The organism is Acinetobacter sp. C15, from assembly GCF_013420645.1.
In the GTDB taxonomy this organism is placed as follows: domain Bacteria; phylum Pseudomonadota; class Gammaproteobacteria; order Pseudomonadales; family Moraxellaceae; genus Acinetobacter; species Acinetobacter indicus.
Genome location: NZ_VOXR01000023.1, coordinates 1 through 41,095, shown reverse-complemented (window position 1 = coordinate 41,095; position 41,095 = coordinate 1). Strand labels below are relative to the sequence as shown.

The 41,095-nt window shown below is 46.5% G+C and carries 36 protein-coding genes; 20 read left to right on the top strand and 16 right to left on the bottom strand.

Annotated features, from left to right (window positions below; translation table 11 throughout):
- Positions 1 to 624: 624 nt before the first annotated feature.
- Positions 625 to 2,847, top strand: a complete 2,223-nt coding sequence (locus FTT63_RS10145; protein ID WP_180192232.1) for a DUF6351 family protein — start codon at positions 625 to 627, stop codon at positions 2,845 to 2,847.
- Between the two features lie 395 nt (positions 2,848 to 3,242).
- The gene (locus FTT63_RS10140; protein ID WP_168397875.1) at positions 3,243 to 3,980 is read left to right on the top strand and encodes a hypothetical protein; all 738 of its coding nucleotides are present in this window, start codon (positions 3,243 to 3,245) and stop codon (positions 3,978 to 3,980) included.
- On the opposite strand, the gene thiM is transcribed toward FTT63_RS10140, so the two are convergent.
- From thiM to FTT63_RS10125, 3 genes are all read right to left on the bottom strand, one after another.
- Positions 3,977 to 4,840, bottom strand: coding sequence for a hydroxyethylthiazole kinase (gene thiM / locus FTT63_RS10135; RefSeq protein ID WP_016659073.1), 864 nt, complete (start codon positions 4,838 to 4,840; stop codon positions 3,977 to 3,979). The genes FTT63_RS10140 and thiM overlap by 4 nt on opposite strands.
- A gap of 11 nt (positions 4,841 to 4,851) precedes the next feature.
- Positions 4,852 to 6,018, bottom strand: coding sequence for a hypothetical protein (locus tag FTT63_RS10130; RefSeq protein WP_005178640.1), 1,167 nt, complete (start codon positions 6,016 to 6,018; stop codon positions 4,852 to 4,854).
- 195 nt (positions 6,019 to 6,213) lie between these two features.
- Positions 6,214 to 6,471, bottom strand: coding sequence for a hypothetical protein (locus tag FTT63_RS10125; protein WP_005178638.1), 258 nt, complete (start codon positions 6,469 to 6,471; stop codon positions 6,214 to 6,216).
- 664 nt (positions 6,472 to 7,135) lie between these two features.
- On the opposite strand from FTT63_RS10125, the gene pepN reads away from it, so the two are divergent.
- Positions 7,136 to 9,742 carry an aminopeptidase N gene (pepN, locus tag FTT63_RS10120; protein WP_180192231.1) on the top strand — a complete coding sequence of 869 codons (2,607 nt, stop codon included), beginning with the start codon at positions 7,136 to 7,138 and terminating at the stop codon, positions 9,740 to 9,742.
- A 240-nt stretch (positions 9,743 to 9,982) separates the two neighbouring features.
- Positions 9,983 to 10,198 carry a hypothetical protein gene (locus FTT63_RS10115; protein ID WP_005178631.1) on the top strand — a complete coding sequence of 72 codons (216 nt, stop codon included), beginning with the start codon at positions 9,983 to 9,985 and terminating at the stop codon, positions 10,196 to 10,198.
- A gap of 70 nt (positions 10,199 to 10,268) precedes the next feature.
- On the opposite strand, the gene FTT63_RS10110 is transcribed toward FTT63_RS10115, so the two are convergent.
- On the bottom strand, positions 10,269 to 10,712 hold the full coding sequence (locus FTT63_RS10110) for a universal stress protein (RefSeq protein WP_180192233.1): 444 nt from the start codon (positions 10,710 to 10,712) through the stop codon (positions 10,269 to 10,271).
- Positions 10,713 to 10,821: 109 nt separating this feature from the next.
- Entirely contained in the window at positions 10,822 to 11,265 is a 444-nt protein-coding gene (locus FTT63_RS10105) for a universal stress protein (RefSeq protein WP_005178628.1), read from the bottom strand.
- Positions 11,266 to 11,549: 284 nt separating this feature from the next.
- Here FTT63_RS10105 and FTT63_RS10100 point away from each other — a divergent pair, with 284 nt between their 5' ends.
- Positions 11,550 to 12,569: an alpha/beta hydrolase gene (locus FTT63_RS10100; protein WP_180192230.1), complete on the top strand. Its 1,020-nt coding sequence runs from the start codon at positions 11,550 to 11,552 to the stop codon at positions 12,567 to 12,569.
- Between the two features lie 25 nt (positions 12,570 to 12,594).
- Here FTT63_RS10100 and FTT63_RS10095 read toward each other — a convergent pair whose 3' ends face one another.
- The 4 genes from FTT63_RS10095 to FTT63_RS10080 all read right to left on the bottom strand — a co-directional run bounded on the left by FTT63_RS10095 (position 12,595) and on the right by FTT63_RS10080 (position 16,596).
- On the bottom strand, positions 12,595 to 13,773 hold the full coding sequence (locus FTT63_RS10095) for a benzoate/H(+) symporter BenE family transporter (protein WP_168370568.1): 1,179 nt from the start codon (positions 13,771 to 13,773) through the stop codon (positions 12,595 to 12,597).
- A 108-nt stretch (positions 13,774 to 13,881) separates the two neighbouring features.
- Complete coding sequence (leuE, locus tag FTT63_RS10090; protein WP_168370567.1) at positions 13,882 to 14,535, bottom strand: leucine efflux protein LeuE; 654 nt, start codon at positions 14,533 to 14,535, stop codon at positions 13,882 to 13,884.
- 91 nt (positions 14,536 to 14,626) lie between these two features.
- A complete protein-coding gene (gene tal, locus FTT63_RS10085) occupies positions 14,627 to 15,610 on the bottom strand; it encodes a transaldolase (RefSeq protein WP_180192229.1) in 984 nt (327 codons plus the stop codon).
- Between the two features lie 95 nt (positions 15,611 to 15,705).
- A complete protein-coding gene (locus FTT63_RS10080; RefSeq protein WP_075166851.1) occupies positions 15,706 to 16,596 on the bottom strand; it encodes a LysR family transcriptional regulator in 891 nt (296 codons plus the stop codon).
- Positions 16,597 to 16,694: 98 nt separating this feature from the next.
- On the opposite strand from FTT63_RS10080, the gene aceI reads away from it, so the two are divergent.
- The gene (gene aceI / locus FTT63_RS10075) at positions 16,695 to 17,129 is read left to right on the top strand and encodes a chlorhexidine efflux PACE transporter AceI (RefSeq protein ID WP_005178621.1); all 435 of its coding nucleotides are present in this window, start codon (positions 16,695 to 16,697) and stop codon (positions 17,127 to 17,129) included.
- A gap of 104 nt (positions 17,130 to 17,233) precedes the next feature.
- On the opposite strand, the gene FTT63_RS10070 is transcribed toward aceI, so the two are convergent.
- Positions 17,234 to 18,745, bottom strand: a complete 1,512-nt coding sequence (locus tag FTT63_RS10070; protein WP_045795462.1) for an acetyl-CoA C-acetyltransferase — start codon at positions 18,743 to 18,745, stop codon at positions 17,234 to 17,236.
- A 242-nt stretch (positions 18,746 to 18,987) separates the two neighbouring features.
- Between FTT63_RS10070 and FTT63_RS10065 the strand changes: the two genes are divergently transcribed.
- The 5 genes from FTT63_RS10065 to dnaX all read left to right on the top strand — a co-directional run bounded on the left by FTT63_RS10065 (position 18,988) and on the right by dnaX (position 25,510).
- Positions 18,988 to 20,379, top strand: coding sequence for a 3-oxoacyl-ACP reductase (locus FTT63_RS10065; RefSeq protein ID WP_016659064.1), 1,392 nt, complete (start codon positions 18,988 to 18,990; stop codon positions 20,377 to 20,379).
- A gap of 165 nt (positions 20,380 to 20,544) precedes the next feature.
- Positions 20,545 to 21,399: a MaoC/PaaZ C-terminal domain-containing protein gene (locus tag FTT63_RS10060; protein ID WP_180192228.1), complete on the top strand. Its 855-nt coding sequence runs from the start codon at positions 20,545 to 20,547 to the stop codon at positions 21,397 to 21,399.
- Between the two features lie 69 nt (positions 21,400 to 21,468).
- On the top strand, positions 21,469 to 22,734 hold the full coding sequence (locus FTT63_RS10055; protein WP_180192227.1) for a serine hydrolase: 1,266 nt from the start codon (positions 21,469 to 21,471) through the stop codon (positions 22,732 to 22,734).
- A 71-nt stretch (positions 22,735 to 22,805) separates the two neighbouring features.
- Positions 22,806 to 23,249: a copper resistance protein NlpE N-terminal domain-containing protein gene (locus FTT63_RS10050; RefSeq protein WP_168408520.1), complete on the top strand. Its 444-nt coding sequence runs from the start codon at positions 22,806 to 22,808 to the stop codon at positions 23,247 to 23,249.
- Between the two features lie 146 nt (positions 23,250 to 23,395).
- Complete coding sequence (gene dnaX, locus FTT63_RS10045; RefSeq protein WP_180192226.1) at positions 23,396 to 25,510, top strand: DNA polymerase III subunit gamma/tau; 2,115 nt, start codon at positions 23,396 to 23,398, stop codon at positions 25,508 to 25,510.
- 24 nt (positions 25,511 to 25,534) lie between these two features.
- On the opposite strand, the gene FTT63_RS10040 is transcribed toward dnaX, so the two are convergent.
- Positions 25,535 to 25,972 carry a thioesterase family protein gene (locus tag FTT63_RS10040; protein WP_180192225.1) on the bottom strand — a complete coding sequence of 146 codons (438 nt, stop codon included), beginning with the start codon at positions 25,970 to 25,972 and terminating at the stop codon, positions 25,535 to 25,537.
- Positions 25,973 to 26,044: 72 nt separating this feature from the next.
- Positions 26,045 to 27,205: an iron-containing alcohol dehydrogenase gene (locus tag FTT63_RS10035; RefSeq protein ID WP_016659059.1), complete on the bottom strand. Its 1,161-nt coding sequence runs from the start codon at positions 27,203 to 27,205 to the stop codon at positions 26,045 to 26,047.
- 118 nt (positions 27,206 to 27,323) lie between these two features.
- Between FTT63_RS10035 and FTT63_RS10030 the strand changes: the two genes are divergently transcribed.
- Genes FTT63_RS10030 through FTT63_RS10015 form a run of 4 tightly spaced genes read left to right on the top strand, consistent with a single transcriptional unit; the run spans position 27,324 to position 31,069 of the window.
- Entirely contained in the window at positions 27,324 to 27,830 is a 507-nt protein-coding gene (locus tag FTT63_RS10030) for a low molecular weight protein-tyrosine-phosphatase (protein WP_005178601.1), read from the top strand.
- A gap of 15 nt (positions 27,831 to 27,845) precedes the next feature.
- Positions 27,846 to 28,883 (top strand): UDP-N-acetylmuramate dehydrogenase, encoded by a 1,038-nt coding sequence (murB, locus tag FTT63_RS10025; RefSeq protein WP_180192224.1) that lies wholly within the window; start codon positions 27,846 to 27,848, stop codon positions 28,881 to 28,883.
- 15 nt (positions 28,884 to 28,898) lie between these two features.
- Positions 28,899 to 30,026, top strand: a complete 1,128-nt coding sequence (locus FTT63_RS10020) for a YdcF family protein (RefSeq protein ID WP_127798850.1) — start codon at positions 28,899 to 28,901, stop codon at positions 30,024 to 30,026.
- Positions 30,026 to 31,069 carry an alpha/beta hydrolase gene (locus FTT63_RS10015; RefSeq protein ID WP_005178596.1) on the top strand — a complete coding sequence of 348 codons (1,044 nt, stop codon included), beginning with the start codon at positions 30,026 to 30,028 and terminating at the stop codon, positions 31,067 to 31,069. The genes FTT63_RS10020 and FTT63_RS10015 overlap by 1 nt, the downstream gene beginning before the upstream one ends.
- Before the next feature lie 41 nt (positions 31,070 to 31,110).
- Here the strand turns inward: FTT63_RS10015 and FTT63_RS10010 are convergent, their stop codons facing one another.
- Positions 31,111 to 32,781, bottom strand: coding sequence for an FMN-binding glutamate synthase family protein (locus tag FTT63_RS10010; RefSeq protein ID WP_005178590.1), 1,671 nt, complete (start codon positions 32,779 to 32,781; stop codon positions 31,111 to 31,113).
- A gap of 262 nt (positions 32,782 to 33,043) precedes the next feature.
- Here FTT63_RS10010 and FTT63_RS10005 point away from each other — a divergent pair, with 262 nt between their 5' ends.
- Positions 33,044 to 33,730 carry a response regulator transcription factor gene (locus FTT63_RS10005; protein ID WP_180192223.1) on the top strand — a complete coding sequence of 229 codons (687 nt, stop codon included), beginning with the start codon at positions 33,044 to 33,046 and terminating at the stop codon, positions 33,728 to 33,730.
- Entirely contained in the window at positions 33,727 to 35,616 is a 1,890-nt protein-coding gene (locus FTT63_RS10000) for an ATP-binding protein (protein WP_218952660.1), read from the top strand. The genes FTT63_RS10005 and FTT63_RS10000 overlap by 4 nt, the downstream gene beginning before the upstream one ends.
- 4 nt (positions 35,617 to 35,620) lie before the next feature.
- Here FTT63_RS10000 and FTT63_RS09995 read toward each other — a convergent pair whose 3' ends face one another.
- The 3 genes from FTT63_RS09995 to FTT63_RS09985 all read right to left on the bottom strand — a co-directional run bounded on the left by FTT63_RS09995 (position 35,621) and on the right by FTT63_RS09985 (position 37,945).
- Entirely contained in the window at positions 35,621 to 36,802 is a 1,182-nt protein-coding gene (locus FTT63_RS09995; RefSeq protein WP_005178584.1) for a JmjC domain-containing protein, read from the bottom strand.
- Positions 36,803 to 36,971: 169 nt separating this feature from the next.
- Complete coding sequence (locus FTT63_RS09990) at positions 36,972 to 37,562, bottom strand: nucleoside triphosphate pyrophosphatase (RefSeq protein ID WP_005178582.1); 591 nt, start codon at positions 37,560 to 37,562, stop codon at positions 36,972 to 36,974.
- Positions 37,562 to 37,945, bottom strand: a complete 384-nt coding sequence (locus FTT63_RS09985) for a DUF2237 family protein (protein ID WP_034597805.1) — start codon at positions 37,943 to 37,945, stop codon at positions 37,562 to 37,564. The genes FTT63_RS09990 and FTT63_RS09985 overlap by 1 nt, the downstream gene beginning before the upstream one ends.
- A 143-nt stretch (positions 37,946 to 38,088) precedes the next feature.
- On the opposite strand from FTT63_RS09985, the gene FTT63_RS09980 reads away from it, so the two are divergent.
- From FTT63_RS09980 to fba, 3 genes are all read left to right on the top strand, one after another.
- On the top strand, positions 38,089 to 39,276 hold the full coding sequence (locus FTT63_RS09980) for a phosphoglycerate kinase (RefSeq protein WP_005178578.1): 1,188 nt from the start codon (positions 38,089 to 38,091) through the stop codon (positions 39,274 to 39,276).
- A 132-nt stretch (positions 39,277 to 39,408) separates the two neighbouring features.
- Complete coding sequence (locus FTT63_RS09975; protein ID WP_005178577.1) at positions 39,409 to 39,684, top strand: hypothetical protein; 276 nt, start codon at positions 39,409 to 39,411, stop codon at positions 39,682 to 39,684.
- 137 nt (positions 39,685 to 39,821) lie between these two features.
- Positions 39,822 to 40,859, top strand: coding sequence for a class II fructose-bisphosphate aldolase (gene fba / locus FTT63_RS09970; protein WP_005178575.1), 1,038 nt, complete (start codon positions 39,822 to 39,824; stop codon positions 40,857 to 40,859).
- Positions 40,860 to 41,095 lie beyond the last annotated feature (236 nt).

The window sequence follows — 41,095 nt, the reverse complement described above, 5'->3', positions numbered from 1 at the left end:
TCCGCCTGTTTTAAAATGGACATGATCTGGCTGTCAGTAAATTTAGATGTTTTCATGCAGAATCTCCTGCTCGTATCTTAAGAGAAAATTCTACTTTTAGATCCTTTTATTTTTAGGGGGGATTACCAGGCTCATCTCATACTCAGCGTATTAAAGCACACTCTTTCAATTCAACCTACGAAAGTTTTTTCTGATCTTCTGATCATAAGGAGAAGATCACAGTTAAAAGTGGGGGGAGAAAGTTTTATTGCTCAAAAATAAGCATTTTTTATCTGGAACTTGGATGTTTTGAATTTCTCATTTCATCGTTAAATGGTTACAAAAATTTTCCAATAAGACGGAAAATATTACACGGGAATAAAAGAATTTAATCATTTACCAAGTTAATTAAAGTAAAAGTTATATAACTATTCATCTTTTTAGTCATGCAAAATAGCTTGAAATTAAATCAGATATTCAGAAGCAGAATTTGGTTTTTATCCCTGATTTTGGTGATTTTTTAAAACAGCCCATAAAACAATAAATAACAATAATGACAATAGTTGTTGTCAAATTATCTTTATGCTCATGAATGAAGTTATACATATAAAAACTTCAGAAAAATAATAATTTATGGATGAGCGTATGAAAGGAAAACTGGTATTCAATAGCCTCAATATTGCGGTGTGTAGTGTCATATTGTATGGCTGTGGTGGCGGAGGTGGAGATTCTTCCGGTTCAGGAACATCTTCAAAAGTAGAACGGGAAATGGTGGAGGTGTTATCCACCCGGCCAGATTTAATTACAGACTCGGATGTATTGCTGAAACTGGATCTGCCCGATGATATTCAAACTACGGCGTTGAAAGTGTCCCTGAATGGACAAAATATTAGTGATGCATTTGCCAATGAGCAGCGCCAAGCCTTAGTTGAAGGACTTAAACTGGGCGATAATCAACTCAAGGTTGAAGCAGGGCGTTATTATCAGCATTTAAGCCTGATCAATCATCCTTCGAGTGGACCATTACTATCTGGCCCGCAGTTAAAGCCCTGGACCTGTACTAATGCGTCGACCGATCAGTTCTGTCAAAAGGCTGTGCAATATAACTATTACTATAAAGATCGTTTGGGACTCATTAAAAGTTATGACCCGGCACAACCGCCGGCCAGTCAGAATATTGCCACCACCACTACCGATGAAGGACTAACGGTGCCATTTATTGTGCGTGAGGAAGTGGGCTATCAGAACCGCGATGAATACCGTTTTGCGGTGTTGTATGATCCGAACCAGCCGTGGACCGCCTTAAAGCCACAAGCGCAATTTAACCATAAACTGGTGGTCACGCATGGCCAAAGCTGTGGTAATGATTACCAGTCTGCCTCTGCGCCAACGGTCATTGCCACTTCAAGTTCCATTTTGCCTGATGTCACCATTTTGGCTTTAGGCCGCGGCTTTGGGGTGATGTCGACTGCACTGTCTCATAGCGGTCATAACTGTAATCTGGCGATTCAGGCAGAATCGCTGATTATGGCCAAAGAGCGTTTTATTGAGCAGTATGGCACCTTGCGCTATACCATCGGGCAGGGCTGTTCAGGTGGTGCGCTGGCAGCACAATGGGTGGCCAATGCCTATCCGGGAATTTATCAGGGGATTTTACCCACTTGCTCATTCCCTGATGCCTGGAGTACCGCTTCACAGTTCGCCGATTATCACCTGATGATTAATTATTTCCAGACTCCAGAAGGCCGTTTAAGCTTCTTGCCGCATCAGATTGCGCATGTTCAGGGACATATTTCTGAAATTAATGGCTATGTCAGTGAGCTGGCCCAGTTTGATGTGGCGCGGCCAAATACCATCTGCAAGGGAATTTCATCGGCGCAGTTATATCATGCCACCAATAATCCTCAAGGCATTCGTTGCTCGATTCAGGATGCTGCAATTAATTTGCTGGCCCCACGTCCAACGGAGCTGTGGACCGAAACTGAAAAACGGATTGGTCGCGGTTTTGCCGGCCTGCCGATGGATAATGTCGGGGTACAATATGGCCTAGACAGCTTGATGAAAAATATCATCACCCCAGAACAGTTTGTACAGTTAAACGAAAAAATAGGCGGTGTGGATATTGATATTCAGGCGGTGCCTGAACGTCTAGAAGCCAATTATACGGCGCTGAACAATGCCTATCGCAGTGGCTTAATTAATGTTGGGAACAACCTGAATAAAGTGGTGATTATTGACTGTCGAGGTCCGGACCCGGCGTTGTTCCATGATTCCTATCGTGCCTTTGCCATTCGGGCGCGACTGGAAAAAGCGCATGGCAATTATAATAACCATGTGATTTATGGCGGTGATCTGGTCATGATTGCCGATGCCAAATGTCTGGAAATCAGCTTTAATGATATGGACCGCTGGTTAAGCAATGTCGAAAAAGACTTAAGTGATTTGCCTATTGCCACCAAACTGACCCAAAACAAACCGGCAGATGTAAAAGATGCCTGTATTACTGCCGGCATCATTAACCGCGAGAATCTGTGCAGCACGCTCAGATTACCGGTATATGGCACACCGCGTATGGTGGCCGGGGACAGCCTGACCACCTATGCCAACAAGTGTCAGCTGAAACCTTTAAATGTGTCGGATTATGGCAATACGGTCCGCTTTAGCAATGAACAGCTCCAGCGATTGCATCGGGTTTTCCCGCAAGGCGTGTGTGACTATAGCCAAGCCCCAGTTGGCTTTGCTGACACCATTGGCTGGATGAGTTATCAGGATCGGCAGGGCAGCGTAGTTTATGGAGGACAACCTTTGCCTGCGGTCAGTTCATCGGCTGCACGCGGCTGGGCATCTAAAGCTTTCCAGTTGTTTTAATTCTTCACACATTTTTTGTTTCACAAAAACCAGTGATTTTTCACTGGTTTTTTTTTGATTCATTTTGATTTTTAGTTGAAAATTCATGTGATATAACGGCGGTTATTTCGCCGGTGTGTAGATGGTAGGCAAATAACCTTTGGTCGAATTAAAATGTTAACCAGATCTCATTAATTCGCTGAATTATCAGGTTTTTTAGCGAGAAAGCCCAGATAAGCGTTGTAAAATCATTAGATTAAATTTACTCACAATTATTTTGATTAATATGAATTATTTCTTATAATTACAATGATTTATCACAAAATAGACAAATCCCGGAAAATAGTGATAACTGATTCCGGGTTGTGACACTAAAATGAGTCTGAAAAATTAAAACAATCATAGGGTGAAGGATTATGGATATCACTGAGACGGTGTTTGACTTCAAAGCCTTATCCACACAACAACAAGATTATTTTTTTGAAAAAATTGCCGAGTTTGATCAGCAGGTGTTTACGTTAACCTGTGAAAAGGAGCTAAAGAAATATCTGTATGACCCGCAGGCAATTTCGGTCACTATTATTCAATATTATCATCGTGGCAAACTGGTCGGGCAGACCATTATTCCACTGTTGGCCTTAACCCTGTTACATCAGCCAATTCTGGTGGTCAACTCACGCGCCAGTTTTTTAAAAAGCTATCGCCATCAATACAACCATAAAATCATCAACAGTGCGCTCAAAGCCATGCTGAACCAGCGCTTTAAATATCCTTTAACGCCCATGTGGTTTATTGCCACCATCAACCAGCCGAAGCTTTATGCACATTTTGTATCACGTGTTCGGGGCTTTTATCCACGCAGTGATATCCGGATGCCGGAGGATTATTTAAGCGTGTTGCAGGTGATGGCCAGCCGGCAACACGACATCCAGAAGCGTGATGAAGATATTTATGTGCATCAGACCTGTGTGCCGCTGCGCAGTGAAGAGGAGCTGCAACAGTTAAGAGTGCATGCCAATCCGCATTGCGATTTTTTTCTGCAACACGCACCGGACTATTTTGATGGCATCGGCCTGATGTGTATTTGCCGTTTAGACAGTAAAACCCTGACCGAAACGGCACTCAACTTTGCTTTGGACCGGAAGGTGTCTTAAGGCGCCAGAAATTTTAAATCGGCATGTTCACGGATGGTGTCCGCATCCAGACTGAAAATTGCATCTATAAACGCCACATTAAAACTGCCAACCTGTGAACTTTGCGCGTGGGCCAGTTTTCCGGCAATGGCAAAATGGACATGCGCGGCAATGGTGGCAATGGTCACCGGACTGACCGCGGCATACGCCGCAATTAAAGCGCCTAGGGCACAGCCGGTTGCGGTGACTTTGGGCTGTAATTCCGAGCCACCATTCACCTGCACCACCTGTTCCAGCTGTCTGGACAGAATAAAATCGGATTCACCGGAAATGGCAATACATTCGGCATGCGCCAATAAGCTTTTGGCCTGTGCATATACCGCGGTGCTGTCTAGGGTCGAATCAACACCTTTGGATTCTACCTGTGCGCCGGCCAAGCCGCCAATTTCCGACGCATTGCCGCGAATCACACTCGGTTGAAAGGCCAATAGCGCATCAACCATATCTGAGCGCCATTTTAAGACGGGCCCATAACCGACCGGGTCCAGCACCCACGGTTTGGCAAGACGCTGGGCCGTTTCTGCCGAAATCTGCATGGCCTGCATCTGTTCGCTGGTCGGTGTGCCCAAATTAATACTTAAGGCGCTGCAAATACTGCTAAAGCTTTCTGCTTCAAAAGGATTATCAATCATGGCCGGTGATGCACCGGCAGCCAGTAGAATATTGGCGGTATAATTGGTCGCAACACTGTTGGTGATACATTGCACCAGTGGTTGCCGGGTTTTGAGCAGGCTCCAGGCTTCAATAATTTTTTCAATCATTGCCGCGGTTTCATCGGGCAGGCTGCTGTCAAGAGTGGAAAGCTGTTCTGGATAATTCATCAGTTACCCCTTTATTGGGTAAAGTAGTGGTCTTGCTGTTTACAGCGACGGCAGAACAAGGACACATAATGCTGGGCATCATAATCGACATCCAGTTCATCCGAGCCGCAGTGCATACAGCGTTTTAAGGCATAAAATTTTAAGCGCGGTTCAATCTTTTCCCAGATTTTCCAGATCGGTTGTACAAAGATCATTTCATCATAATTGAGAAAACGGAAAAATAGAATTTCCACCATTTTGCTCATCGGTAGTTGTGGTGGATGTGGCAGCGTGGTGGTCATCCATTTTTCTTGCAGGCCACGTTCACGGTACTGTTCTACGGTTTTTTTCAGCAGATTGGTATTAATGAATTTTTCATTGCGCGGCTGTAATAATTTCTGGCCATGCAGATAATCCAGCGCGGTTTGTACCAGATAAAAAATCTGACCCGCTGCCAGGCTGTCCAGCAGGCGAAAACACAGGCTTTTAAAACTGTTATTGCCAGAAATTTGCACCTGCCAGATGCGGCAATAAAACTGCATGAACTGCACCACTTTTTCATACATCAGTTCATAGATGGCATCTTTGACTTCATCTGAACTGTGAAAGGGCACGCCCTGACTCAAATTCTGGTAAAACCATTGTCGAAGCTGATGGGTAATACTGAACAGGCTCGGCTCTGAATAACCATCCAGCCGCACATTCACATAATACTGGCCGGCTTCATCGGCAAATTCCTTGGCCACCAGAATCTGCTGGTCAAGCAGCTGTTTGATCAGCTGTTTCTGATATAAATAGTTGGGTGAAAAAGGCTGGAATTTAATTCGCTCCCAGTAAATATATTCATCATGCTGGGTATTTTCATGTACCTGATCGTCCAGCATCGACAATAAAAACAGTTTCTGGATAAAGCTTAACTGATTCAGCTTGTGCTCAATCATGTCTTTATCTTTGCCTTTATTTTTGAGCTTGCGGTTTTCCTGTACCAGCGCTTCTTTAATCAGCTGTTTGCGTTTTTTTTCACAGGCCGGGCAATGACAACTGTGCAAATTGCCCGGATACACTTTATGTTCGCAGTAACTGCACTCGTGATAGCTCAGCTCCTGATCGTACTGTTCGGCTTCCACCCAATACATGGCAGCGCGGCACAGCGGACACGAGGTGCTTTCATCTAACTGTTTTTGCAGAATCTGGAGCATATTCAGGTGCAGTCATCATTTTAGAAATAGGATGTCTGGATTATACATGGCTGGGCCGCATTGGTTTGCTCAAAAAAACATAAAGCAGAAAACTTGGACACTATGCTGAATTTAAACGCCCAGACTTGAACAGCTCTTTTTCATAAAAAATACGGCAGGACGCCGTATTTTAAATGGAAGTTAGAGGAGAGAAGATTATACCGGACACGGTAGCGAATCATCCTCCTCACCAAGTTGCTTGGCCTGAATCAGCGCCTGTACTTTTTTGCTTGGGATTTTCTTGCTGCCCAGGGCATCATAGGTATTCAAAATAGAGGTAACTTCATTGGTCTGCATGGGAATGCCTTCACAGCTCATAAAGAGGGCAATCACTTTATGGTCGATGTTGGCCTGATCGAGGGTTTGCAGGGTTTTAATATTTTCTACACGGACGATATGCTCTTTTAAATACATCTCACACCTCTTCTCGTTTTTTCATCATTGTTATCATGCGCTCGGCGCCTTTAAATACAAGCAAGAAGCGTGCACAAAATGTAGCCGATTTGAAAATAATGTAATGACCTACGCTGAAATGGCGATCCATCCAACTGAAAGCGTCATTTAGCCGATAACTGTTTGACTCTAGAAGCGAAATTGAAAAGCTAAATTTGAATAAATCTCCCTTCGCAAATGCTGGCGAATTGTCACCGGATTCATCTTGACGAAGTCTAAATAAGCCTCTGTTTAGACTTGGGAAATTATCCGGTTTTATCTCGCAGTATATTTTTAGCTGCACAGATCACAGGTCTTTGATTACAGAATGTAGTCAAGTGGCAGCTTTATGTAGGAACTTGTATCTCAATAGCGCAGAATTTCAGGTCAGATGGGCAGAACAGCACCAGCATGGCGCAACACCAGCGCGAGAAGATTTTAGCGGGCAGATTAAGCTGTTGGATTCGCTGCATAATTCAGCATCTCTGTATTTTTAAACAGATTTAGTTGAATGATGAATTGAAAAGTTGTGGCCGGATGCCCATATTAGAACAGAAGCGCATTCAGCAGACAGACTGAAAAAGTTGGCGTATGATCAAGACATCATCCGCATAATGCCCCGGCGTATAAACAATTAGGACATGATATGAATATCGCAGCAAATCCAGTGGTTGAAGCAGACCAAACTATTTATTTAAAAGATTATCAAAAACCTGCATTTCTGGTGGATTCAATTAATCTGGATATTCAGGTGTATGCAGACCACACCATCGTCAATGCTATTTTGGAGATGCAGCGCCAGACCGAAGGTGATCTGGTGCTGCTGGGCCGTGACCTGGAGCTGAAATCTATTCATCTGAACGGTCAGCAACTGACCGAAAATAACTATCAGCTTGATGCTGAACAGCTGGTAATTCAGAATGCGCCAGATCGTGCACGTATTGAAACCCAGGTGGTGATTCATCCGGAAAGCAACACCATGCTGGAAGGTCTGTATCAGGCTGGTGATCTGTTTGTGACCCAGAATGAGCCGGAAGGTTTCCGTAAAATTACCTTCTATCCGGACCGTCCGGATGTGCTGTCGGTATTTACTACCCGGGTGGAAGCCGATAAAAAATATCCGGTGCTGCTGGCCAATGGTAACCTGATTGAAAAAGGCGAGGTCGATGCCCAGCGTCATTATGCGATCTGGCAGGACCCGACCAAAAAGCCAAGTTATCTGTTTGCCTGTGTGGTCGGCGATTTAGCGGTGCTGAAAGACAGCTATGTGACTTCTGAAGGCCGTAATGTGGCACTGGAAATTTATGCGGTAGAAAAAGATATTCCTAAATGTCACATCGCCATGGAAGCGTTAAAACATTCCATGCGCTGGGATGAAGAACATTATGGTCTGCCGTATGACCTCGACAACTATATGATTGTGGCGGTTAGCCAGTTCAATATGGGCGCGATGGAAAACAAGGGCCTGAACATCTTTAACACCTCTTGCGTGCTGGCCGATGAAGAATACACCACCGATGCGGCAATTATGCGGGTTCAGTCGGTCATCGCACACGAATATTTCCATAATTGGACCGGTAACCGGATTACCTGTCGTGACTGGTTCCAGCTGTGTCTAAAAGAAGGCTTGACCGTTTTCCGTGACCAGTCGTTTTCAGAAGATTTACAATCGGCCGCAGTACAACGGATTGATGATGTCGCGGTATTAAAAGCGCATCAGTTCCCGGAAGATTCTGGCCCATTGTCGCATCCGCCACGTCCAGATCATTTTGTTGAAATTAATAACTTTTATACCGCCACGGTGTATGAAAAAGGGGCGGAAATTAACCGCATGATGTCGACCTTGCTCGGCAAGGAAAAATTCCGCGCGGGTACCGATGAGTATTTCCACCGTCATGATGGTCAGGCGGTGACGGTCGAAGACTGGGTTGCGGCACTGACTGCGGGTTCAGGCGTTGATTTATCGGCATTTTTAACTTGGTATAACCAGCCGGGTACTCCAAAACTGCAGGCACATGGCGAGTATGATGCTTCGACTCAAACCTATCGTTTAAGCTTTAAACAGAACCTGAAAGCGCATCCGAAATATCCAGACCTGAAAGCCGTGCCAATTCCGGTGGCTTTGGCGCTGTTTAATGCTGAAACCGGCGAGCAATATGCGCTGCAATCTGAGGCCCTGTTTGAAAATGGCGTAAAAGATGGCGTGTATCTGTTTGATCAGGATGAGGCAACCATCGAATTTAGCGGCATTAATGCCAAACCGGTGGTGTCGCTGTTACGTAATTTCTCGGCGCCGGTAAATCTGGAATTTGATGCCAGTGATGCCGAGTTGGCCTTCCTGATGCAGTATGAAACCAACGGCTTTAACCAGTGGCAGGCGACCCAGACCTTGCTGGAGCGCATTTTGCTAAATGGTCATGCGGTAGAAAGTTATCTTCAGGCCATGAAAAACACGGTGCCGGCACTGGTCAATCAGGACCCGTTACTGGCCTCACGAATTTTTGATGTACCAAGTGAAGGTTATTTGGGCAGCCGGATTGATCAGCACTATAGTCCGGTGGACATTCAGGAAAAACGTGAAGCCTTGTTAAATACGCTGGCGCGTGAATTGGGTGCTTTCTGTAAGGAAACTTACTTAAGTCTGGACCCGGACCTGCAAAAAGAGTTTTCACAGGCCATGGGCGTGCGTGCGCTGAAGAATATTATGCTCAGTCTGATGGCACGTCAGGGCGATACCGAAGCCTTTGATCTGGCGCATCAGCAGTATCAGAATACTGGCAATATGTCAGAACGTTTAGGCGCGCTACGTGTACTGGTCTGGAATGATGCACCGCAAGCCGAATCCTGCCTGCAGGATTTCTATGACCGCTTTAAAGATGAAGCGCTGTCTTTAGACCAGTGGTTTACTGTACAGGCCTCCCATCCAAATGCAACGGCTGAAACCATTCATACCTTAACCCAGCATCCGGACTATGATCTGGGTACGCCAAACCGCATTCGTTCGGTCAGTGGTGGTCTGAATATGAATCCGGTAAATACCTGGAGTTTTGGGGTGCAGCATTATATCCATCTGGCCAAATACCTCGATGAAAAGAACCCGATTTTAGGTTCACGTTTGCTGCAGGTGCTGTCACGCTGGTATACGCTGGATGAACCACAGCGCAGTCAGGTACAGGTGGCCCTGGAAACCTTGAAGCCCTTGGTGAAATCGAAAAACGTGGTTGAAACTTTAAACAGTATGCTGAATGTCTAAACCGGTGCAGCTTTCGCTCGAAAAAATAGAATAATGAAGATTTATTTTATTTTCTCGGTATTTAGCTGTAACTTTATGTGAACTTTCCCGCATATTCGCGGGGAGTATGCTAAATTAAGGCTGAAACGTGTTTAGATAATTTAAATAAAAAAGCTCATCATTGTGGTGGGCTTTTTTATTTTTAGCCTGGAAAGGTTCAGGTGAAAAAGCCGGGTTCTGGCGTGAACAAGAGGTTGAGTGATGCTGGTTAAAATTGAAGATGGTTTTTACTTGAATTCACGACATATTATTGCGTTAAGAGTGAACAGAATATTGAATGAAGAGCGTTTTATGGTGTCTATTGAATATACACCACACTCGATGCAGGACAAGGGGCTGTATCAGCGCATCTTTCCGAATAAAATTGAAGCAGAACTGTTTTTACAGGCATTGCATCAGGAAATTTCCAAACCCTGACCGCTGTTCAGCAGATTTAAAAAAAACTCCTCACGTTGAGGAGTTTTTTTATGGCAGCTTTAGATTTACTTTAGACTTTTACAATTAGCACCGGAATAGGCGATTGGGTCAGCACGTTTTGCGCTACGCTACCCAGCATCATTTTCTTGAAACCGGTCCGGCCATGTGAGCCCATAATAATCAGATCGGCACCGACTTCATCGGCAATCTGCATAATGCCATCTGAGGGTGAAACGCCGTGCGCCAGTTTCTGATCGACCTGCACGCCTTCACGCTGGAAAGAATCAAGAATTTCCTGCAAGCGCAGTTTGGCATTTTTTTCGGCCTGCATGAAATAGTCGGTAATGGCCGGAGCAACTTTATAGAAATCGACGCCGACAAATGGGTCAACCGCAATCACGCTCATTACCGTGACCTGGCAGCCTAAATCTTTGGCCAGACTTAAAGCCTGTTCTACAGCAGCATAAGAAATCGGGGATTCATCCACTGGAACAAGAATATGTTTATAGCTGATCATGACAGTTTTCCTTATTTTTACATATGAATATCGCGGGCTTTATTGAAACTGACAGTGAATGAAAGTACATCAAAAGCATTCAGGATTCTGAGCTGTAGTAGGGCAATTAGGCCTTAATGACCAGCACCGGCAATTCAGAACTGCGCAGTACATCCTGAGCAAAACTACCGAGTAGGAATTTCTGGAAGCCTTTACGACCGTGTGAACCCATCACAATCAGGTCAACGCCCATTTCTTGTGCAGCTTCAACCACATGCTTGGCCGATACTTCACCTTCCACAATTTTAGTACTTACAGTAACGCCTGCAGCTTCGGCAATTTGCTGGCCTTCTTTCAGGGCTTTTTGTGCATTACCGTGTGCCTGCACAAAATATTCTTTCATGATGGCAGAGGAATAATAGAAATCGGCATCAGTGAACGGGTCTTCCGCCACCAGACTCACCAGACTCAGCTGACTGTTAAAGGCACGGGCAATTTCAGCTGCATGTTGCACCGCAGAATAGGAAATTTGAGAACCATCGACCGGAACGAGAATATGCTGATACGCCATGGAGAAACTCCTTATTGATATAATGAACTTAATGTTTAGCTATACTCTATAGATAGCACATCACCGGGGGGCATTCAATTTATTCCGGTGTTCTGCCTGCAAAAAAGATACAGATTTTCAATCACAATACCACTTAAGTAGGTCTTTGATTTAAAAAATAATTCTGACTGGAATACTCTACATTGTCAGATCGCATTGTCGTGAAAAACCGGGTTCCATCTGCGCGGCGGCTGCTTTATAGTGAAGAAAAATAAAACAGCTGTATAAACAGGAAGATGGGTGAAATGAAGTATCTGATGTTAAGTCTGTGCATGAGCTTGCTGCTGGTGCTGAGTGGCTGCCAAAGCACAGCCGGTAATAGCCGTATTATTGCCGGCGCATTTAATCTGACCACCCAATTGCAACAGAAACTGATGGATTGGGATGCACCGCAGCAGGTGCGGGTGCTGGAAAATATCCAGTATCAGCAAGATCCGGATTTAAGCCTGGATGTCTATTTGCCAGCACAGACACCTGATGATACCGGATTACGCCCGGCCGTGGTCTGGATTCATGGCGGTGGCTGGATTTCCGGTTCCAAAGCCCATGCGCGCGGTTATTTTAAACGGCTGGCAGATGCCGGTTATCCGGTGTTTTCACTGCAATATCAACTGGCGCCAGCGGCGACTTATCCCACCCAGTTACACCAGATTAATCAGGCACTGGCCTATATTCAGGAACATGGCGCGCTGTTTGGTGTTGATGCCGAGCAACTATTTCTGGCTGGAGATTCTGCCGGTGCCAATCTGGCCAGCCATTATGCAGCTTTGTTGAGTAATCCGGAATTTGCCGCGCATTCGGAATTTGTGCCGGTTCTGGCCTTAACACAGCTGAAAGGGGTGATTTTGCACTGCGGGATTTATGATTTACCGTATTTTATTAAAACCGCGCCGGATGAAATCAAAATTGTCGAGTGGGGCATTTATAACATGGTGCAGGCCTATACCGGCGACCGCAAACAGGATGCGGAATTTCTGCAGCAGATTTCACCGATTCAGCATATTACTCCCGCGTTTCCACCGGTATTTTTAAGTGGCGGCAATAAGGATTTTCTGACTGATACTCAATCTTTACCGCTGTTAGAGGTGTTAAAGCAGCAGCAGGTACCAGTAAAAGCAGTATTTTATCCCGACTCTAAACGCTGGCTGATTCATGAATATCAGTTCTTAATGCATCTGCCCGAAAGCCAGCAGACTTTTGAGCAGACCCTGTCATTTCTGGCCGATTATAGTAAAGCGGATCAGACAGATAGATCCGCGCCCTAAAATCTGCTGGTCATCATGTTAGTCTTTAGGATTTGGCTTTCCAGGGAAATTTCATCACCAGTAACACCACCACACCGCAAACCAGTCCCCAGAAGGCCGAGCCAATGCCCCAGAACTGGATGCCTGAAGCGCTTAGTAAAAAGGTCATTAATGCGGCTTCCCGGTCATCGACCTCTTTAAAGGCAATAAAGGCGTTATGGCCAATGGTGCCAAACAGGGCGATACCGGCCAATGCAGTAATCAGCACTGCCGGAAAAGACATCAGCAGGCTGGTTAAGGTGGCGGCAAACAAGCCCATCAGGATATAAAACAGGCCACAGCTCATGCCGGCAATATAGCGTTTTGATGGGTCCGGATGCACCTGATGATCCAGACTAACGGCGGCACTAATCGCTGCAATATTCACGCTATAACAGCCAAAAGGCGATAACACGGCCTGCGCGGTACCGGTCCAGCCGAGCAACTGATTAACATGTGGCTGATAGCCGTAGCTTTTAATAATGGCGATGCCGGGCAAATATTGAGAGGCCAGATTAATCACCAGCAACGGTAAAGCCAGACCCAAAATCGCGGGCAGGCTAAATTCCGGACTGATCCACACTGGTTGTGCCAATGACCAGCTCACCACAGGAAAATGGAAATCCAGTACCAGTGGGCACAGCAGCATCGCCGCGATTACGGTCAGTACAATGCTATAGCGTGGCCAGAAGCGTTTTGACAGTACATAGGCTGCCAGTAAAGACAGAATAAATGCCCATTCATGCTGAATACTGGCGAACAAGGCAATACCGAATTTCAGCAGTACGCCGGCCAGCATGGCACTGGTCAGGCTTTGTGGAATATAACGAAACAGACGTTCAAAAATCCCGAAAAAACCCAACAGTGCAGTCAGCACGCCACACACCAGAAAAGCCCCAATAGCCTGATTCAGGCTATAACCACTGCCCGTGGCAATAATCAGGGCCAGTCCGGCGGTTGACCAGGACGTCGACACCGGATATTTGTATTTCCACGAGAGCAGCAAGCCCGACAGGCCAATGCCCAGACCCAAAGCCCAGAACCAGGAGGTAATCTGTTCGGCTGTGGCCCCTAAAGTTTGCGCCGCCTGAATCACCAGTACGGCAGAAACACTAATACCAATTAAAAAAGTGATAAATCCAGCAAAAACAGCCGGAATAGAAAAATCATGTATAAGCTTTTGCATAATCCGTTGCACAATAAAAATGGGAGAGAAAGCCGATAAATCATACGCCTTTCAATGGCCATCTAAAAGTTCAAATCTTTATCAGAAGTTAAAAAAATTGCTTGATTTTTATAGGGTCGAGCTGGCCAGTTTTAAGCCAAAACCACAAAACAGCAGGCCAACTGCGGCCACACCGGTCGCGGTAAGGCGGTAATTCCGGTTGAAATAGGTCGCCAGTTTCATTCCGGAAATAATCAGAATTGACAGATAACTCATGCTGATGATTTGCAGAATAATGGCCAGCAGGGTAAAAGTCAGCGCCGGATAAGGATAGGCCGGATCAACAAATTGCACAAAAAAAGACAGATAAAACAGAATCGCTTTCGGATTTAAAATACTAATGGTTAATGCGGTGCGAAAAGGATGAACCTGTTCTGGCGTACTGCTGCTATTCTTGGTTTGAGTCGAGCGGCTTTTCTCGGGCTGCCAGGTGCGATAGGCGGCAATCATCAGACGTATGCCCAAATAACTTAAATACAGCGCACCAATCATTTTCAGCGCTATAAATAGCCATGGAAAACTGTGTAGCACGGAGGCTGCGCCAAAGGCGGTACACAGAATTAAAATCAGGTCACCGGTATAAACGCCTAAAGCGCCCAGATAGCCGGCTTTAATGCCAAAGCGTGAGGCAATTGACATCACATATAAAGAGTTGGGGCCGGGCAGGATCACAATTAAAATGGTTCCAATAATGAACGTCATTACGTCAGTGATACCAAACACAGGAAATCCAGAGAACTAAAAAGGCCGATGCAGCATTATATAGCAACATCGGCCTGAAATACGCGCACAGCGGCGCGGCTAAACAGAAAAATTAAGCTTTAATTTCAGCATCAATACCAAAGCCTTGGCGCAATAACTGGCTTAACTGTTCACGCGCTTTAATAAAGCCATCAATACCGCTTTGCAGTAACTGGAAGGCCATTAAGTCATGTTCCAGCTGCTGTTTAAATTTCTCTTTTGTGATCGGCTCCAGCTCGCCTTGAGCTTCAATCGTGTCACTTGAGAGTTGTGCTGTGACTTCACGCTCATCCTGTTCCAGTTCGGCCAGCAGGTTGGGTGAAACGGTTAACAGGTCACAACCGGCCAGCGCCAAGACCTGATCAATACTGCGGAAGCTGGCACCCATGATTTCAGTCTTCACCGCATGCTGTTTGTAGAACTGGTAAATCTTTTTCACGGACAGCACACCCGGATCTTTTTCAATTGGGTAGTACATGACATTTTCGGCTTTTTTGTACCAGTCCAGAATACGCCCGACAAAAGGGGAAATCAGCGTGACTTTGGCATCTGCACAGGCATGTGCCTGATGCAGACCGAATAGCAAGGTTAAATTGGTATGAATGCCTTCTGCTTCCAGCTGTTTTGCGGCCTGAATGCCTTCCCAAGTTGAAGCAATTTTAATCAGGATACGTTTCTGATCAATACCATATTCTTTATATAGTGCCAGCAGTTCTTTGGCTTTGGCAATAGTGGCATCTGTATCATAAGACAGCGAGGCATCTACCTCAGTCGATACACGGCCATCAATCAGTTTAAGAATTTCTACCCCGAACTTGACGGTTAAAATATCAATGGTGCGTTCAATCAGTTCGTCTTGCTGATAACCTTCTGCTTTGGCCTGATCAAAGGCTTCGGTTAAAAGCGGTTTACTGTCGGCCTGTTCAGCCGCCGCGGTAATTAAAGACGGGTTGGTTGTTGCATCTAAAGGACGAAACTTTTCAATGGCAGTTAAGTCACTGCTGTCGGCCACAATAGTTGTTAAGCGTTTTAATTGGTTTAAGGCGTTCTGTGTCATTGAATCCGCTTCTCTAGTTGTTCGGTTATTGCTTATGCAATTATTTATAACACAAACTGGATTTAACCCAAGTGAAAAGCGTTACAGATCAGTGTCTAATTTGTGCTTTTTCGTTGATTGCGCAAGTGATTAATCAAAAAACGAGCAGCCAGCCCCAGTTTGCTTTCACGGCTCCAGACCAGATCGACAAAATATTCAAACTTGGGCGAGAAATCCAGAAAGTCCAAAACCTGTAGTTGCTGCTTTAAGTTCGGGTTTTCATTCAGCATTTGCAGCGGCAACACACCCCAGCCCAGACCCTGTAAAATTAACGAGCAGGCAGTATGATGATTATCAGTGCGCCAGTACTGTTTGGAAAATAACAGTTCCGGCTGAATACGACGGTCACGGCTGGCCACCACAATTTGCCGGCTGTGCAAAATAGCCTCAAAGCTGACCGGTGCCTGTTGAGCCAAGGCAAAATCTCGGACCGCCACCGGCACCAAGGCTTCGCGTTTCAGTTCTACAAACTGTTCGCCACTGTCGAGTTGTTCACGTTCAAACATTACTGCCAGTTGCGCCGACTGTTCGACCAGCATGTGCATGGCATCTTCCTGTGGCGCTGAAAATATATTGATCTGTAGCGTTGGAAACTCCAGCTGCAGCAGGGCAATGTATTGGGTCCAGTCGCTATGAATCAGCTCGGAAACCACCACAATATTCAGTTCTGATTCCAGCCCTTCACTTAACGCTGCGGCATGCTGTTTCCACTGGTTCATTTCAACCAGCAGTTGCTCGGTCTTTTCATACAGGGTTAATGCCTGTGCGGTCGGCACCGGTTCACGCCCGATGCGTTGAAATAGATTCAAGTTCAGGTCAATTTCCAGATTGGCAATTGACATACTTACTGCAGATGGCACTTTTCCCAGTTGCCGCGCCGCTGCGGAAAAAGAACCGCATTCAATCACGGTTTTAAAGATGATCAGCTGTTCCTGGTTCACATTCATGGGTAGCAACCTGTCAATAATATTGAAAGATTCTAACTCGATTTGTCGATAATTTAAAAATAAGATGGCGACAATTGATGAAATGGATACGGTTTAACATGCTGCTGTCGAAAAGAAGATTAATTCATGCCTTGAGTTATGAACTGATTTTACTGGTGATTATTGCCCTAGCTTTAAGCCTGATTTTCAAGATGCCGCTGGAAGTGACCGGTAGCCTGGGTGTGGCCATGGCAGTAACCTCGGTCTTGTGGAATATGCTGTTTAATCATTTTTTTGAAAAATTTGAAGCACGCAGACAGCTCCAGCGTACGGTGAAAGTACGGATTTTACATGCCATTGGTTTTGAGGGTGGCTTAATGTTAGCCACCATTCCAATGGTGGCCTATGCCATGCAGATGAGTCTGCCCGAGGCTTTTTTGCTGGATTTAAGCCTGACCTTATGTATTTTGGTCTATACCTTTATCTTCCAGTGGGGTTATGACGCGATTGAGGTACGTTTGGGCTATGCACCGGCCTATCGTGAGTCTGTTTAAAATACGTCTGATGAATTTAAGAGCAGACAATAAAAAGGTAATAAAACGTCCATAAAAAAAGCCACTGCACCAGGCAGTGGCTTTTTCAGTGAAGGCGAGGAGAATTACTTCTCGACAATCGCTGTTACACCTTGACCGCCTGCAGCACAGATTGAAATCAGCACACGACCTGAACCTTTTTCATTCAGCAGTTTGGCAGCAGTCGCCAGAATACGTCCGCCGGTTGCAGCAAATGGGTGACCAGCAGCCAGAGAAGAACCTTTTACGTTCAGCTTGTTACGATCAATTGAACCCAATGGTGCTTCTAGACCTAAGCGATCTTTACAGAATTTTGGATCTTCCCAGGCTTTTAAGGTCGACAGCACTTGTGAAGCAAAAGCTTCGTGAATTTCATAGTAGTCAAAGTCTTGTAGAGTCAGACCGGCACGTTCCAGCATCCGTGGTACGGCATAGGCTGGCGCCATAAGCAGGCCTTCTTTCTTCTCGACAAAATCAACTGCAGCCGTTTCCTGGAAGGTTAAGTAAGCCAGTACGTCATGACCATTGGCTTTGGCCCATTCTTCAGAAGCAAGCAGAACACAAGATGCACCATCGGTCAGTGGGGTTGAGTTGCCTGCGGTCATGGTTCGCGCATCACCTTTACCAAAGGCTGGTTTCAGTTTAGCCAGTTTCTCTACTGAAGAATCCGGGCGCAAGTTGTTGTCACGCTCTAAACCTAAGAATGGTGTGATCAGGTCATCAAAGAAACCTGCTTCATAGGCGGCTGCCATTTTCTGGTGTGAAGATGCAGCAAGTTCATCCTGCGCTTCACGCGAGATGCCCCATTCCAGCGCAGTAATCGCCTGATGGTCACCCATTGACAGACCGGTACGTGGTTCACCATTTTTCGGTGCATCCATCAGGTCTTTGATATTGATTTTGGTCAGCGCTTTTAAGCGGTCTTTACCGGTTTTGGCAATATTCAGCTCCAGCAGGGCTTTACGTAAACCGTCACCAAAAGCAATCGGGGCATCGGAAGTGGTATCGACACCACCAGCAATACCGACTTCAATTTGGCCCAGAGCAATTTTATTGGCCACTAAAAAAGCTGCCTGCAAACCGGTTCCACACGCTTGCTGAATATCGTAAGCAGGTGTTTCAGGAGCCAATTCAGTGTTCAGTACACACTCACGAGTCATGTTAAAATCACGGCTGTGTTTGAGTACGGCACCGGCAACGACTTCACCGAGGCGTTGGCCTTCTAAACGATAACGTTCTACCAGACCATTTAAAGCGGCGGTGAACATATCGATGTTTGAGGCAGTGAAGTAAGCGCCATTTGAACGTGCAAATGGAATGCGGTTACCACCGATAATCGCAACGCGACGGACAGTGTTTTGGCTCATGGTATTATCCTGTTGACCAGATGTTTCAGTTGTAGTTTCAGAAGGAGGAGGGGTTGTACTTTTTTTACGGGTAGATGCCGCACGGGTGCGTGCAGGTTTAGCCGCAGGGTTTGCTGACGAATTTGCCGTGCCAGAACTTTTGGTTGTACGCGTTGTACTTTTTGATGTATTTGACACAGTTTCTGTAGCAGAATTTTCGACCGCCGGATTTTCTTGAGTTGTTTTGCTCATAAGGCTTTTCCAAGCATGTTGATGATCTTCTTAGGGGTTACATTAGCATAATCTAGAATAGCCTGAATTGACTACAATGACATTGCAGAATGCTTTCAGGTCAAGTCATCTGTATATGATCTCAAGTATTATTCATAACAAACTGATCGATCTATTGAAATACAAAGTATCTGACATCATATTGAAGCTAAAGGATAACTTTAGATTAATCACAAATTCATTTTGTCTGAGAGATAATAATCATGACTGACCAATACCAAGCTTTTGCAAAATCTCCAATTGGTAAATTTGTCATTAAAAATTTAGGCCTGCCATCCCCAACTTTCCTTGAGCGTTTTGACAGCGCCACGCCTGTGGTCAAGGGTGCAGTATTGCTGGGCGCAGCGCCGGAAAGCACATTATCAGGTGCAATTGCCCAGGTCCTGGCCAATATCCATGCCAACAGCTATGCCGGCAATAATGCAGAATTACAGCAGGCTGCTGCACAAGCCGGTTTAAACCTGTGTGCTTTTAACGCGGGCGATAAAGAATCTAAATTTAAAGCGGTGGTCTTTGATGCCTCAGGCATTCAGAACTCTGAACAGTTAAATGCGCTCTATAACTTCTTTAATCCGGTGGCGCGCCAGATTCAGGCCTCTGGCCGTGTAGTGGTGATCGGCACCACACCGGAAACCGCCAAAACGGTAAAACATGCAATTGCACAGCGTGCGCTGGAAGGCTTTGTTAAATCGGTCGGGAAGGAGTTTAAAAAAGGCATTGCCGCCAATCTGATTTATGTTGATGACGGCGCTGAAGCGAACCTGGAATCGAGCTTACGTTTTGCCTTGTCACCGCGTTCGGCTTATGTATCGGGTCAGGTGATTCGTGTTTCTAAAGCAGATACAGTCGATGTGGATTGGGCTAAACCACTGGCAGGTAAAACCGCGGTTGTGACTGGTGCCAGCCGTGGTATTGGTGAAGCGATTGCGCATGTATTGGCACGTGATGGTGCGCATGTGATTTGTCTGGATGTACCACAGCAACAGGCCGACTTGGACCGTGTTGCCTCTGAAATTGGTGGCTCAACCCTGGCGATTGATATTACCGCCGCTGATGCGGGCGAGCAGATTAAAGCGGCAGCTGCTGCACAGGGCGGTCTGGATATTATCGTACACAATGCCGGTATTACCCGTGACAAGACACTGGCTAATATGAAGCCTGAACTGTGGGATCTGGTGATTAACATTAACTTGGCTGCTATTGAACGCGTGAATGACTATCTGCTGGAAAATGACGGTCTGAATGCCAATGGCCGTATTATCTGCGTATCGTCTATTTCAGGGATTGCCGGTAACCTGGGCCAAACCAACTATGCAGCATCAAAAGCAGGCGTGATTGGAGTGGTGAAATATACGGCACCGGTGCTGAAAAATGGTGTGACTATTAACGCTGTGGCTCCGGGCTTTATTGAAACCCAAATGACTGCGGCCATTCCGTTTGCCATTCGTGAAGCGGGCCGCCGTATGAACTCGATGAGTCAGGGCGGTTTACCGGTTGATGTCGCAGAAACCATTGCCTTCTTTGCCTCAACTGCATCTACCGGTTTAAATGGTAACGTGGTGCGTGTTTGTGGTCAGAGTCTGTTAGGGGCTTAATATATCCCTCACTCGGAATCCCCCCTAAAATCCCTCTTTAATAAAGGGGGACTTCTTCTCCCTTTTTGAAGGGAGGTCGGGAGGGATTTGAGGGAATTAAAATAGAAAACCCAATTCTTATTAAAGAAAGGGTGATTTAAAAGATAAATATTCCAAAGGTTCAGTATGAATACTCGCCATTTTAGTCAACTTCCCAAGCCGTATTTAGCCTATCCAAAAGTGATTCAGGGCTTAATTTTTAAAAAGCCGAAGGGTGAAAAAGTTCTGCCGCAAGTTGAATATGTGGTGGATACATTCAAGGTCGACCAGAAGCATCTGAAAGCCTATAACGAAGTCTGTGGTTTTAAAAATAACGGCTATATTCCGGCCATTTATCTGGCGGTGTTATCGCAAAGCCTGCAAATGCACATGATGACTGCGGAAGCTTTCCCATTTCCGATTTTAGGCCTGGTGCATATCCGCAATCAGCTCAAGCAATACCGTAAAGTTGGCGTGAATGAGCAGCTGACTTTATCCTGCAAGTTTGGTGAATTGCAGCCACATGACAAAGGCGTACAGTTTGATTTTATCACCACTGCTAAAGTTGGTAATGAAGTTGTGATGGAAGGTTTAACCACCTATTTGTCACGTCAGAAAAGTGGCAACAAGCCCGCGGCCAAAGCAGCAGAAAGTGCCGTACCGGATTATGTACCGGCAGGACAATGGGATGTGTCGGAAAATACCGGTCGTCGTTATGCGCTGACATCGGGAGATTTTAACCTGATCCATATTCATGCGTTAACCGCCAAAGCCTTTGGTTTTAAACAGGCCATTGCACATGGTATGTGGAGTAAAGCCAAAGCGCTGGCCAATATCCAGTTGCCAGATGCGTATGAAGTTGATGTCTGGTTTAAGTTGCCAATGTATCTGCCATCTCAGGTGGAATTCTTGACGGCGCAGCAGGCACAAAATACTGACTTCCTGATTCGCAGCAAAAAGAATCAGAAGCCGCATGTCAGCGGTAGCATTCGCCCACTTTAAGTCATAGCGCCTAAGTCCAAACCGGATTTAGGCTTTTTTCATTGTTCACCATATTGCTGGAAAGGATGCATGAACAGCGTAAAAGATTATCTGCGTGCAGATATTCAAAATTATCGTGGTTCAGTGGAAGAACCATTTAAAGATTTGGCCCATCTATTTAGCCGTTTTCAGGATGCCCGCTCAACGCAAGGCGGCGCTGCGCTGGTGGTTTATTTTCAGGGTCATAAAGTCGTTGATATTTATACCGGTCAAAAATCTGCCAATGAGGCCTGGCAGCCGGATAGTCTGTCGGTCTGCTATTCTACCGGAAAAGGCGTGCTGGCCACGCTGGCACATATTCTAGTGAGTCAGGGGCGGCTGGATTATGATGTGCCGGTGGCTGAATATTGGCCAGAATTTGCAGCGCAGGGCAAACAGCAGCTGACTTTAAGAGAGATGCTGTGCCATCGCAGTGGTTTATACGATATCCGTAACCTGATTGCCGATGCCTCGGAAATGGCCGACTGGTCGCATATGCTGGAGGTCATTGCCGCGGCCAAACCGCGTTTTCTGCCGAACAGTGATGCAGCCTATCAGCCCCTGACCTTTGGCTGGCAGGTCGGTGGTGTCTTGGAAAAAGCCTGTAATGAAAGCTTGGCTGTATTGATGCAGCGTCATTTAAGCGAGCCATTGGAATTAAACGGAGCTTATTTTGGCGTGCCGGTAGAGGAATTAGCGCGGGTGGCGCGACCGTTTGCCACATCTCAGCCCGCCCAATATGCCCAGCCTCCCAAAAAACAGGCTGTTGCTAAACCTGCACGTACCGCATCGCCTTTAGAAAAGCTGATGGCCTTCAGTGGACAACATCCGCAAGATTTTCAGGATGCCATGATTCCCAAAGGCATGAAGAAATTTTCATTCTTTAGTGATGCCGGTTTACAGGCGATTGTGCCGGCAGCCTCCGGGGTATTTACCGCGCAAAGTCTGGCCAAAATCTATGCCATGCTAGCGCAGGGTGGCCAATGGCAGGGGCAACGACTGATTTCACCACAGGTGTTTCAGGCCTTAAGTCAGGTGCAATATACCGCCCGTGACCGGGTGATGCCGCTGCCGATGCATTGGCGTTTGGGCTATCACCGCATTCTGAGCCTGGGCAAGTCGGCATCTTCGGGCTTTGGTCATATTGGTTTTAATGGTTCGGGTGCCTGGTGTGATCCAGAGCGGAATTTAAGTTTTGCTTATACCCATAATTTTCCGACCGGTTCCATCACCGGCGATTATCGCTTGTGGGGATTAACCCAGGAAACCTTACGCTGTGCCGATGGTGTGTTAAAAGGCCGTAAGGGCTGGTTTTAAACAGTTTGAGATGATTTTTGGTCCAGCCTTGTGCTATGTTCTGGCACTAGTCAATTTGATGTTGTGCAAAGATGAAAAAAGTCATTTTGATTCCGCTGGTGGCCAGTTCAGTTCTACTCGGATGTCAGGATCAAAACTCAAGCCAGTCACAGACGGTGGTGGAATCTAAGAGCGCAATTCCTGCGTGGGTTGGTGAGTTCAAAGGCACCACGCCTTGTATGGGCTGTTTATCGCGCTGTGATGATTGTCCGGGAATGGCAGTATCTTTAGAACTTCATCAGGATGAAACCTATACCTTGGTGCGTGAAAGTATGAGCGGGCACAATGCGCCGGAAGTGATTCAAGGGCGGATTCGCTTTGCAGATGCGTCGCGTCAGCAGCTTGAACTGCTGCAAGTCAACACCCGAAATTTGCTGTATATCGATCTTGAAAAACAATTGCTCGAGATTCGTGTAGATCAAACAGGCAAACGCTATCAAATGCAAAGTGATTTTATTCTGGCCAAGTCTGTTTAAATACTGGCTAATCATCTGCTAAATATACTGATTTTTAATCCCTTTTTTGCTGGCGCGAACAAGGGATTTTTCTTTGGATGCGCCCGTCATTTATTTCACTATTTACTAAAAAAACAGTATGCTTAGACCTGTAAAAAGGAGCATACATGTATCAGGTACTTGCGCGTAAATATCGTCCACGTAATTTTAATGAGCTGGTGGGACAAAATCATGTTTCTCGTGCACTGACCAGTGCCTTAGAGCGTGGCCGTTTACACCATGCCTATCTGTTTACCGGGACTCGTGGGGTCGGGAAAACCACCATTGCGCGTATTTTGGCCAAATGCCTGAACTGTGAAACAGGGGTGACCTCCACACCGTGTGAAGTTTGTCCGACCTGTAAGGCGGTGAATGAAGGCCGTTTTATTGATTTAATCGAGATTGATGCGGCATCACGTACCAAAGTGGAAGATACCCGCGAACTGCTCGATAATGTGCCGTATGCACCAACGCAAGGCCGCTTTAAAGTCTACCTGATTGACGAAGTGCATATGCTCTCGACGCACTCTTTCAATGCCTTGCTAAAAACGCTGGAAGAACCGCCAGAGCATGTTAAATTCCTGTTTGCCACCACCGATCCGCAGAAGCTTCCGATTACGGTCATTTCACGCTGCCTGCAATTTACCTTGCGTCCTTTGGCAGTAGATGAAATTACCGAGCACCTATCTTCAATTCTCAGCAAAGAGCAGATTCAGGCCGAGCAGGATGCAATCTGGCAAATTGCTGAATCGGCACAAGGTTCATTACGGGATGCCTTGTCCTTAACCGATCAGGCCATTGCCTATGGTCAGGGTGAAATTCATCATCAGGATGTCAAAGACATGCTGGGGCTGATTGACCGCACCATTATTTATGACCTGATTCTGGCGATTCATCAGAACCAGACTGCGCGCGTGAGCGCACTGTTAATGCAGTTCCGTCAGCAGGCACTGGATGTATCACTGGTGCTGGATCAGCTGATTTCGACTTTGCATGAGCTGGCCTTATTGCAATATCTGCCGGATTTAAGCCTGAAATATAGCGCCGAAATTAACCAGAAAATTACCCAGCTGTCGCAGCGCATTTCGGCTCAGGATTTACAGCTGTATTACCAGATTGCCAGCAAAGGTCGCGCAGATTTACAGCTGGCGGTTACCCAGGAGCAGGGCTTTGAGATGTGCGTGCTGCGTCTGCTGGCTTTCCGTCCCTTACAGCCAAATGAAGTGCCCTTGACGCAGGTCAGCGCACAAAGCAACGCAGTTGCTGTAGCACCGGCCGCTGAGTCAGCTACCGCGCAGCCTGAACCGGTGCATCCCGTTGTTTCAGCTGAGGATGAATTAGAAGCTGAAACTGCTGCTATAAACCCACCCGTTGCTGAACCATCATCAGATGATTTTCTGCAGGATGAAGCGTTAGAGGTTGCTGAAGTTGCATCTCCATCCGAACCAGACCATCCGGTGACTACACCGGCAGAAGCGGCATCTGCGCAGATGATTTTTGATCCGGCGGCAGATGAAGTGCTGTTTGATTTAGATGAAGATGATCGTGCTGATCAGCCGGAAACGCAGGATGAGGCCAGCAGTGATGATTTCCTGTTTGATGAAATTGCACCTTTACCGGAAACGGCCGTTGCGCAGCCAACTCAACAGCCTGCTGAACTTGCAGCACCGGTTTCGTCTGTCGCACAACAGCCTGAGCTGACACATCCACAGGATTCCAGCCCGCAAGACAGTTTATTTGCGCAGCCAGCACCGACGTCATCCGTCAACCAGCCTGTCGTTGCTGCTGTAGACAATACCGCTATTCCACGTGCTGATCAGCGCCTGATGCCGCAAGATATTCTGCAACTGCCGGTGCAGTCCTTAGAGGGCGAATGGAGTGTGGAAAAATGGGAATACTGGTTCCGTAATAGTGATTTATCACCGGCAGTTCAGGAACTGGCCCAACACGGCCTGATGACCGGCCAGATTGAAGCTGAGTCGGTTTTCCATATTCCGGAGCAGTATCAGCAATTGTTAAATTCGCAGTTACAGCATTTAGAAGCAGCGCTGAAACAGCAGTGGCCGAACAGCTTCCTGAAAGTGCAGTATGGACAGGTCACAGAGGTGACACCGTATAGCTTGCAGCAGGAACGTAAAGTACGTGCTTATCAACGCGCCAGTGAGCTGCTGCATCAGGAGCCGCAGGTTAAATCGCTGCTCGAAAGTTTTGATGGCGAATTGCAGAATATCCAGTTGAAATAACCACCGTCAGACCATTTCAACCGTTTATTGAGAACGCAGATAAGGCAACAGGGCATTCCGCATTTCGCTTGGAATCGGGGTGCTTTTACGTTGCTGCGCATCGACAAAAACATGCACCATATGTCCTTGAGCTGAAGACTGCTGTTGATGCTGCTTGAAAATTGCCAGATCATATTTCAGCGAGCTGTTGCCCAGCGCTGCAATCGCCACACCGACCTCAATCACTTCTGGATAACTCAGCTCGGCTAAAAAGCTGCAGCCAGAGTCTACCACCAGCCCCATAATCTCGGCCTGATGAATATTCAGTCCGGCTTTCTCAATCAGCAGCGCATTGGCAGCGGTATCGAAGTAGCTGTAATACATGACATTATTGACATGACCATACATGTCGTTGTCTGACCAGCGGGTTTGAATCGGTAAAAAGAAGGTATATTGATCGCGGGTTTTGGTTACCGGTTTCATAAAAAGACGTCATCCCTGAATAGATCGAAAATTTATATTTTTGATTTACCACAACTTTAAATAGCTTCAGCCTTATTGATAAATCGCCTGATAAATGGCCAATGCATCCTGTTTTTCCATGTCGCGTGGATTATTTTGCAGCAGGCGGGTTTGTAACATGGCATCCTCGGCCAGCTGTTCCAGCATGTTTTCAGGTACATTCAGGGCATTCAGTTTTAAGGTCAGACCACTGCGGTCCAGATAGTTTTGCATGTGGTCAATAAACAGATCACACAAGCCATCTACACAGCCTTTGCTGGATGGGTCGAGCAAGGTCATCAATTCGGCATACTGCTGCTTGGCGGCTGGTGCATTAAATTTCAGCACTTCGGTTAAGACCAGCGCATTGCTGTGCCCATGCGACAAATGAAAATGTCCACCCAGCGGATAGGCCAGTGCATGGACTGCTGCCACCGGTGCATTGGCAAAGGCCTGTCCGGCCAGCATCGAGCCGACCAGCATATTCTGACGGGCTTCCATGTTGTTACCATCTTTTAGCACCAGATGCAGATTCTGGTTCAGCAGTTTAAGTGCCTGAATCGCCAGCATATCGGCATAAAAGTTCTTTTTGTGTTTGGAGGTATAGGCTTCAATGGCATGTACCATTGCATCAATACCGGTGGCGGCCGTAATGTGCGCCGGCAGGTTTTGGGTAAAGTTGGCATCTAAAATGGTGACATCGGCATATAGGGCAGCAGATACAATGCCGGTTTTGGTGGTTTCGCCGGTGGTGACAATGGAAATGGGCGTGACTTCCGAGCCGGTGCCGGCCGTGGTTGGAATTAGAATAAGAGGCAAACGCGGTTTTTGCGCCTGATTGACGCCATACATCTCATGCAATTGCTGTTTTTGTTCAGGATGGGCCAGCAGGGCAATAATTTTGGCCACATCCAGCGAGCTGCCACCCCCAAAACCAATGACTGTATCTATCTGGTTTTGCCGGGCGAATTCGGCGGCTTCCAGCACAATATGTTCCGGTGGATCGGCCTGTACGCTGGCATAAATGCGGTAATCACATTCGGCAGCTTCGAGAGTTTCCAAAACAGGTGCATGCAATTGTAATTGCACCATTCCCGGATCGGTCACCAGCAGCACACGTTGATTGTTCTGTTCAGTCAGGAGGGCTTTGAGCTGTTGGATGCTGCCCAGTCCGGCAATAATGTTGGGCACAGTCTGGAATTGAAATGGGCTCATACGCTTTATCCTTAATTTTTATACTTAAATCAACATTTATCTATAGTGACAATATAGGATTCATCCTGCAAATAACTTAACATAAGACACTTTAAAAGAAAGCAGTTTTGAGGTTGTTATGTCATCCAGAACGCCATACAAGGTGTTATGTGTCTGTTTGGGCAATATCTGCCGTTCACCTACCGCGGAAGTGGTGTTCAGACATTATTGTGATGCACAGCAACTGAATATCTGGGTCGATTCTGCCGGCACCAGTAATTATCATCCGGGCAAAGCACCCGATGCGCGCAGCCAGCAACATGCTTTGCAGCGTGGCTATGATTTATCTGCCTTGCGTGCCCGTCAGTTAACCACGCGCGATTTTCTAGATTTTGATCTGATTCTGGCGATGGATCAGGAAAACCTGCAAAATATTCAGCATCTAAAACGTCATGCAGCCGAAGAATATGGCGCAGAGTTGCTACGTGCCAAAGTGGCGCTAATGAGCGAACATGATCCACAATATCCACGTCATGAAGTGCCTGATCCTTATTATGGCGAAGCCGATGGCTTTGAACGCGTGCTGGATCAGTGTGAATCCAGTGCACAGGCCTGGATCAATATTTTAAAAACAGAATTGGCTTAAATCAGGTTTAAGAATATGAACATTCAACATCAGGTCCAGCTTAAGCCTTTTAATACCTTAAATCTGGCTGCAAATGCGTCTCATTATATTAAGGTACATTCCACCGATGATTTAATTGCGGCCTTAAATTATGCCAAGTTGCAGCAGCTGAATGTGCTGATTTTATCGGGCGGCAGTAATATGCTGCTGCCAGAGCAGATTCAGGCGCTGGTGTTACATATGGATATTCAGGGCATTGAATTCCTGAATGAAGATGACAATTTCAGCACCATTCGCGTCGGTGCGGGTCAGGTCTGGCATGATTTTGTGCTCTGGACCACTGAGCAGCAGTTATTTGGCCTGCAAAATCTGGCTTTAATTCCCGGTCTGGTCGGTGCATCACCGGTACAGAATATTGGCGCTTATGGGGTTGAGGTTGGTGAATTTATTGAATCGGTACAGGTTTATGACCGTTATAACGGCCAGTTTAATTCAATTCTGGCCAGTGACTGCCATTTTGCCTATCGCCACAGTATTTTCAAAGAAAATCCGAACCGCTATATCATCACCCATGTCATATTCAAGCTACGGAAACAACCGGACTTGAAACTGAATTATGGCGATTTAAAAACCGCTGTGGGTGATGAGCAAACCGCTGAAAACCTGCAACGCCAAGTGATCCAGATCCGTCAAAGTAAACTGCCAGATCCGCAGCAATTTCCAAATGTTGGCAGCTTCTTTAAAAATCCGGTGGTGACTGCCGCGGTCTATGAACAGCTGGCGACTCAATTCCCGAACATGCCGCATTATCCGCAGCCCGAAGGCCAGGTCAAAATTGCGGCTGGCTGGCTTATTGATCAGGCCGGCTGGAAAGGGAAACAGCTGGGCATGGTTGGTATGTTTCACAAGCAGGCACTGGTGCTTGTCAATTATGCCAATGCGACCCTGGCCGATGTTCAGGCAACATATCAGGCAGTACAGCAGGACGTGTACCAAAAATTTGGGATACACTTAGAACCAGAACCGGTGCTGTTTAATGACGCCGGGCTGATTATTCCCCACAATACCTTTTAATCAGGTTAGGCATTTATGAATAGAACTCACTGGATGGTGCGTATCGTACAAATGGCGGCTGTGCTATTTGTGCTGATGGGCTGTCTGGTGGTTTTTATCTATTCGCCGTTTTATTCCAAGTTTGTGATTAAAGTGCTGAATACCATTGTGCCGGTGGAGGTCAATGAAGTGGCTGCACAAAGCCAGCAGATGGGGGCACTGACCGATCAGGAAAATCTGGAACCTGGCTCGAATTTGTGGATTGCCCGGCAAGCTTATTTAAAAGTGATGGAAGAAGAGATTCAGGCTAAAAATTCACAGAATCTCACCACCATTCAGGCACGCTATAAAGCCTTGCAGGCTTTAATTCAGGATGAGCAGCGCAGTCAGCAGGAACAAGAGCAGGACAGCACACCGCAAATTCCATTGCTGGCCGATGTTTCCGCATCTGAGGCGCAACTTGCACAGCCTTCACAGCAGTTACAGGATTTATTGGAGTTAGACAGCTCTGAAAATCAGGCCCTAATGGAACAGTATCTGAAATTTTTAAGAACCCATGAAGTGGCAGCGGTTGAAACCGTACCGGTTGATGAAGAAATTTTTCAGGATATCGCACTGATTCAACAACAAAATAGCCAGAAGCCGCAAATAACTTCCCAGCCGTATGCAATTGTGGTTCTGGGCGGCGGTCTGACCTTACATGAAAATCAAAAAGATATTATTGTGAATAACTACACACGACTACGTTTAGAAAAAACCTTAGAAATTGAAAAACAGTATAAATTACCCATTGTGCTGAGCGGTGTTGAAGCACCTTATATGCAGAAATGGCTGGCAGAACGCGGGGTTGAAGCCAACTTGCTGGAAGATCGCAGTATGAACACCTGTGAAAACTCGCGTTTTAGTTCCTTGCTGCTACAGAAAAAAGGCGGCGCACCAACGGTGATTTTAATCACCGATCAATATCACATGCCGCGCACACGCCGTTTGTTTGCCTTAAACGGCATTGAAACCGTGCCGGTGGTCGCGCCAATTCCAACCGAGTTGACCCAATGGCAGCCTAGTGAGCAGAACTATGATCATAGCCGCCGTGCCAATTATGAAATGCTGGCCACCATCCGCGATATGCTGTTTGGTTCGAGCGACTGCCGGGAGGTGCCATAATGCCGAATATCCCGTTTTTAAATCCGAGTGTGCTGAAACAGCTGGATTTACCGGTTCCTAGCCGCGATACCACGCCGCAGGTGCTGGAGCCTTTAAACCTGAACCGGCCTTATGCGCCCACGGTGGATATTCAGGCCTATCGCCAGCTTTACGGTTTTGACAGCTTAGAGTGCGAGCATTGGCAGGGTTATGTGCAAATGCCGCTGTTTAAACTGCATGTGCAGGTGTTTCAGCCTAAACTTGAAGCGGGCAAGCTGGAAAAAAGCAAAGGTACGGTGTTTTTACTGCATGGCTATCTGGAGCACAGCGGCATTTATCAGCCGATTGTCAAAGAAATTCTGGAGCAGGGCTTTAGTGTCTTGACTTATGATTTGCCCGGCCATGGTTTAAGTAATGGCTCGCCCGCCAGTATCCAGAATTTTGATCATTACCAGCAGGTGCTACACGCCATTTACCAATATGTGCGCAATGCCGATCAATTGCCTAAGCCTTGGCTAGGGGTAGGGCAAAGTACCGGTGGTGCGATCTGGATGCATCATTTACTGGAATTTGCCGAGCGCCGGGAGAATCCGTTTGTTGAGCGGGTGCTGTTACTGTCACCTCTCATCCGTCCAGCCAAAAGTGCCTGGTGGCATAATTCAGTGGGCCTTGGGATTATCCGCCGGATTAAACGCGAAGTGCCACGCCATTTCAGACGCAATAACCATAACCCGGAATTTTTGCGTTTTGTGCGCTTAAAAGATCCGTTACAACCACGCATGATGGGCATGGACTGGATTCTGGCCATGTCCAAATGGATGCTGGAAATGGAGCAGCGACCAGCGTGCCGGATTCCGGTGTGGCTGGCCCAGGGCGCGCAGGATCAGACTGTGGACTGGCGCTATAACATCGAGTTTATCCGGCGTAAATTCCGCCTGCAAACCTTGCTGATGCTGGAAGAAGGGTCACATCAACTGATTAATGAACGCCCGGATATTCGTGCGGCCTTAACCGGTTTGATTCCAGCCTTTTTACATGCTTCGAATTCCAAGACTTATTATTAAGCTTTCCTCCATTTCATAAAAAAGATGCGGGTGCCTCTTTTTTAAAATTCTTCCGCTTTGGCCAAATTCCACATACGGAAATAAAAGTTTTCTTCATCTTTATTTTCACAGCTCAGTAATTCGCCTTCTTTCAACCAGAAATGCAGCTGGGCATAGTTTTTAATTTCCCGGTCGTTAATCCGCTGCGCCAGATGATGGGCACGAATGTCGGCCGGGTGTTTTAAACCGGCTGCCGCAATCATTTCCGACAGGGCATGCATGGTATTTTTATGGAAGTTATAGACCCGTTCTGCTTTGGAGGGTACATGTAGCGCTTTTTGACGGTCTTTATCTTGTGTGGCGACACCGACCGGACATTGGTTGGTATGACAGCTTTGCGCCTGAATACAGCCAACGGCAAACATAAAACCACGGGCTGAATTGACCCAGTCTGCGCCTAAGGCAAAGGTACTGGCAATATCAAAGGCACTGATAATTTTACCGCTGGCCCCGAGCTTGATTTTACTGCGCAGGCCCGCGCCAACCAAAGTGTTATGCACAAATAGTAAGCCTTCACGCAGCGGCGTACCAATATAGTCACTAAACTCAATCGGGGAGGCGCCGGTACCGCCTTCTGAACCATCTACCACAATAAAGTCGGGCACAATTTTGGTCACCAGCATGGCTTTGACGATACTCATAAATTGCCAGGGCTGGCCAATACACAGTTTAAAACCCACCGGTTTACCACCCGATAAATCGCGTAACTGCTGTAAAAATTGCAGCATTTCAATTGGGGTGCTAAAACTAGGATGGCGTGAAGGTGACACACAATCGCGGTCACGCGGCACGCCACGAATCTGCGAGATTTCTTCTGAAATTTTATGTTTCGGTAAAATACCGCCATGGCCCGGCTTGGCACCTTGGGAAAGCTTGAGTTCAATCATCTTGATATTCGGATTACCGGCCTGACGGGCAAATTTTTCCGGATCAAATAAACCTTCTGCGGTGCGGCAACCAAAGTAGCCACTGGCAATTTGCCAGACAATATCGCCGCCATATTCCAGATGATACGGGCTAAGGCTGCCTTCACCAGTGTCATGATAAAAGCCACCAAGTTTGGCCCCTTTATTTAAGGCACGGATGGCATTGGCGCTCAGGCTGCCAAAACTCATGGCAGAAATATTTAAAATCGATGCGCTATAAGGCTGGCTGCATTGTTCATTGCCAATATGAATCCGGAAGGTTTTTGGATCAGCCGGTGGGCAGGGGCGCAAGGAATGCACAATAAAACGGTAGTCGGCTTCGTACACATCCAAAATCGAGCCAAAGGGTTTATCGGCATTTTCATTTTTGGCACGTTGATAGACCAAACTGCGCTGCATGCGCGAAAAAGGCTGGGCATCCTGATCGGCTTCAATAAAATACTGGCGAATTTCGGGGCGGAAATCTTCAAAAATAAACCGGAAATGACCCATAATCGGGTAGTTTTTCAGAATGGAATGCTTGGTCTGAATGACATCATACAGACCGACCAGACTCAGCAGCGTGGTGATCAGCCAGAGCGAGTTAATTACGCCATCGGACAGAAAATAATAAATATAATGTGGCTCATAAAATAGCCTAAGCCATGTAATGCCCAGCGCAATTAAAATACAGGCAAACCAGACCGAGTGACGGGAGAAAAAAGTATTTAAAAGTTTATGGCGAATGGCTTGGGCTGGACTTGGCATTGTTATGATTTTTCCATTGCGAATTCAATCTTGTATTACTGTGCAGATTCTGAATAGGGCATACAAGTAATGATTTGTGAAATTTGGCAAGGGCTTTAGCACAGCTTAAAAATGAGCAATAAAATCTATAAAAATTAAAAAATAGCTGCTATGCTGAAATCATAAAAATAACAGTGCTAACACTCTGAAATTCCTTAATTCTAGGGATAGAGAACCGTTTAATAATATCGCTATATTGAAAGTTAAAAGATCGGGGAAGACAGTGGACATTACAGAATCAATATTACCGGCCCCTGTGCTGATTGTGGAAGATGAACCCATGATTCAGTCACGCCTCAGACATATCCTCCTTGAAATGGGCTACAGCAATGACATGCTGATTTTTGTTAGCCATTTAAAAGCAGCATTACAGAAAATTGAAGAACAGCCGGTGTCTTTGGCGCTGGTCGATTTGGGGTTGCCAGATGGCAATGGAATTGAACTGATTGAACAGCTTCGGGCCAAAGACAGCAGTGTACTAATTTTGGTGATTTCGGCCTGGAGTACGCAAAACAGCCTGTTTTCGGCCCTTCAGGCGGGCGCCACCGGTTATGTGTTAAAAGAACGCGATGATACTGAAGTGATCATGGCCATCCGCAGTATTTTAAGAGGCGGCGCACCGATTGATCCCTTTATTGCCCGGGAAATACTGTCACAGATTTCGGTGCAGAAGCCGCAGGAAATTGCCAAGCCGTTTAAACAGCCCGATGAAGATATTGAACAGCTGACCAACCGTGAACATGAAATTCTAAATCTGGTCGCGCAGGGCCTGAGTAACCGGGAAATTGCCGAGCAGCTGTTTGTGTCGCGGTATACCGTGGAAAGTCATATCAAGCATATTTATCGCAAGCTCTCGGTAAGTAAACGCACCAAGGCAGTCAGTACAGCGCGCTCATTAGGCATTTTATGATCTACAGATTGCTCCAGTTTTGGTGCGGCTGTTGTCTTTATCTTTGTCTATCGAGTGCGTATGCAGAGCAAAGCTATGCCATAGACCCGTATTGTCAGGTTAATATTCAGTCGGTCAGCACCGTACAGACACCGGATATTCATAGCCATCCACATACAGGATGGCAACCTGTGACGTTGCCTGATCGCTGGAATGAACGCTGGCCGGATTATAACGGCGGGGTGTGGTACAAAATTGTCTGGAACTGGTCCTGTCAGGAACCGGCCGTGCTGGATCAGTCGATTGTATTTTCTATTAATTATTTAAATAGTGCGGGTGCGGTGTTTTTAAACCGCGATTTAATCTGGTCAAACCGGCATCTGGAAGAGCCGCTTTCCAAAAGCTGGAATATGCCACGTTACTGGATTTTACCGATTAGCGGCCTGCGTCCCGACCAGAATGAAATTTTAGTTTATGTGCGAGGCTATGCCTTTCAATCCGCCGGTCTCGGTGATGTTTCCTTCCAGAATGTCTATAACAGTTATACGGAATATCAGCAACAGATCTGGGATCGTCGTACCTTATTTGTGATTAATGCAATTTTATCGGCGACCTTGGGTGTGTTGTGTCTGGTGATCTGGCTGTTTCGGCGTAAAGAAGTCAGTTATGGCTGGTTTGCCTTAAGCTGTTTGCTGTGGCTGTTATTTGTCTCCAATATTATTAGCACGGAAACTTATCCCTTCCCGAATACGCTGATGGCGGCACAGGCCAATATTGCCTTTTTTGTGCTGTATATTCTGTCATTCATTGTCTATTTGCTACGTTTTGTGGATAAAAAATTTCCGATACTGGAAGAAACCGCTTTTATCTGTTCGGTGGCGGTGATTCTGGGCATTTTCGTAACGCCACTCGATTATGCACAAACCGTTTTCGGGCTGGTATTTTTAGGCTATAGCCTGTTATTTTTCGGGGTTTTCCTGTATCTGCTGCGTTTAACCTTCCGCGTGCCGCGGGTGGAAAATATCCTGCTGGTGATCTGTTTAAGCCTGATTATTATTTTTGCAGCTTTAGATATTGCACTGTTGGCTGCGCCGTTTGATACCGATTTACAGCCCTTATCACCGTATACCTCGCCGGTGGTGACGCTGTTTATTGCATTAATTCTCGGGATTCGCACCACCAAAAGCATGCAGAAAATTGAGCAGTTTAACCAGCAACTTGAATATCGCGTGTTTGAGGTTCGTGAAGACTTAAAACAGAGCATGTCGGAAAAGCATTATCTGGAATTGGAAAATGTGCGTTTGCAGGAGCGGATTCATCTTTCGCATGATTTGCATGATGGCTTGGGTGCTTCGCTGGTACGCTCGATGATTATGGTCGACCAGAGCGAGCAGCCCATGAGTAACCGCCAGTTTCTGTCGATTTTGAAATTACTGCGTGATGATTTGCGGCAAATTATTGACAGTGGCTCCTCAATTGGCGCCAAAGTGCCGGAAACGCCGGTGTTATGGATTGCGCCGGTGCGTCATCGTTTTAGCCAGCTCATGGATGAAGTTGAGATGCGCGCCACCTGGAACATTGCCAGTGAATGGGTAGTGCAACCGACACCGCTGCAATGTCTGAACCTGATGCGGGTGCTGGAAGAAAGTCTGACCAATGTGGTGAAGCACAGTCAGGCCAAGCATGTGCAAGTGACACTGGATTTTCCCGATGAACAGACTTTATGTTTAAGTATTCAGGATGATGGAATTGGATTTGATACCCATGGGGTGCTCGATCACGGGATGAGTATTGGCGTACGCAGTATGAAGCTGCGTCTGGCGCGGATAGGTGCAGAGTTAAAGGTGAACTCTACACCCGGTTATACCTTAATCAAGGCGATTTTAGTGGTATCACCTCAGGATTAAGCCCTTATTCGGCCTCATCTTCTGCATCTTCAGCTGGCAGCAGCATCAGCACAGAATCATTGAGTAACTGGGCTACATCTTCCAAAATGTCTTCATGGTACAGGTCTTCATTCAGCTCGACGAGTTCACCATCAGCAATCTGCTTCAGTAAAGGCGCAAACTCATCCGAAATATACAGACCTTCACCGTTGGCCCAGAACAGTAACTCGCCATCTTCTTCGGTATAGAGCAGGCGTGAAGCCGGTTCTAAAATCAGTTGATAGCCCTGATCCAGCGCATCTTCCAGATCGCCAGTACCAATTTCTTCTGCTTCTGGAATATTGTCCGGATATTTTGGCTCTGACATCAGGCTCATGATGGCATCTTCCAACACGGTCGAGTTGTGCAGTTGTGCCAGCAATTCGGCTTTTAAATATTCCAGTTCCGGCTGGGTAATTTGTCCAATCGGGCTGATCTGGTCGCGGATCAGATCTTGCAACGGATTTTTTAGCAACTGGTTGTCAGAAAACTTGTCACTGACGCGATCCATCATGTCACTGATATTTGGCATACGGAAACCGAAAGAGAAGGTCAGGCAGTCATCTTCGGCCACGCCATAGTGCGATAAACCTGGTGGCACGTAAAGCAGGTCACCCGGTGCCAGCACTTCATCAAAATTGACATCCATCTCTGGCAGTAATTTCAGCGGCTGACCTGGAACAAATTCGGTTTCGGCATCACACATCTGGCCCAGTTGCCAGCGGCGATGACCATAGCCTTGCACCAGAAATACATCATAGAAGTCGAAGTGTTTGCCGACCGAACCGCCTTTTGGCGCATATGACACCATAATGTCATCACGGCGCCACTGCGGAATAAACGGGAATTTTTTCCACAGTTCCGCCAGATCAAAAGAGTAGTGATCTACCGCTTGGACCAGCAGCGTCCACAGCTTTGGCATTTTCTGGAAATCGGCTTTTAATAGCGGTGAAGATTTTACGGACCACTGGTTCGGATCACGATCTTTCTGCTTGATTAAGCGGGCGCTGATATTTTCGTCCAGTGCCAGCTCCATGACATCACTCGGCTCAAGAATATTGGCAATTTCAGGCAGAGCATTACGCACCAGCAGCGGTTTTTTTTGCCAATATTCGGCAAGGAATTGTTCAGCGGTGATTCCGCCTAAAACGTCTAAAGGTTGAGACATGTCAAATAACTACAACATAAATTTAGCTGTTATTGTCCCTTGAGTTGTGCGGTGGTGCAAGTGATGAACTTCATCTTAAGGAAATTTAGAAAAGTGGCAGAAGGGAAAAGATGGCGAAAAAAATGATCAGGACAGGCACCTGATCATTTTGGGTATTGCATTACCGTGTTTAGGGAATCTGCAGATTAAGCTGGCGGAGAATCTGGCACAGCTGAATCATTGGCATACCCATCAAGGTGGTCTGGTCCTGGCCAATCATCTGTTCAAACAGGCTAATCCCCAGACTTTCGCATTTAAAACTGCCGGCACAATGCAGCGGCTGTTCCAGTGCCACATAGCGCTCGATTTCATCCAGACTCAGTTTACGGAATTTGACTTTGTAGTGTTCAACCAGGGTCTGTTCAAAACCGCTGGATTTTTGCTGTACGCTCAGCGCAGTACTAAAGTAGACAATTTTGTCCGAGTTGGCCTGCAGCTGGCGAATGGCTTTTTCCGAGCTTAAGGGCTTGCCAATAAAAATATCGGGCGCACCTTCACGCCACGCCACCTGATCGGAGCCAATCACAATGGCTTCAGGATATTGCTCGGCAATACTCTGGGCTTTTTCAAAAGCCAGCCGTTTGGCCAGATCATCGGCATGGTTTTCACCTTGCGGTGATTCATCAATGTCGGGTGTCATACACTGATAGTCGAGCTTTAAACGGTCCATCAGTTCTTTACGGGTCTGGCTGCTGGACGCCAGAATAATCGGACGCTTCATTAGACAGCATATTCCATCAAAATATCTAAGGGAACGTAAGACAGTACCGCCTGATGGCAGGCCTGAATTTTTACGGGTGGTGCTTTACCGGCCTGATAGGCTTCAACCCAGCGGGTCACACAAATACACCAGAAATCACCCGGTTTTAAGCCCGGAAATTCGACTTCAGGCAACGGTGTGATCAGGTCATTGCCAATTTTCTGGGAAAAGTTCAGAAATTCCGAGGTCATTTGTGCACAAACAGTGTGCTGGCCCAGATCCGTGGGCGCCGTATGGCAAAAGCCATTACGAAAATAGCCGGTAATCGGGTCAAAACAGCAGCTGGCCAAAGGCTCGCCTAAAACATTTAAACGGTTCAGGGTTGGATCTGGATGTATAGACATAGGCATAAAAATTATCAGGTCTGTTTTTTTCCTATCATAACAAAACTTTGGCAATCGTTAGCTTTTCTGCAAAAGAAGCTAACCTTTTTCTGCATAATCATTTAGAATCTTGGCGATTTTAATATCTAAAAAGTGAGCTATACATGAATTTTCAGCGTATGACTGACCTCGACCTGGCACAAAAGCGTGTTCTGATCCGCGAAGACTTAAACGTGCCGGTGAAAAATGGTGTGATTACCAGCGATGCGCGTTTACGTGCTGCCTTACCGACAATTAAAGCGGCTTTGGAAAAAGGCGCAGCCGTAATGGTGTATTCTCACCTGGGTCGTCCTGTTGAAGGTGAACCTAAAGCTGAACAATCACTTGCGCCTGTCGCAGCTTACCTGACCGAAGCACTGGGCCAGGAAGTCAAATTATTGACTGACTACCTGGATGGTGTAGAGGTAGAAGCAGGTCAAGTGGTGTTACTTGAAAACTGCCGCTTTAACGTGGGTGAAAAGAAAAACAATCCTGAGCTGGCAGCAAAATATGCAGCGCTGTGTGATGTATTCGTAATGGATGCATTTGGTACTGCGCACCGTGCAGAAGCGTCAACTGAAGGTGTTGCGCGTCTTGCTAAAGTTGCCGCAGCAGGTCCTTTACTGGCTGCTGAACTGGATGCCTTGGGCCGTGCACTGCAAACCCCAGAAAAACCAATGGTGGCGATTGTTGCCGGTTCTAAAGTATCCACCAAGCTGGATGTACTGACGTCACTGTCTGACATTTGCGACCAGTTGATCGTGGGTGGTGGTATTGCCAATACTTTCCTGGCCGCTGCGGGTTACAACGTGGGTAAATCACTCTGTGAAAATGATTTGATCGACACAGCCAAAGCCATTGCTGCCAAAGTATCTGTACCACTTCCAACGGATGTGGTAGTTGCAGATGCATCTGAAATCAACTTTGATGACTTCTTGGGTTCACTGGCGGCTGCCAAAGCAACCGTGAAAAAAGTAGAAGATGTGGCTGACAACGACATGATTCTGGATGTTGGTCCAGAAACGGCAAAAGCATTTGCTGAGATCTTGAAAACTTCTAAAACGATTCTCTGGAATGGCCCAGTTGGCGTATTCGAAGTGGATCAGTTCGGTGAAGGCACCAAAGCCCTGTCTTTAGCGATTGCTGAATCAGAAGGCTTCTCAATTGCAGGTGGTGGTGACACCTTGGCTGCCATCGACAAATATGAAGTTGCAGACAAAATTGGTTATATCTCTACAGGTGGCGGTGCTTTCCTTGAGTTTGTAGAAGGCAAGACCTTACCAGCAGTTGCCGTATTGCTAGAACGTGCTTAATTCGCACACGCTTGCAAGATGACAAAAGGTTGACCTCGGTCAGCCTTTTTTATGCACTTCATTTTTTAGTCATAAAACTGTCATGTTTCTGAAATATTATGATCAAAAATCACCGGGTTGTAGGATATTCTGATGAACCAAAAATTAACTCTTGCCGCGTTACTTGCTGCATCTTTAGCTTTCACTGCATGTGCTAAAAAAGACGACAATGCAACAGCGACCACTGCAGATGCATCAGCAGCTGTAGCGTCAGAGCAAATTTCTGCAGAACAGCAAGCGGCGATTGATGCAATTGATCAGCCAGTACTTGATGAAAACAATACCGATGTGCCTGAAGAAGTGGCCAATGCACCAGCAGATGCCGCAACCCCAGACAGCGCAGCAGCGCCAGCATCTGAAGCGCAATAATCCTAAAAGCTCCACAAATTGTAGTAATTTGTATAAAAGTCCCTGCATTGGCAGGGATTTTTTTTAAATACGACGTTTTGTTGCTGAATTGAAACAAATCCCCATGTAGAATATGCAGCATTACCTGGGAGGATATTATGGCTCTTATTTCAATGCGCCAGCTATTGGATCACGCCGGTGAACACGGATACGGCGTACCAGCGTTTAACGTAAACAACTTAGAACAAATGCGCGCAATCATGTTGGCCGCAGATGCGACGAATTCACCTGTAATCGTACAGGCATCTGCAGGTGCCCGTAAGTACGCAGGCGCACCATTCTTACGTCATCTTATTTTGGCTGCAATTGAAGAATGGCCACACATTCCGGTGGTGATGCACCAAGATCACGGTACCAGCCCTGACGTATGTCAACGTTCTATCCAGCTGGGCTTCTCATCAGTCATGATGGATGGTTCACTGGGTGAAGATGGTAAAACCCCAACCTCATATGAATACAACGTAGATGTGACCCGTCGTGTGGTACAAATGGCACACGCATGTGGCGTTTCTGTTGAAGGTGAAATCGGTTGTCTGGGCAGCCTTGAAACAGGTATGGCCGGCGAAGAAGATGGTGTCGGTGCAGAAGGTGTACTGGATCACTCTCAATTGCTGACTTCAGTTGAAGAAGCACGTTCTTTCGTAGCAGACACCAATGTAGACGCACTGGCAATTGCAGTGGGTACTTCACACGGTGCATACAAATTCACCCGTCCACCTACAGGCGATATTCTGGCGATTGACCGTATTAAAGAAATTCATGCGGCGCTGCCAAATACGCATCTGGTGATGCACGGTTCAAGTTCTGTGCCACAAGAATGGCTGGCAGTGATCAACCAGTACGGCGGTGACATCAAGGAAACTTATGGTGTACCTGTTGAGCAGCTGGTTGAAGCGATCAAGCACGGTGTGCGTAAAATTAACATCGACACCGACTTGCGTCTGGCCTCTACCGGTGCAATGCGTCGCTTCATGGCTGAAAAACCAAGCGAGTTTGACCCACGTAAATTCTTCGCTAAAACGGTCGATGCAATGAAAGATATTTGTGTTGCACGTTACGAAGCGTTTGGTACTGCGGGCAATGCCGACAAGATCCGTCCAATTTCTTTAGAGAAAATGGTAGATCGTTATAAATAATTCCTGGTGAAGTATTTATAAAAAAAAGCCCACATTGCGTGTAATGCCAGTCAGTTAAGCAAATTTTAGTAAAATGTAGTAAAAATGAGTGTATGTAAATACGCTCATTTTTTTTTATGTCTTTATCTGAACATTTAGAATCCACTCTTGAACATGCTCTCCCATCACTCAACCATTTTTGTGAACTTATTGATTTAAATTGGATTGAAACAAGCCTGCATCAAACAGGTAAGGCA

Excerpts from the sequence above, each read along its gene's own strand:
- thiM (WP_016659073.1), bottom strand. The coding sequence starts at position 4,840 with ATGAATTATCCAGAACAGCTTTCCACTCTTGACAGCAGCCTGCCCGAT.
- FTT63_RS10040 (WP_180192225.1), bottom strand. The coding sequence starts at position 25,972 with ATGAAACCGGTAACCAAAACCCGCGATCAATATACCTTCTTTTTACCG.
- FTT63_RS10145 (WP_180192232.1), top strand. The coding sequence starts at position 625 with ATGAAAGGAAAACTGGTATTCAATAGCCTCAATATTGCGGTGTGTAGT.
- aceI (WP_005178621.1), top strand. The coding sequence starts at position 16,695 with ATGCTGCTGTCGAAAAGAAGATTAATTCATGCCTTGAGTTATGAACTG.
- dnaX (WP_180192226.1), top strand. The coding sequence starts at position 23,396 with ATGTATCAGGTACTTGCGCGTAAATATCGTCCACGTAATTTTAATGAG.
- FTT63_RS10140 (WP_168397875.1), top strand. The coding sequence starts at position 3,243 with ATGGATATCACTGAGACGGTGTTTGACTTCAAAGCCTTATCCACACAA.
- fba (WP_005178575.1), top strand. The coding sequence starts at position 39,822 with ATGGCTCTTATTTCAATGCGCCAGCTATTGGATCACGCCGGTGAACAC.
- FTT63_RS09995 (WP_005178584.1), bottom strand. The coding sequence starts at position 36,802 with ATGTCTCAACCTTTAGACGTTTTAGGCGGAATCACCGCTGAACAATTC.
- FTT63_RS10125 (WP_005178638.1), bottom strand. The coding sequence starts at position 6,471 with ATGTATTTAAAAGAGCATATCGTCCGTGTAGAAAATATTAAAACCCTG.
- murB (WP_180192224.1), top strand. The coding sequence starts at position 27,846 with ATGAACATTCAACATCAGGTCCAGCTTAAGCCTTTTAATACCTTAAAT.
- FTT63_RS10000 (WP_218952660.1), top strand. The coding sequence starts at position 33,727 with ATGATCTACAGATTGCTCCAGTTTTGGTGCGGCTGTTGTCTTTATCTT.
- FTT63_RS10095 (WP_168370568.1), bottom strand. The coding sequence starts at position 13,773 with ATGCAAAAGCTTATACATGATTTTTCTATTCCGGCTGTTTTTGCTGGA.
- pepN (WP_180192231.1), top strand. The coding sequence starts at position 7,136 with ATGAATATCGCAGCAAATCCAGTGGTTGAAGCAGACCAAACTATTTAT.
- FTT63_RS09985 (WP_034597805.1), bottom strand. The coding sequence starts at position 37,945 with ATGTCTATACATCCAGATCCAACCCTGAACCGTTTAAATGTTTTAGGC.
- FTT63_RS10060 (WP_180192228.1), top strand. The coding sequence starts at position 20,545 with ATGAATACTCGCCATTTTAGTCAACTTCCCAAGCCGTATTTAGCCTAT.
- FTT63_RS10080 (WP_075166851.1), bottom strand. The coding sequence starts at position 16,596 with ATGAATGTGAACCAGGAACAGCTGATCATCTTTAAAACCGTGATTGAA.
- FTT63_RS10035 (WP_016659059.1), bottom strand. The coding sequence starts at position 27,205 with ATGAGCCCATTTCAATTCCAGACTGTGCCCAACATTATTGCCGGACTG.
- FTT63_RS10105 (WP_005178628.1), bottom strand. The coding sequence starts at position 11,265 with ATGGCGTATCAGCATATTCTCGTTCCGGTCGATGGTTCTCAAATTTCC.
- FTT63_RS10065 (WP_016659064.1), top strand. The coding sequence starts at position 18,988 with ATGACTGACCAATACCAAGCTTTTGCAAAATCTCCAATTGGTAAATTT.
- FTT63_RS10115 (WP_005178631.1), top strand. The coding sequence starts at position 9,983 with ATGCTGGTTAAAATTGAAGATGGTTTTTACTTGAATTCACGACATATT.
- FTT63_RS09975 (WP_005178577.1), top strand. The coding sequence starts at position 39,409 with ATGAACCAAAAATTAACTCTTGCCGCGTTACTTGCTGCATCTTTAGCT.
- FTT63_RS10010 (WP_005178590.1), bottom strand. The coding sequence starts at position 32,781 with ATGCCAAGTCCAGCCCAAGCCATTCGCCATAAACTTTTAAATACTTTT.
- FTT63_RS10100 (WP_180192230.1), top strand. The coding sequence starts at position 11,550 with ATGAAGTATCTGATGTTAAGTCTGTGCATGAGCTTGCTGCTGGTGCTG.
- FTT63_RS09990 (WP_005178582.1), bottom strand. The coding sequence starts at position 37,562 with ATGAAGCGTCCGATTATTCTGGCGTCCAGCAGCCAGACCCGTAAAGAA.
- FTT63_RS10020 (WP_127798850.1), top strand. The coding sequence starts at position 28,899 with ATGAATAGAACTCACTGGATGGTGCGTATCGTACAAATGGCGGCTGTG.
- FTT63_RS10055 (WP_180192227.1), top strand. The coding sequence starts at position 21,469 with ATGAACAGCGTAAAAGATTATCTGCGTGCAGATATTCAAAATTATCGT.
- FTT63_RS10030 (WP_005178601.1), top strand. The coding sequence starts at position 27,324 with ATGTCATCCAGAACGCCATACAAGGTGTTATGTGTCTGTTTGGGCAAT.
- FTT63_RS10050 (WP_168408520.1), top strand. The coding sequence starts at position 22,806 with ATGAAAAAAGTCATTTTGATTCCGCTGGTGGCCAGTTCAGTTCTACTC.
- FTT63_RS10070 (WP_045795462.1), bottom strand. The coding sequence starts at position 18,745 with ATGAGCAAAACAACTCAAGAAAATCCGGCGGTCGAAAATTCTGCTACA.
- FTT63_RS10130 (WP_005178640.1), bottom strand. The coding sequence starts at position 6,018 with ATGCTCCAGATTCTGCAAAAACAGTTAGATGAAAGCACCTCGTGTCCG.
- FTT63_RS10015 (WP_005178596.1), top strand. The coding sequence starts at position 30,026 with ATGCCGAATATCCCGTTTTTAAATCCGAGTGTGCTGAAACAGCTGGAT.
- tal (WP_180192229.1), bottom strand. The coding sequence starts at position 15,610 with ATGACACAGAACGCCTTAAACCAATTAAAACGCTTAACAACTATTGTG.
- FTT63_RS09980 (WP_005178578.1), top strand. The coding sequence starts at position 38,089 with ATGAATTTTCAGCGTATGACTGACCTCGACCTGGCACAAAAGCGTGTT.